The organism is Shewanella sp. AS1 (assembly GCF_021412565.1).
Classification (GTDB): Bacteria; Pseudomonadota; Gammaproteobacteria; order Enterobacterales; family Shewanellaceae; genus Shewanella.
In genome coordinates this window covers 1-57,671 of the sequence record NZ_JAKCLJ010000002.1, presented here as the reverse complement: position 1 = coordinate 57,671, position 57,671 = coordinate 1, and the positions used below count along the sequence as shown (strand labels likewise).

The following is a 57,671-nucleotide window of genomic DNA, read 5'->3' as shown; positions in this document are numbered from 1 at the left end:
TCATCAGGTTCACACTTAACCGCCATAGGAAATGAGGTGAGTTTGCCCTCAGGCACATCATCGCCCCAGTTCTCGACCACAGATAAGGCGCCATGATCTTTAAAGATAACGGCTGCGATTTCAGCGAGTTCTCGATATTTGGCTTTATTTTCCTTTGGCACAGGGATTAGATACCCATCGACATAGGCCATTGTCTCGTTTCCTATTCAGCTTGATCTGAGGCAGAGGGCTCAATCCACTTGTTAAGACAGCTTAAACTTACAACTACGGATTCAGCTATCAACAAGCCAACTTGAGCCCAATCAGTGAGTTAACTATTTATAAGATTTATTTAAATACGCCACAGGCAAGGCGCGCACCGCCACCGCCCAATGGGGCTGGGTGATCAGAGTGGTTGTCACCACCTGCGTGGATCATGATGGCGTGTCCAGAGAGATCGGCCATTTTTAGCCTAGGCGCTAACACTGCTTGGGTAGCATTACCAGAATTGTCCACATAGAGAGGCGGCAGATCGCCTAGATGCCCCTCTCCCCATGGCTCACCATGTTTACCCGTGTTAGCGGGATCAAAATGGCCGCCGGCAGACAATGCCGCTACCATCTTGCCATCCTTTTCCTTGGGGTCACAGCTTGGGTTCTGATGTACATGAAAGCCATGTAATCCTGGTGGAAGCCCTTGGAGAGATGGAGTGAGGACCAGGCCGTATTGGGAGTCAGATACCATCAGGGTGCCAATCGATTGGCCTACGCCTTTTGCATCGACCATATTAATCTCGATTGAGTTGCCAGCTAAGGCTGACGCCGATGCAGAGGCCAGAATGGTAGCCATTAACATTGTTTTTTTCATTTGAACACTCCTTGGTATTGTACACCTGCTTTGGGTTATGCCGCCTCATCTTATGAAGAGTGCACCCCCTGTTTTAAACGGCGATATTGGGCTAAGGCTAGCGGCATCAGTAGTCGATGTTTTGCATATAAAGAATAGCTTAACTTATAAATTTTGAAGGAAATAATGGCTCTGTTGAAAATAAACAGTACCGGCTCAGCAGGTTTTTCATCCATAGTCAGCTTGTTTATTGATAATGACAAAGTGACATTCACTATATAGCGGGGTATTGTAACCAATAAGGAAATGATTAAGCGTGCAAATGACATGTCGAACTCAGAGAATAATTGCAAGTCACTGTTTTGTATTCTGCTTGTACCGAGTAAGATGTTAATTACAGGTTAAACAAGGAGTTTGGCTTCATTTGTAGGGGCGTGTGAGCAGTAAAGGATAAGAGATGAGAATTAACTGTGATATGGGTGAGAGTTTTGGTCCGTGGCAGATGGGCTGCGATGATCAGATAATGCCCTATCTCGATATGGCCAATATCGCCTGTGGTATGCACGCATCCGATCCTATGGTAATGCGCCATACTGTGAAACAAGCCAAATATCATAAGGTCAGCATAGGTGCCCATCCCGGTTATCCGGATCTTCAAGGTTTTGGGCGACGCCATTTGGCCATGAGTCCAGATGAGTTGATCGCTTTTTTCATCTATCAATTAGGTGCCCTGCAGGCAATCTGTCAGAGTGAGTCAACCCAGTTAAGCTATGTGAAACCCCATGGCGCACTCTATAACGAAATGATGAAAAACACACAAGTGTTTCATTCGATTCTCTTGGCAATGCAACAATATGATGCCAGCCTGCCTCTAGTGGTGATGGCAGTTCCCGATCATCAGCATTATCAGCGACTGGCGGCAGAACAGGGCATTTCACTTTGGTTCGAAGCCTTTGTCGATAGGGCTTATGATGATGACGGCCGCTTGACCCCACGAAGTATTTCTGGCTCATGCCACAATACATTAGAGAAGATAGAGGCGCAGGCGCTGCAGCTAATTACTGATCAATCTGTTACGACCTTATCGGGTAAAAAAATGGCCATTAAGGCCGATACCTTGTGTATCCATGGTGATGGGCCATTATCCCTGCCAACGGCACAGTTGTTACGGTCAAAACTGGATAAGCGATCAAGTCAGTGATGAAAGTAGCGCAGGTCAATGAAAACAGTGTCATAGTCTATTTTTCAGATACTGTGAGTGAACAGACGGCCGATAGCATTGCATCTGCGCTGCCAGCCATCCGCGCACAACTGGAACAATATGTGGTAGATATTGTTCCTTCCTACACCTCCATTTTAATCAGTGTGGATCTACTCACCATAGGCATGAGTGACTTTTGTCAGCAACTTGAACAGGTTTTGGCCGAGCGTTCCGGTAGCGCCGTCTTCAGCCAGATAAAAACCATCGAACTGCCGGTTTACTACGGGGCTGAGGTAGCATTAGATGCAGAAACGATTTGTGAGCATACAGGCCTGACATTTCAGCAAGTGGTCGATATTCACTCCTCAACCACATATCGGGTTTATGCCATAGGGTTTGCGCCAGGTTTTGCCTATTTAGGCAATACAGATGAGCGGATCGCTATCCCCCGAAAACAGACGCCCAGGCTTAACGTGCCAGCTGGTAGTCTGGCGCTAGCCGACCGTCAGACGGCAATTTACCCTAAAGCATCGCCCGGAGGCTGGCAGGTGATAGGTCGAACACCTCTCAATCTTATCGATTTTGAACGAGAAAACCTCAGTGTTTTTGAGATGGGTGCTCAGGTTCGCTTTAAGGCAATCGACAGAGCGACATTCCTTAAGATGGGCGGTGTGTTACCAATAGAATCAGTAAAAGACTCTGCACAAGAGCAAGAGGGCGAACATGGCGCTTAACATCATTACGCCAGGCCCCTTGAGCCTCATCCAGGATCTGGGGCGTTTCGGCTACCAGTCCATCGGGGTGAGCCCAGGTGGGCCCATGGATGAGCATGCCTTTCGCTGGGCCAACCGCTTACTGGATAACGATCCCAATGCAGCTCAAATTGAAGTGACCATGGGGCAGTTTAGTTGCGAGTTTACCGCCGAAACCTGTTTTAGCATTACGGGCGCGGATATGGGGGCTATGCTCAATGCCAAAGCGATTGCTCCCTGGCACACCTATGTTGCCAAAGCAGGAGACAAATTGAGTCTGAGGGGGGCGCGCAGTGGCATGCGCTCTTATCTTGCGCTCAAAGGGGGATTTAAGCTGCCAGCACCGCTTGGCAGCTGCGCCACTGTGATGCGCGATCAATTAGGCGGCGCTAGTGGGCTTGGGGAGAAACTCAAAGCTGGCGATCGACTCGACTATGGGGGGCATAGCAGAACTACCCACAGCCTAAGCAGAAGTGTGCCTTATTATTTTATTCCTCACTATAGCCAGAAGGTGACACTTGAGGTGATCCCTAGCTATCAGTACGATGAATTCACTCCAGAGCAGAGTGAGCGCTTTTTCGGTTCGACTTATACGCTGACGCCACAGATGGACAGAATGGGGGCTCGCCTTGCCGGTGAGGCGATTGAATGTAAACGCAATAACTTGATTTCTGAAGGGATAGCCCTGGGATCGATTCAGATCCCCCCTGATGGTCAGCCAATCATCTTACTCAGAGACAGACAAACCATAGGGGGATACCCCAAGATAGGCTGTGTCACCGTTAAGAGCCTTAATCGCCTGGCGCAGTGCTTACCCGGTGCTGAAATTCGCTTTGTCGAAAAAGATCCTTTACAGGCGCAGATAGAACGTCGAACCGAGCTTTTATTTTTTCACGCTTATGTGGGAAAAGGTTCGAAGAAGCAAGGGGTATCCAAGGTTCAGGATACTGATAAATAATAAAAGCAGTATTGTGTCAGTTACTGCGTAAAGTACCGTGTTGTACCGTGTTAGTTACTGCGTTAGGTAATTAATGAGGTACAGGGTGAGTTACTGCATGAAACAGCAAAGAGAAATCTATGAAAAATAACAACAATAGCGGCGCACAGCGTCCGCAAGCGTCGTCGATTTCGCCGCAAAACCAGCAGCGTTCCAGCTGGTCATTGATCCTAGGGGCGGCATTTTTAATGGCTACCTCGGCGGTAGGGCCGGGATTCTTAACCCAAACTACAGTGTTCACCCAAACCCTAGGAGCCAGTTTTGCCTTCGTGATCTTGGTTTCCATTATTCTCGACATAGGTGCCCAGCTCAATATTTGGCGGGTGATAGTGGTCTCAAAGAAACGAGCACAGGATATCGCGAATGAATTACTTCCAGGCTTAGGTGCGGCGATCGCAGGAGCGGTGGCCTTGGGGGGACTGGCGTTTAATATAGGCAATCTTGGTGGTGCTGGTTTAGGGGTAAATGTATTGTTTCCCGCTGTCACGCCAATTGCCGGCGCAGCAATGAGTGCTGTGATCGCAATTACCCTGTTTTTGCTCAAAGATGCGGGCAGAATGATGGACCGCTTTGCTATCTTTATGGGCGGTGCGTTGATCGCCATGACCCTGTACGTGATGTTCTCGACCGAGCCGCCACTGGGCGAGGCCTTGTATCGCGCAGTCTGGCCGGAAAAATTGAATATTCTGGCGATTGTGACTCTGGTTGGAGGCACTGTCGGCGGCTATATCACCTTTGCTGGGGCACACCGACTGATCGACGCCGGTGTGGTCGGACAAAAGGCGATACCAGAGGTGAACCGCGGCTCTATTTCCGCCATTAGCTTGGCATCCGTTGTGAGAGTCATACTGTTTCTTGCGGCGCTCGGGGTGTTGAGCAAAGGCGCCATTTTTGATTCAGCCAATCCCCCAGCTTCTATGTTTCAGCACGCGGCCGGAAATCTGGGCTATAAACTGTTTGGCTTAGTGCTCTGGGCTGCGGCCATTACCTCTGTCATTGGAGCCGCTTATACCTCAGTGTCGTTTTTAAAGACGCTGCATCCTTTTATTGAGCGCAATAGTCGTGGTTTTATTATCGGTTTTATTGTCACATCATGCCTTATCTTCTGCTTTATTGGTAAGCCTGTGTATCTGTTGATTATTGCCGGTGCCTTGAACGGTTTTATTTTACCAGTGACTCTTGGCATCATACTGCTTGCGGCCAGAAAGACGGCCATAGTGGGTGAGGCGTATCAGCATCCGCTCTGGTTATCTGCCTTCGGTTGGTTAATCACAGTGGTGATGGCAGGTATGAGTGTTTACACCATTTTTATTATGATTTTTGGCTGATATGTTTGATGGCTAGCAAAGCCAAGCAACCCACAGATGAATTATTAAGAGAATAAAATGGATATTCGTAAAATTAAAAAGCTAATCGAGCTAGTTGAAAGTTCCAGTATTACCGAGCTTGAGATTTCAGAGGGTGAAGAGTCGGTGCGTATTGTTCGTCATAGGGATCAGCACTTTCGCCACTCTGAAACTAAGACCGAGACTGAGAATGAAACTGGCGCCGTAGTTTCAGAGTCAAGCGCGGCCGTAAGCCCGGATTATACTGGGACGGTAAATGCGCCTTTAGTTAATGGCCACTGTGTACTGTCGCCCATGGTGGGCACTTTTTACCGTGCGGCGAGTCCGGATGCTAAACCTTTTATCGAAGTGGGGCAGACTGTGGCCGTTGGGGATACTCTCTGCATCGTTGAAGCGATGAAGATGATGAACCAGATCCAGGCAGATAAAGCTGGTATCGTGACCGAGATACTGGTTGATGCGGGGCAAACGGTCGAATTCGATCAGCCTCTAGTTATGATTAAGTGATAGCGCGGTGATTCGTTATTCACTCAAATATAGCTATCAGTCATATATAGTCCTCGACATCTGATTAGGTAGGGTAGCTCCTTTATGATAGACAAATTACTCATCGCCAATCGAGGTGAAATTGCGCTTCGTATTCTTAGGGCTTGTAAAGCCATGGGGATCAAAACTGTGGCGATTCACTCTACGGCCGACAGAAATCTGAAACATGTCCAGTTAGCGGATGAACGTCTCTGTATTGGGCCTGCTCGAAGCACTGATAGTTATCTTAATATGTCTCGGATCATCGCTGCGGCAGAGGTCTCTGGGGCCACAGCTATCCATCCAGGCTATGGATTTTTGTCTGAAAACGCCGACTTTGCCGAATTAGTAGAGCGCAGTGGCCTGATTTTTGTGGGTCCCAAGGCGCAGACCATACGATTAATGGGAGATAAAGTCTCCGCCATCAGCGCCATGAGAAAGGCGGGTGTTCCCTGCGTGCCTGGCTCCGATGGTCCTCTGGATGGTGATGAGGACAAAAACAAGGCTCACGCTAAGCGTATAGGCTATCCTGTGATCATCAAGTCCTCTGGAGGTGGCGGTGGCCGTGGAATGCGTGTGGTCCACAGCGAAGCGGCGCTTATCAATGCGATAAACTTGACCCGGGCAGAAGCCAAAGCTGCATTCGATAATGACACGGTTTACATGGAAAAATTTCTGGAAAACCCACGCCACATCGAAGTGCAAGTATTAGCAGACGGCCAGGGCAATGCGATACACCTGGGCGAGCGGGACTGCTCCATGCAGCGGCGTCATCAGAAGGTGGTAGAAGAGGCGCCTGCGCCGGGTATCGATGAAGCCACGCGTCAGTATATCGGCGAGCGCTGCTCACGTGCCTGTATCGAGATTGAGTATCGCGGTGCGGGCACCTTTGAGTTCCTCTATGAGAAAGGGGAGTTCTACTTTATCGAGATAAACACCCGCATTCAGGTGGAACATACAGTCACTGAAATGGTGACTGGGGTTGATTTGATTAAAGAGCAACTCAAGATCGCGGCCGGTTTGCCCTTATCTTTGCAGCAGGATGAGATTCAGCTCCGCGGTCATGCGCTAGAGTGCCGCATCAATGCCGAAGACCCCGAGCGTTTTTTGCCATCACCCGGACAGATCACCGATTTCTATTCCCCTGGCGGTATAGGTGTACGCTGGGACTCCCATATCTATAGCGGTTACACTGTGCCAGCCTATTATGACTCCATGATAGGAAAGCTGATCACCTTTGGCGAAAACCGTGAGATTGCCATCGCTCGCATGGACTGCGCCCTCAAAGAGATGAGCGTGGAGGGGATCAAGACCAATATTTCGCTGCAGCAATCCATTATGCAGGATGAGAATTTTAAGCGCGGAGGCAACAACATCCACTATTTGGAAGCAAAACTGGAAGGTTGATTAACCTTATCTGTTGTGCTGCACATGATTTTTAACAAAGAAACTAGATACATGCCGCAAAAATGCTAATTGTCCGTTTTTTAGCTGGGATAAAATGCTTGCAGAGGTAATTTACGTATTATACTTCTCCCTTGTGGTTAGAATAGCGCGTTATAAAAAGGGTTCTGACGGTTTATTTTATTGATTAAAGAGAGTTTGTGATGAGCGATACCATCCCACCATGTCCTAAATGTGACTCACCTTATGCTTATGAAGATGGCGCAATGTTGATCTGCCCTGAGTGCGCCCATGAGTGGAATCCCAATGAAGTGGTTGTCGATCCAGATGCCATTATCTTAAAAGATGCCGTAGGTAATCTGCTCGAAGAGGGTGACAAGGTCACCTTGATTAAAGATCTTAAGGTAAAAGGCACATCGCTTGTTTTAAAAGTGGGTACTAAGGCCGTGATCAACCGTTTCGTCGATGCCGATCATGATATCGACTGTAAAGTTGATGGCCAAGGTCAGATGATGCTGAAATCAAAATTTGTGAAAAAGCAGAGCTAAGTTTTCCTGTTTAGCGTCTTTAGAAATACCCGCCTAGTGCGGGTTTTTTTATTGCCTTTACCTGAAGCAAAGTAGGAATCACCCTCAGAGCAGGGGGCTGAAGAGGTAATAGATCTGCTCGATAAAGCGTTTATATAAGGGCCGCTTCTGCCAGCGCGCCAGTTCGAGCTGCTCAGATTGCGCCAAGTAGCTTTGCTGTAGTTTGGCCAGTTCCTTAGTAAAGAGACTATCATCTATCGCCAGTGTGAGCTCGAAATTGAGCCACAGGCTTCGCATATCCAGATTGACACTGCCGATCAGCGTATATTCATCATCTATGCTGACAGATTTGGTATGCAGTAATCCCCCGGTAAAGCGGTGAATTTTAACGCCCGAGCGTAATAACTCAGCAAAAAAAGAGCGGCTGGCCCATTTAACCATGGTAGAGTCATTTTTTCTCGGGATCACTAAATTGACGTCTATGCCTCGCTGCGCGGCTGTGGTCAGGGCATCAAGCAAGTTCTCGCTGGGGATAAAATAGGGGGTGGTGATCACTATCTTCTGCTTGGCACTGTATATGGCCTGCTGTAACACCTTGTGAATGATATCCGGTGGCATCCCAGGGCCTGAGGGGATCACCTGCACAGCTGAGCTGGTGTCTTGAGATAGCATATCCGGCATGGCCGGTAGCACTCTTTCATGGGTCTCAACCTCCCAATCCCAGGCATTTACCGTATTAAGCACGGGTGCCACAGGCCCTGTTATTCGCACCATGATATCGACCCACTGGCCAACCTGACTGTTCTGCTTAAAGTATTTAGGGTCAATTAGATTCATCGACCCTGTGTAGGCGATATCATTGTCTATGATGAGGAGTTTGCGGTGTAATCTTAGATCGAGTCGTCTGAAGAACATCCTTAGCGGGCTGACGATAAGGGCCGGAACAAGCTCGATGCCCTCATCTTTCATCTTCTCTGGCCAAGCTGATTTGAAGAATAATCGGCTGCCTGCCGCATCGAGCAGCAGTTTGATTGTTACACCGCGCTGAGCGGCTCGGATCAAGGCGTTAGCCACATCATCGGCCTGACCGCCGGGATGCCAGATATAAAATTCCAGATTGATCGCCTGGCGGGCATTGTCTATATCATGAATCATGGCGCTCAAGATCTGGCTTGGCTGCTGTAGTAGTTCCAGTTGATTCCCCAAGAGTGTCGGAATAGCCAACTGGTTATTGCATAATGTGCTTATCCCGCTGCCATACTGGCTCAGGTGGGCGGGATGAAATTGAGTATGTTGCTCCAGTGCGGCAAACCAATTGCCATAGGGGGTAAACATGGATTTAGAACGTGAAGCGCGGCTGCTGCCGACATGCAGCTCGCCCAGCAGAAAATAGATGATCACACCGATCACAGGCAGGAAATAGATCACCAGCAACCAGGAGAAAGAGGCACCTATGGTGCGGCGTTTAATGACAATGCGTACTGCCACGCCCGCCAGCAGCAACCAGTAGCTTACAACTCCAAGGAGTGTGAGCAGTTGAGACAGATTTTCCATATAATCGTATCAAGTTCCTTTGAATTGATTTTGGCGCAATACTTATAAAATTGTATCGTTAAATACTTAGATAGCGAATGCTTTTTATCATTATCCGTTTGTATTTTAAGGAAACCATTTGCCACAGCTCAGATTAAAATTCATTGTTCCCTGGTGTCTTTTGCTAATATGCATTCTCTATTTAGCATTAGTCAGGGGCTTTAATGGTCAACCAGAGGTGATGATGGGTGAGAGTAAAGCTATGTTTCTCGGTCAATGTCTCACAAGCAACAAGCCCGCTGCGCTTGACACAGATGGTGTGCTCAATGTTGCTGTCTGGAACATCTATAAACAGAAGCGTTCATCCTGGCAGCCTCAGCTAAAACAGATCTTGGATAAGAGTGAACTGGTATTACTGCAGGAGGCAAAGTTAGATCAGTCTTTGAGTGATTACCTCAAGCAAAGGCGTCGACATATGGTCATGGGCAAGGGATTTAAATTACTCAATACGCCCATGGGGGTGATGAATATCGCCAGCGCCAGCGTACTTGATGCCTGTGCTTATCAAACCGTCGAGCCCTGGATCCGCTTTGCCAAATCCACCTTGATCAGCAGTTATGCGCTATCCTCGGGGCAGACCCTGTTGGTGATCAATTTGCACGGGATCAATTTTGACTGGAAGCTGGATCGTTTCAATGCCCAGTGGCAACAGATAGTTCATAAAATTGCGCTGCATCATGGGCCAACCATAGTGGCCGGTGATTTTAATACCTGGCGACCGGCGCGTATTGAGTTAGTCAATGAACTGACCGCACGATTAAAATTAAAAGAGGTGAAGTATCACAGGGATCAGCGTCAGCGGGTTTTTGGTTATCCACTGGATCACCTCTATTACCGGGGTTTACATCTGGTCGAAGCCGAGGCTTTTGAGACTCGCGCCTCTGATCATAACCCTATAACCGCAAGATTTACCTTAATGCCTGTTAATTAGTGCCAGGCAACTATTTTCTGGCAAATAATATCAGGTATTTGCAGGTAACAGATTTAATAACAGCCGAAATCGAAAAGGGCGTTGCTGTGTATCAAGTATTACAAGAGTATTTTGGTTTTAGTGAATTCAGGCCGGGACAGCAGCAGGTGGTTTCAACACTGCTGGCTGGGCGCAGTGCGGCCGCGATTTTTCCTACAGGCTCAGGGAAATCTCTGTGTTATCAGCTACCCGCCATCGTTTTTCCCCATCTCACCTTAGTGGTCTCGCCCCTGCTGGCTTTGATCGACGATCAACTGAGTTTCTTAGCCAGTAAAGGGATCCCCGCCGCCAGTATCGACTCGTCTCAGTCGCGTCAGCAGACGCAGGTGATAATGCGCCAAATTAAGCAGGGCAAGATTAAGATTTTGATGATATCGGTCGAGCGTTTCAATAACGAGCGCTTTCGTGAATTTATTGGGCAGATCCCCATCTCACTGCTGGTGGTCGATGAGGCGCACTGTATCTCTGAGTGGGGCCATAACTTTCGCCCAGATTATTTGAAACTGCCCCAATATCAGCAGGCGTTGGCTATCCCACAAGTGTTATTGCTAACGGCAACGGCGACGCCCAAGGTAATAGAGGATATGGGGCGGCGTTTTCAGATCCCTAAGGCCGATATAGTGACCACAGGTTTTTATCGCGCCAACCTTAATCTGCATGTACAAGGCGTTAATTCTCAGGATAAAGATGCTCGGCTAATCGATTGGCTAAACGCGCAGCGCCGAGGCGACGGCATCATTTATGTTACTCTGCAGCAGAGCGCCGAACGTCTGGCCGATAGGCTTAATAGGACTAATATCCGGGCCCAGGCTTACCATGCCGGTATGCCAAGCGAGCAGCGTCAACAGATCCAGCAGGATTTTATGACAGGAAAGTGTCCCATCATTGTGGCCACCATAGCGTTTGGGATGGGGGTGGATAAATCGAATATCAATTTTGTCGTGCATTATGATCTGCCCAAATCCATCGAAAATTATGCCCAGGAGATAGGCCGAGCAGGGCGAAACGGTCAAAGAGCCGAGTGTTTAGTGCTGGCCAACAGGGATAACCTGACTGTGCTGCAGAACTTTGTTTATGGTGATACGCCCGATAGTCAAGGGCTGCATAAGCTGGTAACGACTCTGGCCCAAGCGGGCGAGCAAGGAAGGCAGTGGGAGCTAACATTACACAGTCTATCCATGGCGACCAATATTCGCCTGTTAAGCTTGAAAACTGCCTTGGTGTATCTGGAGATGTTAGGGCTTATCAAACCCGCCTACAGTTATTTTGCCGAGTACCGCTTTAAGCTCTTGTGTACAGAAGAGGAGCTAGTTGACCGTTTCAATGGCGAGCGACGCTCATTTGTTGCGGCCTTACTTGCCAGTGCCACTAAAGCCAAAATATGGTACAGCCTGGATTTTGAGCGTTTAAATCAGGCATATCCCTCAGAGCGAAGCCGGGTTATTTCTGCTATTGAATATTTTGAAGAGAAAGGTCTTATCGAGCTGCAAACTAAGCAGATAACTGAGGTGTATTCAGTATTGTCACCAATCGAAAATATTGACTCCTTAACAGAGCGTTTGCATAAACAGTTTCAGCAAAAAGAGGCCAGCGAGATAGCCAGAATACAGGCCATGCTAAGCCTGCTGTCGAGCGACACTTGTCTGAGTCGACGCTTATCAAGCTATTTCGGCGACAATAGCCTGACACAAAATTGTGGTCACTGCTCTGTGTGCGTATCGGGAAAGGTAAGTTTACCCGAAAGCCATTATCTACCGCCGCTATCTGGGCTTGATTTTTCTGAGCTGAGCCGCGAGATATGGTGGCATCTGGCCAGTCACTTGGATGCGACTCATAGCTATGCGAATCAAACCAATGCTCATCAAAATAATACTAATCAAAGCGACGACATTGACAGTGATGTCTTGTACTACAGGGCAAACATGCTAGCCCGCGCCTTGTGCGGATTGACCACCCCCATATTTACCCGGCTTAAATTGCGTCAGAAAAAAGGATTTGCCAGTCTGGAGGCCTATCCCTTTGCAGAGGTCAGGCAGTGGTGTTGGCAGCAACTGTCAATTTCAGGAACAAGTTTGTAACAATCTTTGTTTAATTAGGGACTTTAGCTGCTTTTTGCGCTGTGACATGGTTAACTAACCCAGTTTATAACTCGAGATAATAAAAACAGATACAAGGACTTTTAGATGAAAAAATCGCTTATTGCGGCCACAGTCGTACTGGCGTTGTCGGGGCTAACAGCATGTCAACCCAAGCAGGTACCGGCAGAAGCACCCGCCGCGCCATCGGCTTCTCAAGATCAAGTTAAGGCTCAGGATTTTGCCGCATTCTCACAGCAGTTTATCGATGCCCTATGGCAGAATGCACCGACCTGGGCCCTCTACAGTGGTTATCATAAGTATGATGGGATCCTGCAAATACCCGATGCGGCCAATCGTGCTCAGTCACTGGCATTTATCGACAAGCAGTTGCAATTGCTTAGGCAGTTTGATCTTGCATCATTATCGGCTAACGAGTCGATCGATTATCACCTGATTGAAAATCTACTCCTGCAGGATAAGTGGGAAACGCAGACCTTTAAAGTCTGGCAGTGGAATCCTGCAAACTACAATGTTGCCGGCGGTTTTGCACAGATCATTAATGAAGACTTTGCGCCGCTCGATGAAAGATTGCGCTCATTTTTAAGTCGTATGGAAAATGTACCGGCTTACTATGCGGCGGCCAGAGAGAATATTAGCGATCCTACCTTGGAACACACACAGCTGGCGATTTTACAAAATCGCGGTGCCTTCTCTATCTTTTCTGATCAATTGCTGACGCAAGTAAACGAGTCGGATTTGACCGAGGATGAAAAATCTCTGTTTAAGACGCGTTTCGATGAAGTAACCACAGCCATTAACCAGCATATCGATTGGCTGCAGACGCTGGAACAGAAGCTACAAAAAGAGGGCGCACGCAGTTTCAGAATTGGTGAGAAACTTTACGAAGAGAAGTTTGGTTTCGATATTCAGTCTGGCATGAGTGCAAAACAGATTTATGAAAAAGCCCTGGCCGATAAGACCAAAGTACAGGGTGAGATGGCCAAGATCACCGAAAAACTCTGGCCTAAATATTTTGATATGCCAATGCCAGGAGATAGCACAAAGGCGACCCGAGAGTTAATCGATAAGTTATCGGTAAAGCATGTTAAGCGTGAAGATTTTGTCGACGAGGTCAAGGCTCAGATCCCAGAGCTGGTGAAATTTGTCAACGAGAAACAGCTTATCAAGCTCGATCCTAATAAACCCTTAGTGGTGCGGGAAACCCCTGAGTATATGCGCGGATTCGCCGGCGCCTCAATTAGTGCTCCTGGCCCCTATGAAAAGACGGGTAACACCTATTACAACGTCACGCCGCTCGATGGCATGAGTGATGAGTCTGCAGAGAGTTATCTGCGCGAATATAATCACTGGGTGCTGCAAGTGCTTAATATCCATGAGGCAATCCCAGGCCACTACACTCAGCTGGTTTATTCAAACGAATCTCCAAGTCTGGTGAAGAGCCTGTTTGGCAATGGCGCCATGGTTGAAGGCTGGGCGGTTTATACCGAACGCATGATGCTCGAAGAGGGTTATGGTGACTTTGAACCTGAAATGTGGCTCATGTACTACAAGTGGAACCTGCGCGTTATCGTCAACACCATTTTGGATTACAGCATCCAGGTAAAGGGGATGACCCACGATGAGGCGATCGCGCTGATGACACAGGAAGCGTTCCAGCAGCAGGCCGAAGCCGAAGGCAAGTGGCGCAGGGCAACCCTGAGCCAAGTGCAATTGACCAGCTACTATTCAGGCTACCGTGAGATCTATGATTTCAGAGAGGAGCTGAAGGCCAAGCAGGGCGAGCAATTCGACTTAAGGGCATTTCATGAGAAATTCCTCAGTTACGGCAGTGCTCCGGTGAAATATATTCGCCAGCTGATGCTGCAGCAGAAGTAATTTCTCAACTAAATTTGATCCAAAGGCAGCATTTGCTGCCTTTTTTATGGCCAAGATCGCATTTTTTGCTGATTTAGAATGAAAACACTAGTCAGGCAGTAGTAAACACTTTAATCTTAATGGTAATGATTCGCGTTAAGATTAATTTAATTGTTGATGAGAAAGTTACTGTTAGTAAATGATGATCCCGCGATAAGAGAGCAACTATTACAAATGCTTGATTATAAAGGGGTCGATATTAGCTGGACGGCCAATGCCCAGGAAGCAGAGTCATTGCTCTTATCCTATTCTCCGGATCTAATCCTGCTGGATCTCGATATGCCACAACTCGATGGGTTTACCTTTCTGTCAGACAGACAGCATTCTTTGCCAGTCATTTTACTCTCGGCAATTGACAGTGAGGATAGGCGCATTCAGGGATTTGAGCAGGGCGCCGATGATTTTGTCGCTAAACCATTTAGTATTAGAGAGTTAGCCGTTCGTATCTTCGCGCTAAAACGCAGAATAGACAGGGTTAAGGCGGGTGATAATGGGGTACTTCCTCACTATCCTGTTGGCAAGATTGACTTTAACGATGAGAATCGCAGTGTTTACATTAACCAGAGCGAAGTGGTGTTGACCCGAACAGAGTTTAATATTTTCAAATACCTGTTCGATCGCCGTGGGCAAGTAGTCAGCAAAACTGAGTTGCAGCAGAATATCTTGAAAAAGGATTTTGGTCAGTTCGATCGTAATCTGGATATGCATGTGAGTAATACCCGCAAGAAGCTGGCACGTATGTCTATCTCTAAGTCATTGATCAACACCATTCGCGGTAAAGGTTACAGCTTTTCCCATTAAGGCACGCTGCAGTTTCTTGTCGGTTCTACTGCGAAAAATAGGCAAATTAGTTTATCCTATGGGGAGTGAGTGGAGCCCAGACTTCACATTTACCCCAACAAAGGAACGGATATGCTGATCAATGCTAATTTCGATGGCGGCAATATTGTTGTCATCAATCAAGACAGCCCTGAGAATGTACAACTGGAAATTCGTCCGGATGCGGGCGGGGAATTTTACCAATGGTTTAATTTCAAGTTGCAAGGCGCTGTGGGTCAGCGTTACACACTTAATATTACCAACGCAGGCACGGCATCCTATCCAAAGGGGTGGGAAGAGTATCAAGCCGTCGCCACCTACGACAGACAGCAGTGGTTCCGTTTGCCTACTCGCTACCAAGATGGTGTTTTAACCATTTCGTTAGAACTCGACTGCGATGCCATTCAGATTGCCTACTTTGCCCCATACAGCTACGAGCGCCACCAGGATCTCTTAAGCGCGGTGCAAGTACATCCGCTCGTTGCCCTAGAACACCTAGGTGCCACATTAGATGGCCGCGATATGACCTTAGTCAAAGTGGGGAATGGTGATGAAGATAAGGCCAATATCTGGATCACGGCGCGCCAGCATCCGGGTGAAACCATGGCGGAATGGTTGGTCGAAGGCCTGATCAACAGTTTGCTCGACAGCGATAACCCGACCGCTAAATCCCTGTTGGATAAGGCGAATTTTTATATCGTGCCTAACATGAATCCCGATGGCAGCGTGCGTGGTCATCTGCGAACCAATGCCATTGGTGTGAACCTGAATCGTGAATGGCAAAATCCTTCACTAGAGAAAAGTCCCGAAGTCTATTACGTGGTCGAGAAGATGAAGCAGACAGGCGTGGATCTCTATTATGACGTTCATGGCGATGAAGGCCTGCCATACGTGTTTTTAGCTGGCTGTGAAGGTGTGCCTAGTCATACTCCAAGATTGACACAGTTGCAGGATAAGTTTGTTAACGCCTTATTGATGGCCAGCGCCGATTTCCAAAATGAGTTTGGCTATGCTAAAGACGCGCCCGGTCAGGCCAATTTAACTGTGGCGTCTAACTGGGTGGCCGAGACTTTCTCTTGCCTGTCAAATACCTTGGAGATGCCCTTTAAGGATAATGCTAATATGCTTGATCCTATGTCGGGTTGGTCGCCAGAGCGCTCTATCTACCTGGGTGAGGCATCGCTTTTGGCCATGCTCGCCGTTGTCGAAGAGTTAAGATAGGAGGCGGATGTGGCGTTAGTCAATTGCCCAAATTGTAATAAACGTATGTCGAGTCTGGCGAAAAACTGTCCGCACTGTGCCACTAAAAATAGTGCAGATAATGAGTCGGCTAATCGTATCAGTCACATTAAACGAACCAATCAACTGATGACCCAAAGCTTCCTTGCGATGACACTCTTCATTGCCGGTGTGGTGATCTGGTTTTGGGGCGGCGAAGCTGCCAGTGGGCCCCGCGCCAATATTGCGGTGATCTGCAGTGTATTTGGTTTTGTCGGCTATTTGATCTGCCGCATTCGGTTAGTGTTACATAAACGGAAAAGTGTATGAGTGATATTAATAAAGTAATCGATGAGATGCCTGATGAGGTCTATCAGCGTCTTCGCAGTGCTGCCGAGCTTGGCAAGTGGGAAGATGGCACTGTGCTAACAGAGCAGCAGAAAGACTCGACCCTGCAATTGGTGATGATGTATCAAGCAAGACGCTTAAATCAGACAGACCATTTCACCATTAATAATCAGGGTGGACTCAATGAGCTGTCTAAGGCTGAGCTGAAAAGACAGTTTAAGGGTGAGAGTATCGCCGCCTTCAAAGAGGCCGAGCTGTAAATCTAGCTAAAGCGAGAATCAAAAAAAGCCCATGAAAGGGGCTTTTTTTGATTAATTCAGTCTGATGTTCTTCATCTTGCACTGATTAATTTAGCACGGATTAATCTTCGGTTAACTCGCCGAAGAGATCTTGCTGCATTAGTGTGCGGATCTGCTCTGGTGTATGAGAAGTCGATAATAAGTAATGCAGCTTGGTCAGCGCCGCCTCTGTGGTCATATCAAATCCGCTGATCACCCCAACCTTAGCCAGCGCATTGCCGGTGGCATAGCCTCCCATATTGACTTTGCCCTGCATACATTGTGTCAGGTTAACCAGGACGATGCCGCGTTCATTGGCACGGCGTAAACAGTCAAGCAACTCAGCGTTTTGCGGCGCATTGCCTACACCATAAGTCAGCAAGATCAGTGCCTTGACCGGTTGCTGCAATATGTTGTCTATGATCTGTGTGGTGATCCCTGGATAGAGGGTTACAACCCCAATGGGCTGAGGAGAGATGTCGATCACCTTGAGTCTTGTGTTTTCTTTAGGCGCTATCTGTCCCGCCCGCATGCGGATCTTGATCCCAGCCTCTAGCAGAAGCGGAAAGTTAGGGGATGCAAAGGCGTCAAACCCATCTGCATGCGCCTTAGTGGTGCGATTGCCTCTGAATAGCTTGTTGTTGAAAAACAGGCCCACTTCAGCCACCGGATAATTCGCGGCGATATAGAGGGCGTTAAGCAAATTTGTCTGTCCGTCTGAGCGTAGCTGAGCCAGTGGGATCTGTGAGCCTGTGACGATTACAGGCTTACTCAAGCCCTGTAGCATAAAGGAGAGCGCCGAGGCAGTGAAGGCCATGGTATCTGTGCCGTGAAGGATCACGAAGCCATCATATCTGTCGTAGTTAGCCTTAATGTCGTTAGCGATCAGCTGCCAGTCAGTCGGTGCCATATTGGAGGAGTCGATCAGCGGCTGATACTCATTGATCACAAAGTTTGGCATCTCATCATGGTAAAACTCTGGCATAGATTTAACGCAGTCGGTTAAGAAACCAGGGACGGGAACGAATCCATTATCTGTTTTCTGCATCCCTATGGTGCCGCCTGTATAGGCCACATAGATAGAACGTTTGTTCATAATAATTTTACTTATTTTAAGCTCAACTGGCGCGATTATACTGAGGATAAGAGCAATAAAAAAGCCCGTGTTCACGGGCTTAAGACTTTGAGGAATATTTATAAGTCACAGGTATCGCAATAGAGATAGATGCCATTCGGATCATCAAAGGTGCTGTACTCTTCAACCAGTTTTGTCCATTGACCCAGTAACGCATTGAGCAGGGCATTGGACTGTGAGGAATCGGGCAGATACACAGACGCCGAGGCAAAGAGCTCCTGGATAAATTTTTCCTGCGGGCTCAGCTCCTGCTCAAACACCTTAGTATCGAACTTATCTAATTTGGCAAATTCAGCGGCCTTAGATACAGCTTGCTCTAGATCCCCAAGCCCATCGACTAAGCCAAGCTCCAGTGCTTTCTTGCCTGACCAGACACGGCCCTGAGCAATTTTATCGACCTGTTCCAGGCTCATACCACGCTCAGTGGCAACCAGAGAGATGAAGTCGTGATAACCGCGCTCGATATGACGCTGTAACACCTGCTTAATTTCGGGGGTCAGGCCACGTGTCACAGACATTGCCGACCAGTCGGATGTGGCAACACCATCTGTATGCACACCAATTTCAGCTAAGGAGTCCTCGAAAGTGGGCACCATACCGAAGATCCCGATGGAGCCAGTTAAGGTCGTAGGATTGGCAAAAATATAATCAGAGCTGGCTGAGATCCAGTATCCGCCCGAGGCGGCATAACTGCTCATGCTGGTGACAACGGGTTTACCCGCGGCTTTGATTGCAAGGATCTCCTGACGGATCTGCTCAGAGGCAAAGGCGCTGCCGCCTGGGCTATCTACACGCAGCACAACCGCTTTAACATTTTTATCAAAACGCGCCTGGCGTAACAGTGCTGATGTACTCTCACCACCAATGTCACCTGGCGCCTGCTTACCATTGAGAATATTGCCTTTGGCGACGATAATCGCCACTGTATCCTTGGCTAATAGAGGCAAGTCATTATGGATCAGGTTCTGATAATCAAGATAATGGATCTGCTTAAATTGGTGTCCCTCTTTAGCCTTACCCACTTTATCCACCATATCCAAACGGAACGCTTCGGCAGAAGCCAGTTTGTCCACCAGTTTCATATTCAGTGCCAGCTGCGCCGAGTTACCATCGGCCTGTTCTAGCTGTGCCATATAGTCATCGGCAGAGAGCAGAATCGATTCAGGGGCTATATCACGATTGTGGGCGATTATCTGCTGATAGCTTTGCCAAAGATCGCTTAATAGTGCCTTATTCGCTTCTTTGGCGGCAGGGGACATATCATCACGAATATAGGGCTCAACCGCAGATTTAAAGGTGCCGACACGGAAAACATGGGTCTTAATCTTGAGTTTATCTAAAGCCGATTTGTAATACTGACGATAGCGGCTATACCCTTCGAGCTGAATGGCGCCTTGAGGATTGAGGTAGATGGTATCGGCAAAGCTGGCGAGCAGATATTGATTCTGACCATACCAGTTACCATTTGCAATGATGGGCTTACCCGATGCTTTAAAGCGATTTAAGGCTTCGCCAACACTCTGTAATTTAGTGATCCCTGTACGATGTAAACTGCCAATATCCAGCACTATCGCGCTGATACGATCGTCATGGGTGGCATTATCGATAGTGTGTAGCAGATCCGCTAATAGGATCTCGCTTTCTTCGCCATTACCCGGACCACCTTGCATCGCAGCTGCGATCGGATCGACCTGACGTTTCTGATCGACAATGGCACCAGAAAGGTCCAGAAGAAGTGCAGAACCGCTTTCAACAACAGGTTTATCATCCATGGTTAAAGCAAGGATGATGATGGCAAGGAAACCAAAGAAGACGAGGTTAAGAATGATCTTACGAGTACAGTTAATTCCCTTCCATACTAGCGAAAAGATCCTTTTAAAAATTGACACTTTAGCGGACATTATCCACTCCTTTATGACTAAATTACTTCTATGCTAACTGAAAAATGTCTAGGGTGTGAAATACAATTGTAAATGAATCTTTTAGAACTGCAGAAATCAGTATTGAGCTTAAATTGAGTAAAAGGTATGCTGATTTAAATCACTTGTTTAAAAAGGATGTTTAAATGCCGTTTCCCCACCTGTTGCAACCCTTAGATCTTGGCTTCACTCAGCTTAAAAATCGTGTATTGATGGGATCGATGCACACAGGGCTTGAAGAGGAAAAGGGGGGCTTTGAAAAACTGGCGGCATTTTATAAAGAGCGGGTAGAGGGCGGTGTCGGTTTAATTGTCACGGGCGGGATCTCGCCTAACTTTCGCGGACGATTGACCCCTCACGCCAGTCAGCTCAGTTACTCCTGGCAAGTCTCCAAACACAAGTTAGTAACCCAGGCGGTACATCAGGCGGGCGGTAAAATTTGCATGCAGATCTTACATGCCGGCCGTTATGCCTATCACCCGTTTGCCCTGGCGCCCAGCAAAATAAAGTCGCCCATCACACCTTTTACCCCATCGGCCATGTCCGGTAGGCAGGTCAGAAATACCATAAATGATTACGCAGCCTCGGCATTACTGGCTAGAAAAGCAGGTTACGATGGAGTTGAGGTGATGGGTTCTGAAGGTTATCTGATCAACCAGTTTATCTGCAGTCGAACCAATCAACGTCAGGATCAGTTTGGCGGCAGTTTTGAAAATCGGGCCAAGTTTGCCGTCGAGATAGTCAAAGCTATACGCGCGAAAGTGGGCAGCCAGTTTATTATCATCTTCAGATTATCTATGTTGGATCTGGTGGAGAATGGCTCAACCTGGGACGAGGTGGTTAGCCTGGCAAAACTGCTTGAACAAGCAGGGGTAACCATTATCAACACAGGTATTGGTTGGCATGAAGCGCGGATCCCAACCATTGCCACCAGTGTTCCCCGAGCCGCGTTTTCCTGGGTGACCGAAAGGCTGAAAAAAGAGGTCAAACTCCCTCTTATCGCCACTAACCGTATCAATACCCCTGAGATAGCCGAGCAGATCATCGCATCCAATCAAGCCGATATGGTCTCCATGGCAAGGCCTTTTCTTGCCGACCCGGATTTTGTGAATAAGGCCGCCGGGGATGAGGCACATCTGATTAATACCTGTATTGGTTGTAATCAGGCTTGCCTGGATCATACCTTTTCCATGAAACGGGCGACCTGTTTAGTGAACCCCAGAGCCTGTTATGAAACCGAGCTTAACTTCCTGCACGCGGCCCATAGAAAACGTATCGCCGTAATGGGGGCAGGGCCTGCCGGAATGGCATTTTCCGTTTTTGCCGCTTCCCGTGGTCATCAGGTGGTTTTGTTTGAGGCAAACTCAGAAGTTGGCGGCCAGTTTAATCTCGCGCGTAAGATCCCAGGTAAAGAGGAGTTTGATGAGACCATTCGCTACTTTACCGAGCAGATCAAGCGTCAACAGATAGATCTCAGGCTCAATACACGATTGGACGCAGCTGCCGTGCGCGATGAACATTTCGATGAGCTGGTGATCGCCGCAGGTGTAATTCCCCGTGAGTTGCACCTGCCAGGTTTCGATTCCCCTAAGGTTGTTAATTATCAGCAAGTGCTGCGCGGCGAAGTGACCATCGGACAAAAGATTGCCCTGATCGGCGCCGGCGGGATTGGCTTTGATATGGCGCACTATCTTGCAGAAACCCAGTCGAGCACCTTAAACCCAGAGCAATGGCGTAAACAGTGGGGCATTGACACTCAATACCAAAACCGCGGCGGCTTAACCGAGCCAGTTTTAGCGCATGCAGAGCGGCAGATCTACCTGCTGCAGCGTAAAACCACCAAGATGGGTAAGGGGCTTGGTAAGACGACGGGCTGGATCCATCGCAGCGTGCTGAAAAACCATCGCGTGAATATGTTATCCGGCGTGAGTTATGAGAGGTTTGATGAGCAAGGATTGCATATTAGCGTCGATGATAAAAAGCAGGTGCTTATGGTCGATACTGTCATCTTATGTGCCGGCCAGGAATCGAACCGCAGCCTAGTCGATGAGATGCTTGCCACGAACTTGCCTGTGCACTTGATCGGCGGCGTGGATGTGGCGGCCGAGCTCGATGCCAAGCGGGCGATCAGACAAGGGGCCGAGTTAGCCGCACAAATTTAACCTGCATCTAACGCCATTAACAGGGCTATACTCTATAACATATTGAAATTTAAGCTCACCAAAGGGTGAGCTTTTTTAATCTGAGCAGGAGAGATAAATGGGAGCAAAAATGCGTGTCTATCTTGGATTGGCCCTTTTAGGTGCAACATTTTCTGTATCTTTGGCTGTGTCTTTACCAAGCTATGCAGAGCAAACTCAGCTTGATAAGGCTCAGAACGATCAAATGCAGTTCGATCAGGCGCTGGCGACTGAGCTGGGCGCCGATGACTATGGCATGAAGCAGTATGTTATGGCATTTTTAAAACGAGGACCCAATCGCGATCAAGATGCCAAGGAGGCTAATGCCTTACAGGCAGCACATCTTGCTAATATCGGTCGTTTGGCAAAACAGGGAAAGCTTGTGCTAGCAGGACCGTTCCTCGATGACGGAGAGCTCAGAGGGATCTACATCTTTAATGTCACTTCGGTAAAGGAAGCCGAAGAGCTGACCGCATCGGATCCTGCCATTCAGGCAGGACGGCTGGTGATGGAACTGCACCCCTGGTATGGCAGCGCCGCCCTGATGCAGGTAACGTCCACCCATGGGCGTATCGCCAAGAAATCCATGTAGCAAATGATGCTGAGGAGCCAAGTGCTAAAGTGTTGGGGGTGAATTTTCAAAGTTCAGCCTAAGCGCCCAACAACAAAATCTCAGTAGCAGAAGCGCTCTTTTAACTGACACTCATAATGCGAGGATAGTGGATCACTTCGGCCTCATCGAACGAGAGGTCTAAATCCAGATCTGTCTGGGCATGGCAGCAGCAGGGCAGGCATTCGTTCTCTTCCAGCTCCACTAAAGGTTCGGTGTGATAGCTGACAGTGCCGCTGTTTAAGCGGGTTTTACAAGCGCCGCAAAAACCATTGCGGCACTCTGAAAATAGTCTAACCTTCTTTTGCTCTAAAGCATGCAGCAGACTCTGGTGCTCTTGGGTATACAAGAGCACAGGCTGGCCGCGAAGGCTGACGATAGGGGCCTTCTTAAAAAGACTCTTATTACAGGTCAAAGTCGGCGAACTCACTTTCATCGATTGAGGAATCGATTTGACCGACCAAATAAGATGAGACTTCCACTTCCTGAGGAGCAACTTGCACTGAGTCACTCTCCAGCCAGTTCTTCATCCAGGGCAGGGGGTTACTCTGCTCTCCATAAGGGCTGATTAGATTAACGGACTTCATTCGCTCTGTGGTGATATATTCAACATACTGAGACAGGATCTGTTCATTTAGACCTATCATTGAGCCATCTTTAAACAGGTATTTGGCCCACTCTTTTTCCTGCTCGGCGGCTTTGACAAAGATTTCGGTGGCAATGTCGCGGCACTCACTGGCGATTTCGCCCATTTCGGGATCATCCTTGCCGGCCTGCATCAACTTGAGTATGTGCTGAGTACCGTTAAGGTGCAGGGCTTCATCGCGGGCGATTAAGCGGATGATTTTAGCGTTGCCTTCCATTACCTTGCGCTCGGCGAAAGCAAATGAGCAAGCGAAACTGACATAGAAACGGATCGCTTCTAAGACATTGACCGACACCATACACAGATAAAGGGCTTTTTTAATCTCCCTTTGTGTCACTTCAATCACTTTACCCTCGATTTCGTGGTTGCCTTCACCATGGAGGTGATAGGCCTGGGTGAGGGTGATTAAATGATCGTAATATTCAGCAATGTCTGAGGCGCGCTTTAAAATTTCGTCATTGGCCACGATATCATCGAACACTACAGACGGATTGTTGACGATATTGCGGATAATATGGGTGTAGGAGCGCGAGTGAATGGTCTCAGAGAAGGACCAGGTCTCAATCCAGGTTTCCAGCTCAGGAATAGACACCAGAGGCAAAAATGCCACGTTGGGTGAGCGTCCCTGAATCGAGTCCAGCAAGGTCTGGTATTTCAGATTCGAGATAAAAATATGCTTCTCATGCTCAGGTAGGGCTGCATAATCAATTTTATCTTTGCTGACATCCACTTCTTCTGGGCGCCAGAAAAAAGAGAGTTGCTTCTCAATTAACTTCTCAAATACCTCGTACTTTTGAATATCGTAACGGGCAACGTTAACGGGTTGTCCCATGAACATAGGCTCGCGAGAGGCATCATTGGGTATTTGACAAAATGTAGAGTAGGCCATTTTTCGCATCTTCCAATATTGGGGGCGTGTGCCCCCTAAATTAATATCCACACTCGATCAGTTAAGTGATCTTAAATCTTAAGTGATCTTAAATCTTACAAGCGCCACCTGCGCAGCTGTCATCCTCTTTTTCCAGACTCACTATGTCGTCATGGCGATCAGAGGCTCCATCGCGGGTGTTATGGTAGTAAAGTGTTTTCACACCATATTTATACGCAGTTAAGAGATCTTTTAGCAGCACTTGCATTGGCACTTTTGAACCAGGGAAGCGCGATGGATCATAGTTGGTATTGGCAGAGATAGATTGATCGACAAACTTCTGCATTAAGCCCACTAACTGCAGGTAACCGTCGTTATTGGGCATCTGCCATAATAGCTCGTAGCTGTACTGGTACTTTTCAAAATCCGGCACAACCTGCTTAAGCTGTCCATCTTTGCTCGCCTTTACACTGATAAGTCCGCGCGGTGGCTCAATGCCATTGGTGGCATTGGAGATCTGCGATGAGGTCTCTGAAGGCATTAACGCAGAGAGGGTAGAGTTACGTAGACCATGGGTCATGATATCCGCACGCAGTGCTTCCCAATCCAAATGCAATGGCTCGTCACAGATCTTATCCAGCTCTCGCTTATAGGTATCGATAGGCAGGATACCTTGGGAATAAGTGGTTTCATTGAATGCAGGGCAGGCGCCTTGCTCTTTAGCCAGATTAACCGAGGCTTTTAAGAGATAGTATTGGATCGCTTCAAAGGTCTTATGGGTAATGCTGTTGGCAGAGCCATCTGAATAACGCACACCCTCTTTTGCCAGGTAGTTGGCAAAGTTGATAACTCCTATGCCTAGAGTACGGCGATTCATCGACGCCTTGTGGGCAGCGGTGATCGGGTAATCCTGATAATCGAGCAGACTGTCTAGGGCGCGTACGGCAAGGTCTGCCAATGGTTCAAGCTCGGCCAGATTCTTAATGGCGCCTAAGTTGAGTGCTGATAGAGTACAGAGGGCGATTTCGCCATCGGGATCGTCAACGTTATTTAACGGCTTAGTCGGCAGTGCAATCTCTAAACAGAGGTTAGACTGACGTACGGGAGCCACTTTTGAATCAAAAGGACTGTGGGTGTTACAGTGATCCACGTTTTGAATATAGATGCGGCCTGTCGAAGCGCGCTCTTGCATCATTAAGGCAAATAGATCCACCGCTTTAATCTGCTTTTTACGAATGCTGTCATCTGCTTCATATTGAAGGTAGAGACGCTCAAACAATTCTTGATCTTCGAAGAAAGCGTCGTACAGACCCGGCACATCCGATGGGCTGAACAGGGTGATCATGCCGCCTTTAATTAAGCGTTGGTACATCAACTTGTTGATCTGTACGCCGTAGTCGAGATGACGAATACGGTTATCATCGACCCCGCGGTTATTCTTCAATACCAGCAAAGATTCCACTTCCAGGTGCCACATAGGGTAGAAGAGGGTTGCCGCACCGCCACGTACACCGCCTTGTGAGCAGGACTTTACAGCTGTCTGGAAATATTTATAGAAAGGCAGACAGCCGGTATGGAAAGCTTCACCGCCACGGATAGGGCTGCCAAGAGCACGAATGCGGCCCGCATTGACCCCAATTCCCGCACGTTGTGACACATATTTCACAATAGATGAGGCGGTGGCATTGATGGAATCTAAGCTGTCACCACATTCGATCAGTACGCAAGAGCTAAACTGACGCGTAGGTGTACGCACACCGGCCATAATAGGCGTTGGCAGCGAGATCTTAAATGTCGACGTGGCATCGTAGAAATCCTTCACATACTGCAGTCTGGTTTCTCTTGGGTATTTAGCGAACAGGCAAGCGGCCACTAAGATATAGAGGAACTGTGCACTCTCGTAGATATCACGGCTCACACGGTTTTGTACTAAATATTTCCCTTCAAGCTGCTTTACTGCGGCATAGGAAAAGTTCATGTCTCGCCAGTGGTCAATATAGCTGTCGAGAATGTCGAGCTCTTCACGGCTATAGTCTTCAAGAATATGGCGATCATATTTGCCCATTTCCACCAGCTTGACGACATGGTCATAGAGGCTTGGCGGTTCAAACTGGCCGAAGGCTTTCTTACGCAGATGGAAGATGGCTAAGCGGGCAGAGAGAAACTGATAATCGGGAGACTCGGGGGAGATCAGATCGGCTGCGGCTTTAATAATGGTTTCATGGATCGCTTCGGTAGGAATGCCATCATAAAACTGCAGGTGTGAACGTAATTCTACCTCAGACACTGATACATTTTTCAGTCCATTGGCTGCCCAGGTGATCACTCGATGGATCTTATCGAGATCGATGATTTCACGTTCGCCACTGCGCTTTGTGACTTGCATATTGCTATTCATTGGAGATAAGCCTTGTAAATATCGCAACGTGATGAGGAGAAGCTCATGCTACGTTTCCGTGTAAAAAACAATTGAAGAGATTAGAAAAGGTTAAAAACAACACACTTCCCTAGTGTCTACAATTATGACCTACATACAATATATGGTGTTTTATATTTTCTAAGATACAAGATAGTGAGGTTGAAGGCATATTGCAAGAAGGAATTTATCGCATAAGTTGTGGATATCTTGGGGGTAAACAAAAGGGTTAGTAATGGCTAACCCTTGAAGCGTCTTTTGGGGTGTGTTCGTCCTTTTCGATTAACACATTTGTAACAAAATTTGATTTTGACAGTTCGCTACTTTTCTAATCGTTCTGGCTAAGATCGCTGCGATCCCTATATGATCTGAAGTCAGGGTTTGACAGCTGAGATTCGCACTCGAAGGGCACTAGTCAATTAATGGGATGACCTCTTCAGGCGTTTCAAAGCGGTAATCATGGGGCCAGCTATCTAGCTTGTCTGTCTTGGCGATATATCCCCACAAGGCGATTCCGCCTTGCATACCACTATTATATGCTGCCTGAAGATCCCGCTCGGCATCACCCAAATATAAAATGGAAGCTGGGGGACAATTTAGCTGCTGGGCGGCCAGTAGCATAGGGGCGCTGTGTGGCTTACTGTATCGAGTTGAATCGCCGCTGATAATGCTCGGCATCAAGTTGGCTAATTTAGTTGAGTTAACCTCAAGCGTGTCTAAAAGCGGTCTTGCAAAACGCGCCGCCTTATTGGTGACCACACCGAAGGGAATATTGGCTTTGATTAACGCCAATAGAAGTGTATCCATTCCCTCAAACAAACGAGAATGCTGGCCATTGATCTGTTGATAATGAGAGAGCAAAGATTGCTGTATTTTAACTTTTTCTGTGTCTGGCAACTCTGGCTGCGCCGCGCTGACTAAGGCCAAACTGCCATGTGATGCCGCATCTCGTACAGCTTCCAAAGGCTTAGGGGGAAAACCATGCTCTAGTAAAGCAAGGTTTAATGCATGGACGAGATCCGGCGCGGTATCGACTAAGGTGCCATCTAAGTCAAATAGCACGCCGCAAATTGGGGCTTTATGCGGCTTAATCTGCATCGACATCTTTGACTGTGGCAATCATATAGTTGACATCGAGGTTTTGGGTATAGCGGAAAATGCCGGTCAAGGGGTTATAGGTAATGCCCGTGGCATCTGTACTCACCAACTCAGCACGCTCTGCCATGGCAATCAATTCTGCCGGGCGGATAAACTTTTTATGATCATGCGTACCGACAGGCAGCATCTTGAGCAGGTACTCGGCGCCGAGAATGGTTTCAACATAGGCACGCAGATTACGATTTATGGTTGAGAAAAACACATAGCCGCCGGGTTTGACCATATCGCTGCAGGCCTGGATAACAGAGGCAGGGTCGGGCACATGCTCTAGCATCTCCATACAGGTCACCGCATCATATTGACCTCTATGGTTGTCGCGATGATCTTCGGCTGTGTTTTGAATGTAGTTGATTTCAACGCCCATCTCTAAGGCGTGCAGTCTGGCGACATCCAGCGGCTCACGGCCCATATCTAGGCCATCGACCTGCGCGCCAATTCGCGCCATGCTTTCTGACAAGATACCGCCACCACAGCCGACATCCAGCACACGTTTACCAAATAAGCCGCCAACGGTTTGATCAATATAGTTAAGCCTAAGCGGATTGAGTTTATGTAAGGGTTTGAATTCACCCTCTGGATCCCACCAAGTTTCAGCCATTTTTTCAAATTTTGCGATTTCCTGGGGGTCAACATTCAATTGCTTAGACACGATTCTCACCTTTAACTAGAGACCTTATTTTTGTTGTCATTATACCCATAGGGGGAGAGAAACAAAGGATAATCGGCGCAGAACCGAACAGATAAACCTCAGTCAGTTTTTTGGCGCACAAGCAAGCAGGGAAATTGCGCTTTATAGCCGGAATCATATATTTGAAGGGAAATCTCAATAGGGTCTAGCGACATTAATTTTCTGTGTTAGAATGCAAAATCACGTTTTCAGGCTTGCTGTTGTACTGCCTGTTTATTACGCAGTATTTTGTCAGCTAAATTTCAAGGGATCGAGCAGTTTATGACTGATCTGGCTTCATCTATAACACCAATTAATATTGAAGACGAATTAAAGAATTCATATTTAGATTACGCCATGAGCGTTATCGTTGGCCGGGCTCTACCCGATGTAAGAGACGGCTTGAAACCGGTTCATCGCCGCGTATTATTCGCGATGAACGAATTGAAAAACGATTGGAATAAACCCTATAAAAAATCGGCGCGTGTTGTTGGTGACGTGATCGGTAAATATCACCCCCATGGTGATACTGCGGTTTACGACACTATCGTGCGTATGGCGCAGCCATTCTCTTTACGCTACACCTTAGTCGATGGTCAAGGTAACTTCGGTTCTATCGATGGTGACTCGGCGGCGGCGATGCGTTATACCGAGATCCGCATGGAGAAGTTGGCCCACTCCTTACTGGCCGACTTAGACAAAGAAACTGTCGATTTTGTGCCCAACTACGATGGCACAGAATTTATTCCGGCCGTACTGCCAACGCGCGTACCGAATCTGCTGATCAACGGCTCCTCGGGGATTGCCGTTGGTATGGCAACCAATATTCCACCGCACAATATCACAGAAGTGGTTAAAGGCTGCTTAGCCTTGATAGAGGAGCCGAGTCTCTCTATCGAGCAGCTGATGGATCACATTCCTGGCCCCGATTTCCCAACGGCGGCGATCATCAATGGCCGTAAAGGCATCATAGATGCTTATAATACAGGCCGTGGCCGGGTTGTGATGCGCGCCAAAGCGGATGTTGAAACCGAAGATAGTGGTCGTGAGCGTATTATCGTGCACGAGATCCCTTATCAGGTGAACAAGGCCCGTCTGATTGAGAAGATCGCCGAGCTGGTCAAAGATAAGCGAATTGAAGGCATCAGCGGCCTGCGCGATGAGTCAGATAAAGACGGCATGCGCATCGTTATCGAAATTAAGCGCGGTGAAGTGGGTGAGGTGGTATTAAACAACCTCTACGCTCAGACTCAGATGCAATCCTCTTTCGGGATTAACATGGTTGCCCTGACCAATGGTCAGCCAAAACTGTTCAATCTTAAAGAGATGCTCGAAAGCTTTATCCTTCATCGCCGTGAAGTGGTCACCCGCCGCACCGTATTTGAACTGCGTAAAGCCCGTGAGCGTGCTCATATCCTTGAAGCATTGGCTATCGCACTGGCCAATATCGATCCTATTATTGCACTAATCAAAGCCTCACCTACGCCTGCAGATGCCAAAGAGCAGCTGATTGCACAAGGCTGGTCGCTCGGTAATGTACAAGGCATGCTGGAAAAGGCTGGTGATGATGCGGCGCGTCCAGAGTGGTTAGAGCCAGAATATGGTATCCGTGATGGACAATACTATTTAACTGAGCAGCAGGCTCAGGCGATCCTCGAATTGCGTCTACACCGCTTAACCGGTCTGGAACATGAGAAGATCCTGTCTGAATATGAAGAGTTACTGGTGGTTATTGCCGGTCTTCTGCATATTCTGCGCAGTCCAGAGCGTCTGATGGAAGTAATTAAAGAGGAGCTTGAAGAGATCCTTGAGCAGTATGGCGACGCGCGCCGAACTGTGATCAATGCCAATGAGATCGACATGAGCTTAGAGGATTTGATCAATGAAGAAGATGTGGTCGTTACCCTGTCGCATCTGGGTTATGCCAAGTATCAACCATTAAGCGATTACCAGGCTCAGCGCCGCGGTGGTAAGGGTAAGGCTGCAACCAAGGTGAAAGATGAAGATTTCGTCGAAAAACTCCTGGTTGCCAACACCCATGACACCATCTTGTGTTTCTCCGATTTCGGTAAGATGTACTGGCTCAAGGTGTATCAATTACCATTAGCGAGCCGCACCGCACGTGGTCGCCCCATCATTAACCTATTGCCGCTGGCTGATGGTGAGCATATTACGGCGATTCTGCCGGTGCGCGAATATGCCGAAGATAAGTACATTATCATGGCAACCGCTCACGGTACTGTGAAGAAGACGGCACTGACTGCTTATAGCAACCCACGTGCAAACGGCATCATTGCCGTTAACCTCAAAGATGGCGATCAGCTGATTGGGGTCGACATCACAGAGGGCAGCGATGACATCATGCTCTTCTCTAACGAAGGTAAAGTGGTACGCTTCAATGAGAAGGCCCGCGATTCTGAAACCGGTGAGGTGAAGATAGATCCTGAAACCGGTGAAGAAGTGATTGCGCTGCGCGCCATGGGCCGTACGGCAACCGGTGTCCGTGGTATCAAGCTCGAAGAGGGCCAAAGCGTGGTTTCGCTTATCGTGCCTAAAGGCGATGGCGCCATCTTAACCGTTACCGAAAACGGTTATGGTAAGCGCACTGCCTTATCTGAATACCCAGCTAAGAGCCGTGGTACTAAAGGGGTGGTTTCAATCAAAGTTAGCGAACGTAACGGCGCAGTCGTCGGTGCGGTCCAGGTTGGCGAAAATGATGAGATCATGCTGATCAGTAACAAGGGCACCTTGGTACGTACTCCGGCAACGGGTGTATCCAGTATTGGCCGTAACACTCAAGGTGTGACCATCATACGCACCGCAGAAGATGAATCTGTGGTTGGTCTGCAACGCATCGATGAGATCCAGGATGAGGTTGAGCTAGATGAAGAGGGCAATCCTATCGAAGTTCAGGCCGACAACGCTGAAGTGGATCAAACCGATGAGCCAGCAGCGGATACTGAGCCTAACGAATAGGTTTTAGTAACAATAACGGGCGTCCTTTAGGGCGCTCGTTTTGTTTCTGCTTCTGGTTCGGATAGCCAAAACGGATAACGTCATCCAAATGACTTTCAATTTAAAGCTTAAGCTTTAAACCTTAAATCAATCGCCATTGGATGAAATTTATCTCGTTTCTGAGTAGGTTTTATTGCACAATTTGATTAGATATAACTGAGTGTAGTTAGCTGACACAGATGTCAAAGGAGAAGAATGTGAGCACGACATATAATTTCTGTGCGGGCCCAGCCATGTTGCCACCTGCTGTAATGGAAAAGGCACAAGCAGAGTTATTGGATTGGAATGATCAGGGCGTCTCAGTAATGGAGCTCAGTCACCGCAGTAAAGAGTTTATCGCACTTGCCGATCAGTCTGAGGCAGACCTTAGAGAGTTAATGGCGATTCCTGACGATTATCATGTGCTCTTTATGCATGGTGGTGGACGCGGACAGTTTGCCGCTGTGGTGAATAATTTTCTTGGCAATAATGGCAGAGCCCTTTATCTCGTCGATGGCAGTTGGTCATCTGCCGCAGTTGATGAAGCAAAAAAACTGGCTGGCGAGAGCCAGATAGATACACTTAATATCGTCGAGAAGGCAGATGGTGTCAGCCGTGTGGTGATCCCAAGCCTCAGAGCGATAGATAAGGATTACCGCTATGTGCATTACTGTCCCAACGAGACAGTTGATGGTATCGAAATTTTTGATGACATCGATTCACCTTGGCCGCTTGTTGCCGATATGTCATCGAACATCATGTCCCGCGAGATAGATGTGAGTCGCTATGGGCTTATCTATGCAGGAGCCCAGAAGAATATTGGCCCGTCAGGCCTCAGCATAGTGATAGTTAAAGATGAGCTGCTTAAACTGCCACAGTTGCCCCAGGCTTCGATAATGGATTACCGCGTGGGCGTGAAATACGACTCTATGTTTAACACGCCGCCCACCTTTGCCTGGTATTTGGCGGCCGAAGTGTTCAAGTGGCTGAAAGCTGATGGCGGTGTTGCCGCCATGGCGAAAACCAACAGTGAAAAAGCGGCCTTACTTTATTCCTATATTGATGGTTCGAGCCTGTTTGAAAATCGCGTTGCACCAGAGAATCGCTCAAAGATGAATGTGACTTTTTATTTGAAAGATGAGTCGCTCAATGATGCGTTTTTGACTGAGTCCAAGGCCGCGGGCCTGGTTGCGCTCAAGGGGCATCGCAGTGTCGGTGGTATGCGCGCTAGCATCTACAATGCGATGCCATTGGCGGGCGTCAAGGCCTTAGTAAACTTTATGCAAAGCTTTGAAGCCAAGCACAGTGGTTAAGCGTGCTACTTTACCGGCTACTTTAGTGCAGTTTTAAAATCAAGGCTTAACTCGCTGCTGAATGTCAGTGTCATGATGTCATAAATAAAAAGAGCACAAGCTAGGCTTGTGCTCTTTTTATTGCTTATTAGATAGTTACTTTATCACTTGAGCAATAGCACTTGCCAGGTGATCCACATTATTATTGGCAATGCCCGCGATACTGATCCGGCTAGAGTCCACCATATAGATGGCGTGTTCTTTCTGGAGCGTGTCGACTTGTGATGGGGTGATCCCCAAGAAAGAGAACATTCCTTTTTGCTCCTGAATAAAACCGAAATCTCGGGTTACTCCTTTTTCCAGCAATTTATTCACCAATAGTGCACGATTATCATTAATGCGATCGCGCATCACTTTAAGCTCGTCTAACCATTGCTGCTTAAGTTCGCTCGACCCCAGAATGGTTTCAACAATGGCAGCACCGTGCGCCGGTGGCATAGAGTAGATACAGCGCACCACATAGAGTAAGACTGAGTATGTAATATCCGCCGCTTCGCTAGTTTTAGCAAGGATAGAACAGGCACCAATACGCTCACGGTAGAGGCCAAAGTTCTTTGAACAGGAGGAACATAAGATCATATCATTGACCGTTTCGGCCATCTTACGCACACCATAGGCATCTTGATCGACCCCATCACCAAAGCCTTGATAGGCCATATCGATAAGGGGGGTAAAGCCTTGAGTTTTAGCCAGCGAGCAGATGCTGTCCCATTGCGCTGGGGTTAAATCCATGCCACTTGGATTATGACAACAGGCGTGTAGTAGTACCACGTCATCGGTGCTGACTTGACCTAAAGCCGCAAGCATCTCATCAAATTTCAGGCACTTGTTGTCATAATCATAATAGGGATAAGTCTTAACTGTGAGTCCGGCAGCCTCAAACAGACCTATGTGGTTTGCCCAGGTTGGATCGCTGACCCAGATAACGGCGTTAGGCTTGATGCGCTTAATAAAGTCGGCGGCGACCCTGAGCGAGCCTGTACCACCTGGCGTGGAAACTGAGCGTATACGCTTGGCGGCCAGCGCTGAATGTTCACTGCCAAAAGCCAGCTCAGCAATCAGCTCATTAAATAGGGGTGAACCGGTAGGGCCTATGTAAACTTTGCTTTCCTCTGTGTCAATTCGGTGCTGCTCGGCACGTTTCACACAGTCTAAAATGGGGGTATGCCCAGCATCATCTTTGTAGACACCTACGCCCAGATCGATTTTATTGGCGCGGTTATCTTGTCGATATTTTGCCATCAAACCTAGAATAGGATCGGCAGGCATAGGTGAAAGTGTTTCAAACATCATCGGGCACCTTTTTATAACTGATTTAATGTAATGAGTAGTCTAATTGTTCTGATGACATAGAATAAACTGATTTTGCCGTAAAATAACAGTAAATAAGGCTAATTCGCAGGGCAATGAAAATGGCAAACATTCATGCCAGCCATAAGGTTTAACCAAATCCAAGTAGGCGTAAATGGGTGTTTTTAGTTAACTCGCGCCTAAAACTGACATTTTTTAACGAAAAACAGAAAAAACTATTGAATAGTGCGCCTCAATCAGTAATTTTATAACAACGAGGTTCAAAGTATTTTTGAGCAAAAGCCCTTTTGAGCAACTCACCATTTTGTCGTGATGGTAAAACTCGTTAACCCCGCCTGGATACTACAACCTAGGCATTGATAGAAGAAGTGATTAATGAAGCAGCTACGACTCGACCCCATCAAAAAAGTGCAAGGTACTATCAATATCCCCGGCTCAAAAAGCATCTCTAATCGTGCCTTGCTGTTAGCGACCCTGGCCTCAGGAACCACTCGATTAACCAATCTGCTCGACTCCGATGATATTCGATATATGCTCAAATCACTAAAGCAGTTAGGAGTCAATTACCGGTTATCAGACGACAAAACAGTGTGTGAACTCGATGGCATAGGTGGTGTACTAAGCAGTGACCAGGCCCAAAGCCTGTTTTTAGGTAACGCAGGTACCGCTATGCGGCCGCTCTGTGCCGCACTTACCTTAGGTCGCGGCCAATTTACCCTGACCGGTGAGCCGCGCATGGAAGAGCGTCCCATCGGCGATCTTGTCGATGCGCTGCGGATTCTCGGTGCCGACATTCAATATCTCAAGAACGAGGGCTTTCCACCGCTTACCATCAATGCCACTGGCCTTAATGGCGGTGATGTTGAAATTGCAGGGGATCTCTCCAGTCAATTCTTGACTGCGCTCTTGATGGTAGCTCCGCTGGCGAAAAGTCATGTGAATATAGTGATCAAGGGCGAACTGGTTTCTAAGCCCTATATCGATATCACCATCGCGCTGATGGCGCAGTTTGGTGTCAAAGTGATTAATCATGACTATCAGAGTTTCGAAGTTGAAGCGGGACAAACTTACCGCTCGCCTGGCACAGTGCTGGTTGAAGGGGATGCGTCATCTGCCTCCTACTTTTTAGCCGCTGGGGCAATTAGAGGCGGCGAAGTCAAGGTCACAGGCGTTGGCCTTAAAAGTATTCAAGGGGATGTGAAGTTTGCCAATGTGCTCGAGCAGATGGGCGCCGAGATAGAGTGGGGCGATGACTACATTATTGCCCGCGCAGGTGAACTTAATGGGGTCGATCTCGATCTTAACCATATTCCTGATGCAGCCATGACCATTGCGACAACGGCCCTGTTTGCCAAAGGGACCACGCGCATACGCAATATCTATAACTGGCGTATCAAAGAGACAGATCGCCTAGCCGCAATGGCCACAGAGCTAAGAAAAGTGGGGGCGCTGGTCGATGAAGGGCTCGATTACATTAGCGTCACGCCACCTACTGTGCTCAATAGCGCAAATATCGATACCTATAATGACCACCGCATGGCCATGTGTTTCTCTATGATGGCATTTGCAGACTGCGGGATCACCATTAACGACCCTGAGTGCACCTCTAAAACCTTCCCTGGTTATTTCGATGCCTTTACCGGATTGGCGGTATAGCACTTCACAGAAAAGTGAGACTTGTGATCGGGTCTCATTTTCCATCGCTTAAATCAAAACATCTCACCGACGGGCTAAGTTTTTACCGCCTTTAGTGCGCTTTTCATGTATAATGCGCGCGCACTTTTCATATGGGTGATGTTTCGGTTTTTAGGGAAGCAGATTAAATTTGGAGAAAAATATGTCACAACGGGCTCCTATCGTCACAATTGACGGTCCTAGCGGTGCGGGAAAAGGAACGGTAAGTCAAATCCTTGCAACTCGATTAGGTTGGAAGCTGCTCGACAGCGGTGCCATTTATCGCGTGCTTGCCCTCGCAGCAATTCATCATAATGTCGAACTCGATAATGAAGCCTCTCTGGCTCTACTCGCCGCGCACCTAGATGTGCAGTTTATCACCACAAAAGCCAATGGCATTAAGGTCGTATTAGAGGGGGAGGATGTTTCCCATTCGATACGCACTCAGGAATGCTCCAATGCTGCATCAAAAGTCGCTGCATTTCCCAGTGTGCGCGAAGCCTTGCTGCGTCGCCAACGTGCTTTCGCCGAGATGCCTGGGTTAATTGCCGACGGTCGTGATATGGGAACCGTTGTTTTCCCCCATACACAGGCGAAACTTTATTTAACCGCTTCGGCTGAAGAACGCGCCCAAAGGCGCTATAATCAGTTGCAGGACAAAGGCTTCGATGTTAATATCGACCGTCTTTTGGCCGAAGTCATCGAACGTGATGAGCGCGATATGAATCGCCCCGTTGCGCCTTTGATTCCAGCTGAGGATGCTCTTGTTATCGATACGACGACAATAGCCATTGATGAGGTTGTCGAGCTCGCACTCGCGCACATCAAGCAAAAATTACCTGACGTTAGCCTGTAAGGGCTGACGTTTTACTATTTGTCACACGGATGGGACAAATGATTAATCTGACTCCACGTTCAGGATGAACGATGGTTTATTACTTAAAGTAAATTAAACATGACTGAATCTTTTGCTGATCTATTTGAACAATCCCTTCAACAACTTGAGTTCCGTCCAGGTTCTATCGTTCGTGGTACTGTAGTATCAATCCAGAACGGTATGGTACTGGTTGACGCTGGCCTTAAGTCTGAAAGCCCAATCCCAGCTGACCAATTCAAAAACGCACAAGGCGTTTTAGAGATCGCTGTAGGTGACGAAGTTGACGTAGCCCTAGACTCTGTTGAAGACGGTTTCGGTGAAACTCAGCTTTCTCGTGAGAAAGCGAAGCGTCACGAAGCGTGGATCGTTCTAGAAAAAGCGTACGAAGATGCTGAAACTGTAATCGGTATCATCAATGGTAAGGTTAAAGGCGGTTTCACTGTTGAATTAAACGGTATCCGTGCATTCCTACCTGGTTCTCTAGTTGACGTGCGCCCAGTTCGCGACACCGCTCACTTAGAAAACAAAGAATTAGAATTCAAAGTTATCAAGCTAGACCAGAAGCGCAACAACGTTGTTGTTTCTCGTCGTGCTGTTATCGAATCAGAAAGCAGCGCAGAGCGTGATGCACTTCTTGAAAACCTACAAGAAGGTCAAGCTGTTAAGGGTATCGTTAAGAACCTGACTGACTACGGTGCATTCGTTGACCTAGGTGGCGTTGACGGCCTGCTACATATCACTGATATGGCGTGGAAGCGCGTTAAGCACCCATCTGAAATCGTCAACGTTGGTGACGAAATCAACGTTAAAGTACTTAAGTACGATCGTGAGCGTACTCGCGTATCACTAGGTCTTAAGCAACTTGGCGAAGATCCATGGTTAGAAATCAGCAAGCGCTACCCAGAAAACACTAAGTTAACGGGTCGCGTAACTAACCTGACTGACTACGGCTGTTTCGTTGAAATCGAAGAAGGCGTTGAAGGTCTGGTACACGTTTCTGAAATGGATTGGACTAACAAGAACATCCACCCATCTAAAGTTGTTAACTTAGGTGATGAAGTTGAAGTTCTAGTATTAGACATCGATGAAGAGCGTCGTCGTATCTCTCTAGGTCTGAAGCAATGTAAGACTAACCCATGGGATGATTTCGCAGAGCGTTTCGCTAAAGGCGACAAAGTTACTGGTAAGATCAAGTCAATCACTGACTTCGGTATCTTCATCGGTCTTGACGGCGGTATCGACGGTCTGGTTCACCTGTCTGACATCTCTTGGAACGGTACTGGCGAAGAAGCTGTATCTGAGTACAAGAAAGGCGACGAAATCAGCGCAGTTGTACTGTCAGTTGACCCAGAGCGTGAGCGTATCAGCTTAGGCGTTAAGCAAACTGAAGATGACCCATTCAATGCTTATCTTGCAGATAAGAAGAAAGGTGCTATCGTAAACGGTACAGTTGTTGCTGTTGATGCGAAAGGTGTGACTATCGAACTAGCTGAAACTGTAGAAGGTTATCTACGTGTTTCTGATATTTCTCGTGAGCGCATCGAAGACGCGTCTACTGTATACTCAGTAGGTGACGCTGTTGAAGCTAAGTTCATGGGTGTTGATCGCAAGAACCGTTCTATCAGCCTGTCTATCAAAGCGAAAGACGAAGCTGACGAGAAAGAAGCGATGGCTAACCTGAACAAGCAAGAAGACGTTGCTATGAGCAATGCCATGGCAGAAGCGTTCAAAGCAGCTCGTAAGTAAATCGCCTGAAGTGCGGGGATGATAATTTCATCCCCGTTAGGTGACTGTGTTTGGCTTGATTATAGAGGGTAAAGGATGACTAAATCCGAACTGATCGAAAAACTTGCCACTAGGCAGTCGCAGCTGTCGGCAAAAGAAGTAGAAAACGCAATCAAAGAGATGTTGGAGCAGATGGCAACAACATTGGAAAGCGGTGATCGTATCGAGATCCGCGGTTTTGGGAGCTTCTCACTTCATTATCGTGCGCCGCGTGTGGGCCGTAATCCAAAGACTGGTACCTCAGTTGAGCTGGATGGCAAATATGTTCCGCACTTTAAGCCTGGCAAAGAACTGCGTGAGCGCGTTGATGCTATCAACTCGTAAATGACATTGTTTTAAAAGCCTCCTTTGGGAGGTTTTTTTATGTCTAAATTCTCGGTATCGCTAGCTAGTTCGTTAAAATTCTTAGATAATCAATTCACCATCACGCTTTTATGGAGTGTTACGTGAAGTCATTTATTGCGACGGTTATTGTCGCTTCGTGTTTCGTGCTGGCCCTATTATTTGGGGCACGTAACGAACAGTTGGTGACGATCAGTTATTTTGTTGCTCAGGGAGAGTACCGATTGCCTGTGGTGCTCGGCGTGGTATTTCTTGCCGGTTTTTTAGTGAGTTGGCTATTCGCCATCTACCATATAGTCAAAATCAAGCTCCAGTTGCGCCAAGCAACTAAAAAAATTGAACAGCTTGAAGCGAAGCAGCCCCCAGAAGTGTCCTCCAATAGCTCTACTGCTATAGCGCCTCAGGCCAAGGAATTGAACGCTTAGTATGTTAGAGATACTGTTTCTGTTACTCCCTATCGCCGCTGGCTATGGCTGGTATATGGGGCGTCGTAGTATTCGATATAAGCAGAATCGTAAGCGTAAACAGCTTAGCCGTGATTATTTTACCGGGCTTAACTTCCTTCTCTCTAATGAATCCGATAAAGCGGTTGATCTGTTTATCTCCATGCTGGATGTCGACGATGACACCATAGACACACATCTTTCTTTAGGCTCACTGTTTCGTAAGCGTGGGGAAGTGGACCGTTCAATTCGTATTCACCAAAATTTGATAGCCCGTCCCACTTTAACAACAGAACAACGTGATATCGCCATGATGGAGCTGGGGAAAGACTATCTTGCGGCAGGCTTTTATGATCGCGCCGAAGAGATTTTCCTGAATTTGGTTCAACAGGAAGATCACAGTGAAGAAGCTGAAGATCAATTGATTGCCATCTATCAAGTCACTAAAGAGTGGCAAAAAGCGATCAATATTATTAAGAGCTTAAAACGCAAACGTCAGCAGTCACTTAAACTGCTCAGCTCACACCTTTATTGTGAGCTGGCCGATGAGCAGCAAGATATTACAGCAAAAATCAAAAACCTGAATCTGGCGTTAAAGCAAGACAATAACTGTGGCAGGGCGCTGTTACAGTTATCGAAGCTCTACTTGAATCAGCAGGACAAACAGAGTTGTAAAGAGATACTGTACCGTTTAAAAACAGCCGATATCGAGCTGTTTCCTGAAGCCTTAGCTATCGCTAAAGAAGCCTATGACGGCGAACAGGACAAACAAGCCTATCGAGAGCTGTTACACGAAGCCTTGCTAAAAGGAGCCGGCGCCAGTGTTGCCATCACCCTTGCTCAGCACATGATAGAGCAAGGTGAGTTATTTGATGCCGAAAAGCTGATATTGGACGGCCTCTATCGACATCCCACCATGAAAAGTTTTCAGCATCTGATGAAGATGCAGCTGCAACAGGCAGAAGATGGTCAGGCGAAGAAGAGCCTGAATATGCTCTCTGAACTGGTTGAGCAGCAGATAAAATTCAGACCCAGTTACCGCTGCCTCGAGTGTGGTTTTCCGTCCCACACCCTCTATTGGCACTGTCCCTCCTGTAAAAGCTGGGGCAGCATTAAGCGGATCCGTGGGTTAGACGGAGAATAAGTAAATGTTACCGATCAGGAGAATCAGATGAGTACCAAGCCGATCATAGTCGCCCTCGATTACGATAATAAAGATGATGCACTGCGACTAATCGATCAACTCGACCCCAATATGTGCCGCTTAAAAATAGGCAAAGAGATGTTTACGCTGTTTGGCCCCGAGTTGGTAAAGGCGATACATCAACGTGATTTCGACCTGTTTCTCGATCTTAAATTTCACGATATCCCCAATACTGTGGCAAAAGCCGTTAGCGCAGCTGCAGAGCTCGGGGTCTGGATGACCAATGTCCATGCCAGCGGGGGACTCGCCATGATGCAGGCGGCAAAGCAAGCCCTGGCTGGTTACGGTACTGACGCGCCGCTATTGATCGCGGTGACTGTTTTGACCTCAATGAGCGATGAGGATCTAAAATTATTAGGTATCAATGTGCCAGCGGCTGATCATGTAAAGCGTTTAGCCCGATTAACCCAGCAGGCGGGACTCGATGGCATAGTCTGCTCAGCCCAGGAAGCGAGCATGTTAAAAGCCGAATTTGGCCAAAATTTTAAGTTGTGTACACCCGGTATTCGTCCTGTAGGCGCCGATAAAGGTGATCAGCACAGAGTGATGACACCGCCGCAAGCATTAGCCGCAGGTTCCGATTACTTAGTAATTGGCCGACCAATTACTAAGGCAAGTGATCCACTGGCTGCATTAAGGGCAATTCATGCATCCATTGCATAAACACTAAAACAGTCAGGCAAGTCATTTAAAATAGCGTGATTTAAAGAAGTATCTAAGAGAGTTAAAGATGGCCAATCCATTTCAAGAGCAGCTACTAAAGGCGGGTTTAGTCAGTAAGCAGAAGGTGCGTGACACCAAAACCCAGAAGCGCCGCGATCGCAAGGCAAAGGTTGATGATGGTTCAGTTGCGCTTAAGCAGGAGATCGAATCTAAACGCCAGGCGCAAATTGCGAAAGACAAGGCCTTAAATGAGCAGCGTTTTGCCGAGGCATCTGAGAAAGGCCAGGTGAGGGGATTAATAACAGAGTTCACTCGCACGGCCATTGCTCAGCCCAAAGAGGCAGAAATTAAATTCAACTATACCTTGGCCAATAAAATCTACTCAGTGTATGTCGATGAGAAACTGCAAAATCAGTTACTCAATGGCCAATTAGGCATAGTCCGTCATGAAGAGAAGAGTTATCTTGTTCCCCATAAATTAGCAGAGCGGGTGAATCTTCTGGTGCCTCAATGGTGCGGTTATCTGTGGCAACAGAATGAACAAGCCCCTCAGGCGGAAGAGGATGATCCATACGCAGACTATGTGATCCCAGATGATTTGATGTGGTGATCGCTATCTTACCCCTATAAAATTCTGAGCCCCGTTTCGACGGGGCTTTTTATTTTCTACTATGCGCTAGGCCACAAAGATCAATAAAGCACTTTATTCCATACTTGAGTTAGTATAAATTGAAACAACCGTTTTAATTATTTGTTTAAGGGTCTTGAAATGAATCCATATCATGCGCCGTTAACTGACATGAACTTCTTACTTGAAAAGGTGTTTGATGCGTCTGCGACCTGGGCTGCACTGCCCGCATTTGCGGAACATGTGGATATAGATACGGCCAGCGCCATTATGGATGAAGCCGATAAAATCGCCAGGGAGCTGATCCATCCTATAAACCGCAGTGGCGATGAGCAAGGTGTCTGTCATCAAGATGATAGGGTGATCACGCCCGATGGCTATAAAGAGGTCTACCAGCAGTTTGCCGAGGGCGGCTGGGTTGGTTTGTGCGGCGATCCTGAGTTTGGCGGCATGGGCATGCCCAAGATGCTCGGGGTCTTGGTCGATGAGATGGCCTACAGCGCCTGTAACGCCTTTACTCTTTATGGGTCACTGACAGCCGGCGCTGCCTTATGCATTAACGCCCATGGCAGTGATGAGCTTAAGGCGAAGTTTTTGCCCTCCCTTTATAGCGGACAATGGGCAGGCGCCATGGATATGACAGAGCCTCAGGCAGGCTCAGATCTGCGTAATATTCGCACCAAAGCCCTGCCTCAAGATGATGGCAGCTACTTAATCACTGGCAGTAAAATTTTCATTACCGGCGGCGATCACGACTTAACCGAAAACGTCATTCATCTGGTCTTGGCCAAACTACCTGATTCTAACGGCATCTCACTCTTTCTCGTACCCAAAATCAAAGTGGCTGACGATGGCACTTTAGGGGAACACAATGGGGTCAGTGTCGGTTCTATCGAACATAAGATGGGGCTGAAAGGCTCTGCCACTTGCGTGATGAATTATGATAGTGCGCAGGGCTATCTGATAGGCAAGCTCAATCGTGGCTTGGTCTGTATGTTTACCATGATGAATTATGAGCGTCTGGCGATCGGGATCCAAGGTTTAGGTTCCTCACAGGCCGCTTATCAGATGGCATCAGAATATGCCAAAGAGCGTTTGCAGGGAATTGCCGCAGGCGGCTCGGCAAACGGCGCCGATTGCGATCCCATTATCGTTCACGGTGATGTAAGGCGTATGCTGCTGACTATCCGCAGTTACACAGAAGCTGGGCGCGCATTATCTGTGTTCACAGGCAAGCAGCTGGACTTGGCGAAATACGCCGAGGGTGACGTAAAAGAGAAAGCCAGCCGTTATGTCGGTCTGTTAACCCCTGTAGCCAAAGCCTTTTTAAGCGACCGTGGCCTGGATACCACTATTATGGCCCAGCAGGTGTTCGGTGGCCACGGCTATATTCGTGAAACAGGCATAGAGCAGCTAGTGCGTGATACCCGCATTGCCCAGATCTATGAAGGCACCAACGGTATTCAAGCCATCGATTTTCTTGGACGTAAAACCACAGGGGATAATCTCAGAACCTTAACTGAATTTATCAATGAGATTAAAACCGATTCAGCGGAATTTGTGCATGTCTCGAAGGCCCATCGCCAGCAGTTAGACTCCTACTGTGACAAACTTTTGCAGGCGGCTTTAACGATAAATGAAAACAAACTGACTCAGCCTGCATTAATTAATAGTTGTGCGGTGGATTTTCTCGATGCCTTTGGCCATTTAACTTATGGGTATTTCAGCTTACTCATGGCCGAGCGTGCGGGTGATGCGATGGAACCCAATTTTTCGCGCATTAAAATGTTACTGGCCGATTTTTATATGGCAAAGTTGATGCCCAAAGTGGATTATCATCTAGCCCAGATCAGGGCAGGGGATGCTGTGGTAATGGCCATGCAGGAAAGTGACTTTTAGAATGAACATAAAAAATGGGTGCTGATGCGCCCATTGTTATGCCCTTTATTATGTCACTTTTTACGTTCATCGTTTCAATGAGTCATCATTGTGCGCCGATAGCCAGAGTTGGCTCACTGCCAGCTTGATCCAATACAGACTGCAAAAACAGGGCGCTGAAGGGAGCAAGCTGAGATGCTTTTGCCTTTGGGCTCTGACCATTTTCCAAAATCACAAACAGTAAGCTTCTGCGTGTATCTATCGTTAAGAAGCCCGCCAGATTATCCACTCCCTGCATTGAGCCTGTTTTAGCTATGACTCGTTCCTTGAGTACGCCGCTGTGGTAATGGGACTTATTGCGTAATGTGCCTGTCTCGCCGGCTATGGGTAACATATCCCTAAGCCCTGAGAAACGTGAATCCCTAGCGATGAGTGCCAAAACCTGTGCAAGCTGATTGGCTGATAACAGGTTATATCGTGACAGACCCGAACCATCGACTATCTGTGCATGACTGAGATCGACACCTTCCTCTTTCAGTAGCTTTATCATCGCCTGGGCACCATTGATAAAGTCTCCACGAGTGTGATAAACGCTGCCGCCTATGGCCTTAAATAGGCTGTCGGCTATAAGGTTATTTGAGTCTTCAAGCATCTTTGTCAGCAGCTTAGGTAAAGAGACAGATTCATGTAGCGCCACTATTTGGCTATTCACATTGATCTGACTCTCCTCAATGATCTGCACTTTGCCATTGATCTGTATTTTCCCAGACAGCGCCAGTTGCGGCACCCAGGCCTTGGCATACAAAGCAGGATCTGACAGGGCGATTGAGAGAGGGACAGGGTTTGTACCCGAGTAACAGCCGGTGATTGTAAATTGGTTATCTGGCCCCCTTCGTAGCTGCAGCTGGCAAAATGGGTCCTGAGCCCTAGCATCGAAATGCGCCTGAGTAGTCAGGCTAACGGGCAGATAACTTGGAAAACTAAGCACACTGCCACCCCCTCTAGGTTTTAGTTCACCTTGCAGACAATTCTGGTCGATAACGAAACTGGACACGGGGGCGGCGTAGCAGATCCCTAAATCGTCCCATACCCAGCCGGGCGCTTGCTGCTGCTCATTAAGCTCGCCCACTAGGTAGAGATTGCCATTAACCCTGTGCACCCCTTTATCGGCGAGCTGTTTAAACAGCTCGCGAATATTATCGCTGCTCAGCGTTGGGTCACCGGAAAATTGCAGATAAAGATCGCCTAAAAAGGTGTCCCCATCAATCACACCATTAGAATAGAGCGCAGTCTGATAGCGAAAACTGGCTGGCAGATGGGCTGTGGCAGCGACTGCGGTTAATAATTTTTGCGTACTGGCCGGGATGAACAGGGTATCGGCATTATAGGTAAACACCTGAGCATTGGCGCTAAGATCTGTGACTGTCACCCCGACTTGTGAGTGAGTCGGTTTAATGACGGACATTAAATTATCCAGATACTGGCTCGATGCACCTTGGGCGAAGTTTTGAATGCCAAACAGCAGACTAAGCCCAAGACTCAACCCAAGACTCAGCTTGAATATAAAAGCAGCTTTACTCACACGCGATTCCCGTTCTCAGTATTCTTGTTTAGCGGAATGATTGATAGACAAAGACTTATCAACAGTAATGGAAAGCAACTATCACTTACCTTGTCTGGCCTGACAATTCACTTCTGAGAGTTATCATTTTCCTTTAACCGATCGTCCATTAATCGATAGCCCATCAATCGGTACAACCTGAGGGTGACAAAAACCACCAACAAAATAAAGAGGGGTAAGATAAAAATCCCCAGCTCAGCCTTATAGTGAAAAATAACCCAGGCTAAAACAAGGGTGAACATAAGTGTCATAATGATCTTTAGCTTCATTCTTTCTCACTTTTTAATGAAAATAGGGCTTTGTCGATTGTAAAAATTGCTGCCCAACAGGACTATTTTGCCAAAGAAATTGCTATTTTATTTGCGCTTATCTCAATTTGTGAGAAAAACCTTGCCCCTGGTGGCGTAAATGGGTAATTTCTATCACCTTAATATAAGGCAGGAAACATTATGCCACATATTCGCATGCGCGGCTTACCCCAAGAGGCGGTCAAAATAATGAGCGGGTCGCTGCTGGAAAAGTTAGCGAATATCTGTCACTCAAACAGTGATAGTTTTACCCTCGACTGGATACCCAGTGTCAGCTATCGCCACCAAGAGGTAGATCAACACTTTGTGCAAGTCGAAGTACTCTGGTTTCCTAAAACGCCTGAAACGCATCATGATGTAGAGCAAGCTATCCGCGAGTCGATACTGACAGTACACTCGCAGGCTCGGCATATCGCTGTCATCTTCATGGCATTAGAGCCCAGTTGCTATTACCGTGATGGACACCATTTTTAAGGAGGAGACCTTGCTGAAGAAGCTAGGTGGAATAGCGTTACAACCCGATGATATTCAGTGGTTATTGACGCCTACGGCTCTGAAAGCCGAACTGTTAAAGCAGATCGCACAGGCAAAATCTGCGATCACCATTGCCGCCCTTTATCTGGAAGATGATGAAGCGGGACGTGAAATCCTAACGGCATTAATGGCTGCTAAGGAAAAAAATCCCCTGCTGGATGTCACTGTACTGGTGGATTTTCACCGCGCTCGCAGAGGCCTGATAGGGCATAAAGGTGACAGTGGCAACTACTTCATGTACCGCGAGTTTAATCACAAGGCAGCCCATCCAATCAAAATGCTTGGGGTGCCGGTGAAATCCCGCGAGTTTATGGGCGTTTTGCACCTTAAAGGTTTTATTTTCGACGACACTGTCATATACAGTGGTGCCAGTTTAAACAATATCTACCTGCAGCAGGGCGATAAGTACCGTTTCGATCGCTATCATATGATCACGTCAAAGGAACTGGCATCTTCTATGAGGCAGATGATCCAGGATCATATCGAAAGCGATAAGGCAGTCACCTCACTGACCCAAAATGCCGATAGTGAAGTCCTGCCCGATAAAGCCGATGTTCGTACATTGAAAAACCGCCTGAGCTCAGCCAGCTACCAATTTAAAGCCTGTTTCGATGGCAACAGGATCACCCCGGTTGTCGGCCTTGGCCGTAAGCGCAATCAGCTGAATAATCTGGTGATGGATCTTGTCAATCAATCGACACTGTCACTGTTTATCTGTACTCCATATTTCAATCCACCCTATATCCTGTCTAGAGCGCTTTCTAAGCACCTTAAACAGGGGAAACGCCTCGATATCGTGGTGGGTGATAAAACATCAAACGATTTCTTTATTCCAGAAGATCAGGATTTTTCTACCATAGGGGCCTTGCCCTATCTTTATGAGCAGTCTCTACGTAAATTTGCCCGGCGGCAGCAGTGGGCTATCAATAAAGGCTTGCTTAATATTCACCTGTGGAAGCATGATCGCAACAGCTATCACCTTAAAGGGATCAGCGCCGATAAACGCTATCATCTGATCACAGGCTCAAATTTAAACCCCAGAGCCTGGGCATTGGATCTTGAAAATGGTCTACTGTTGCAAGATGAAGAGGGCGTATGGGAGAGCCAGTTTGCAGCCGAGCAAGCCCATATATTGCAGCATACCAGCCGCCTCGAACATTATAAGCAGATTGAAACCCTGAAAGATTACCCGGATCCTGTTAAAAAGATCATGAAAAGGATCCGTCGGCTCAGGGCTGATCTGCTGCTACGCAGGATCTTATAAGAAACGGCGAAGCTGCTAATATCTAACAGCAAGGACTCAGTATTAGCGTCCGCGCTCGTTTACGACAAATTGAACAAGGGATACGTTCTACTCATGCGTGTCCCTTGTTTTCGTATAAGCACTGGATAGCTATTTATTTAACTCGATTAACAGGCAAGATCTCATTGAAGACCCATCAGCCCCATGCAGTCCATCTGCGTTATCAATATCGTAAAGCGATCTCGACACGCCCCTATAATGCCAGAGGCAAAAACCTGGTGCGCTGTGATGCCTGTCTGCTCGCTAAGACGTTTTGTACCTGCAGTTCTGTTCGTCAGCTTAATTCTAATGTCAGCTTTTTACTTATCATGTATGACGATGAGGTGCTCAAACCCAGTAACTCCGGCCGTTTGATCGCCGACCTTATCCCGGATACCCATGCCTATATCTGGTCGCGTAATTATGTGAGTCGACCGCTGCTGCAACTGCTTGGCAATCCCAAATACCAACCCTATCTGGTATTTCCCGGTGAATATGCAAGAGCGGGGCAAAGTGTGCTCAGTTCAATTGAGTTAACTCATCAAGCTGATGAGTTATCACAGCAGAAACGGCCACTGTTTATTCTGCTCGATGGCTGCTGGCGTGAGGCGGTAAAGATGTTTAATAAGAGTCCGTATCTGCACCATCTGCCCATTCTCTCTTTCACTCCGGAAACGGCGGCGCGTTATGGTCTGCGAAAGGGTAAACGGGAGTTTCAGCTGGGTACGGCAGAGGTTGCGGCGCTGGCGTTGGCCACGGCAGGAGAGGTTGATAATGCCTACAGCCTGAATCTGTGGTTTTCGCTATTTATCGAATCCTCGTTTTTCAGTCGCAGTCGTAAAAGCACCCGCGATAAAACGGCACTTATCCAGCTGCAAGAAGCATTTCTGGCCAGTATTAAAAGTTAGAGGGTAAAACAGATTAACTCTGTTTCAGCTGTTGATTTTGTTTATGCTGATTAAACACCCTGTGCCAAAACTCGGCGCCCAGTTCGGCAATGACGCGAGACTCACCGTTAAGCAACATCGCCATACCTAATTTTAATTTAGGCGAGTAGGCAATCTCAGCGACATAACCGGAAACCCAGCCTGCATGATAGATTAACGCTTCCCCCTCAAATTCGTAGATCCGCCAACCTTTACCATAATGTGCATCATCGAGGTAACTGCGCCATTCACGACGACGCAGTTCTTTGGTGGTTCGCACGCCAGGCGTCGTAATATCTTCAATGATAGTCTTGGGGATGACAGCTGGAAATTGCCCCATATTGGCCATTAACCATTTAGCCAAGTCGCTGATACTGGCATTGACACCTGCGGCAGGGGCAAGCTGATAATAGTTATCCCGCACTGTGACTTTTCTGAATCCCAAACGGGTCTTAACGTGTGGCTCAGCGCGATTGTCCAACTGATTAAAAGCATCAAAGCCTATGGATGCCGTGTTCATCTCAAGCGGCGCGAAGATCCTTTGGTTGAGTAATTCGGCATAACTGTGACCACTTTGCTGCTCGATGGCCTGTTCGATAAAAGAAAAGGCCACATTCTGGTAGCTATAGCAGACGCCTGGATTACAGATGGGGCTAAGCTCAGTAAACTTAGGCAGGATCTTGTCAAATTTCACATTGGCATTGATCAAATTATCATAGCTGTTGGGCATGAGTCCTGTGCTTTGTCCCACGATATGACCTAGGGTGATCGACTGACTGGCCTGCAAATCCTGCAATGAAAAAGTAGGGATATAGGTATTTATTGGTTGCTGCCAGCTGAGTTTATGCTCATGTACTAGCATACTGGCCAAGGCGCCGGCGAAAGTTTTCGACACTGAGGCTAAGCGAAACACTGTGTCTTTATCTATCTTCTCGCTTCCGCCTTTGCGGCGTTTACCATAGGTGTTAAGCCCTATGATTCTATCGCCATCCACAACCACTAAGGCACCTCCCGGTACCTTGCTTTTAGCCAGTTTCTGCTCAAACTCATGTTTAAAATTATCGACAACAGATTGATAGGGCGAAGCATGAAGGGAATTGATTGCACTCAATGAAAACAGCAGTACACAGAAAACAAACTTATACATCATCCAATAACCTAATGTCCGTATCGATACGGTATTCTTATTATTTACTCGATAAAGCCAATCAGCGTCATGCAAGATGGGCCTGCGGCGTCAAGCATAATAACCAAGGCTAAGGTGGATGTAACCCTTTAAGGATAGAAACTATGTTGTTGATTCATGCTTGCTTATTTATTGAACTGACTCATCCACACTAATAAGGTGAATTGGCACCCAGGACTAGGCGATAACAGGATCAAGTGATAACTTATTTTACAAATACAAAGTTTAACAAATACAAAGGTCATTATCGCAGACTCGCCATTTACTGTGGATAATCAAAAAAGGAATCAGGATGAAAATCGCCAATAGTGCCCGTCTCAGTTATCAGATGATGACCCATGACGATGCCGCCTTATTGTTTGAATTAGATCAAGACCCACAAGTCATGCGCTTTATCAATGGCGGCAAGCCCTCAACCCTGCATGAGATTGAAACTCTGATGTTGCCAAGACTTGCCGCCTACACCAATCGAGAGACAGGCTGGGGCCTGTGGAAGGTATCGACGCTAAGGGCAACTCCACAAGATAACGGTGATGCCTATTCGAGCAGCGATCTCCATTTTATTGGCTGGATCTTAGTCAGGCCCATGGATTTTTTCAGTGATGCACCCAAATTTGATGATATCGAACTCGGCTGGCGTTTTAAGCAGAGTAGCTGGGGCAAAGGATATGGAACCGAGGCAGCCATGGCGATAAGTGATGCCATAGCCAAACAAGCCTCTGTGAATTATCTATCAGCCGTCGCCGATGAAGCCAATACAGCCTCTATCGGTATCATGAAAAAACTGGGCATGAAGTACGTTAAAACTGACGGGTACGCCACACCAAACGGAGAGGTTGAAGTGGTGTATTACCAGATGAGCGTTATAGATAATGAGAAGAATTCGTAAGCAGATGTGTCGTCATCTAGCTTGGTTATGCCTATGTTTGTTATCTTGCCAAACTCAGGCACTAAATCTGGCACTAAAATGACTGAAGCTAAGTTGCCTTGTGGCTAAGCATTCATTCAACTTATTAATATAAAAAGGGAATTCAATGTACCGTATAGTCTCTCTTGGTCTGGCGACGGCAACACTCCTGAGCAGCCCACTCACAGCAGCAAATGAGTTTGTATTAAGCGGCGTGGCAAAACCTGTTTCACAGGCCGTCACCCTTAACTTAAATCCCGCACTCGACACTTTCTCCGGCTCAACTAACATCACGCTCAATGTGCTTGAAAAGACACAGGAGCTGGAACTAAACGGTGTCGCTTACAGCGCAAGTAATATCAAGCTCAGTGGCGCTGGTCAATGCGATATGACGGCAAAGATGCTGGAGACCGGCATAGTAAAGCTGCACTGTGGCCATAGCATAGAGCCTGGAAAATATCAGCTCTCGCTGGATTTTACCGCGCCCTATAACCGTCAGTCTGTCGGCCTTTACAAAACAGTGGACGCGGGCCAGCCTTATCTCTTTACCCAGTTTGAGATGAGCGATGCCCGCCGCGCATTTCCTGTATTTGACGAGCCAAAGTATAAGATCCCATTTCAGGTAACCATTACGGCGCCAAGCAGTGAAAAGGTTTACAGCAATACGCCTGTTATCGAGACGCAAACCCAGGATGGCATGACAACCCATACTTTTGCTCAGACCAAGCCCATCTCCTCATACCTTGTGGCGTTTGCCGTCGGTCAGTTCGAGGAGATAGAAGTCAAAGGAATGAAAGTGCCGGGCAGGGTGATCACCACAAAAGGCAAGATAGAGATGGCAAAATATGCCGCCGAGCAGATCCCCGGTATCTTATCTGCGCTTGAAAGCTATTTCGGGGTGGATTATCCCTATCCTAAACTCGACACTGTCGCCGTACCTGAGTTTCCTTTCGGCGCCATGGAGAATGCCGGACTGGTTACTTACCGTGAAGATATCATCTTGCTTAACGAGAATGAGGCCACGCTCAATGCTAAACAGCGCAACGTGGCGATCATCGGCCATGAACTTGCCCATCAGTGGTATGGCAACTTAGTGACCATGGAGTGGTGGAACGATCTCTGGCTAAACGAAGCTTTTGCCAGTTGGATGGCAAGCAAGATAACCCATCAGGTGCATCCTGAGTTTCAGTACGATCTCAGATTATCCAAAAACAACGTGATGACACTTGATGCCCGCGTCTCGACTAAACCGATTCGCAAGCCAATCAAGACAGAAGCGGATATCATGGACGGTTTAGGTTTGGCCTACAGCAAAGGCGAGGCCGTGCTCTCTATGGTAGAAAACTGGATTGGTGAAGAGGCCTTCAGAACAGGGATCCGTAACTATATTAAAGATCATGCCTACCAGAACACCACGGCCGATGATCTTTGGAATGCACTGGGCAAAGCCTCAGGTAAAGATGTGGCTAAGGTGCTGAAAACTTTTATTGAGCAATCCTCTTATCCGCTAATTAGCGCAAAAATAAGCGGCGATAAGCTGACCTTATCTCAGCAGCGATTTGTCACCGCAGGCACACAGGCACCGGCGCAAACCTGGACAGTCCCAGTATCCATTAAAATTGGCGCAGGCGACAAAACCCAGGAACTGACCTTGCTGCTGGATAAGGAAAGTCAAACTTACACCTTACCCTTTGCCCCTGACTGGGTATTCCCAGACGGCAAAGGCATGGGCTATTACCGCTGGCTGCTCGATGGGAAACAGATGCAAGTCTTGGTGGATAATGCGCAGACTAAACTGTCTCCAAGAGAGCGTAAGGCGCTGATCTCGGCCGCCGATGCTTTGCTCGATGCAGGCTACATGAGTGCAGGGGAGTTATTAAACACGCTCGGTAAGTTTATTGACGATCCGCACCCACAGATAGTGGCCGATGCACTAGGTTATCTGCAATCTCAGAAGCAGACTTTCGTGGACGACAGCAATAGTGAACTCTGGGCTAAATTTATTACAGCCAGAGCCAAACTGGCGCTAGATCGCTATGGCCGCACGACTCAAGCAGGGGAAGATCCGCAGATCAGTAAACTGCGTCCTATGCTAATTACGCTACTCGGTTTTGAAGGCAAAGATAAAACCATAATCGAGACCGCCAAGCAGCAGAGTCTTGCCTATCTTAAAGAGCAGGGAGAAGCGGATAACTACCTTATTGGTACTTACCTGGATATCGCTCTCTTCAATGGTGACATGGCATTTCTCAATCGAGTGCAGAAAAGCTTTGAAACCACCAAAGATCCGCAAAAGCGCACCCGTCTGCTTAATGCCATGGGCTATGCCCCCGCAGGTCAGCTACAGTCAGCGGTACTGGATTACAGCCTAGGCGAGCATATTCTAGCACCAGATCTGCGTTATCTGTTTGCGGGACAAGCGTATCTGGATACCCGCGCCGAGGCGTTCCGCGATTGGGCCTATGCCCATTACGATGCACTCACTCATAAACTACCACCCTTTGCGCTGCCCAACATTCCGTATTATCTGGGATCGGGCTGTAAGCTTGCGCCACTGGAACGTGCTAAGGCATTCTTTACGCCGAAAGTGGAGCAGGTGCCTGGTTATGGCAGAACCCTGGCCAAGGTCGAAGAACAGGTGAATAATTGCGTGCAGTTAAAGCAGCACGAACAGGCTAGCGTCGACGCTTTCTTGCAAAAGCAGTAACGTAATCTCAAGCGCTCTGTTTCAAGCGTTCTGTCTAAGAACTCTGTAAGAGCTCTGCCTCAGCCCGCCATCGCGGGCTTTTCTTTGTCTGCAAAAAAGCGCTATTTAAGCTAATGTCTAATTAATTGATCGATTTAAGCTATGTAAATTCGGCGCTAGTTTGCTAAAATGCGGCGAAATTTATTGTGAGAATTAACTATGCCTATCTATGTTGTCGGACACAAGGTCCCTGATTCTGATTCTATTTGTGGCGCCATCGCACTTGCTTATCTTAAAAACCAGATCGGTGAAGAGGCTGTAGCGGCGCGTTTAGGTGAACCATCTCCCGAGACTCAATTTATTCTCGACCGTTTCGGTTTTGAGGCGCCCCTCTATAAAGAGAGTTATGCCGGTGAGCAGGTCTATATTGTCGATCACTCTGAGCTGACTCAGGCGCCCGATGATATCGCTCAGGCGACAATCGTAGGCATAGTGGATCACCACAAATTAGGTGACTTAACAACTTCTACGCCTCTGGAATGCTGGATCCGCCCGGTCGGTTGCAGCAACACAGTGATCAAGATGATGTACGATTTTCATAATGTGGAGATCCCTAAAGATATCGCCGGCATCATGTTATGCGCCATCTTAAGCGACACAGTGATCTTCAAATCACCTACTTGCACCACAGCCGACATCAAGTGTGTCGAAGCCCTGGCTGAAATTGCCGGAATCGAAGATTACAAGGCCCTTGGCATGGAGATGTTCAAGGTGAAATCTGCTGTTGAAGGCACGCCAGCAAGGGATCTTGTGATGCGTGACTACAAAGATTTCAACATGAATGGCAACCTTATCGGTATCGGTCAGTTGGAAGTGATCGATCTTGCCGTATTCGATGGGATCAAAGCGGATCTTGAAGCCGATATCGCCGCACTCAAAGCGGAAGGCAATCGCCACAGCGTGCTATTACTGTTAACCGACATCATGAAAGAGGGCTCTGAGCTGCTGGTGATCTCTGATGACAAGAACCTGACCACCAAAGCCTATGGCAAAGCCTCACAAAATGGCCGCGTCTGGTTAGACGGTGTCCTTAGCCGTAAGAAACAAGTTGTGCCAGCGCTGCAGGCGGTATTTGCTTAAGGTGTTTCAAAAAGCCGTTAAAAGCCGTTAAAAGAAAAGCCACCTCAGGGTGGCTTTTTCATCTTTGCAGAATTTTACAATAACTTAGACTCTTGTTTCTGCTGCTTAATGTAATCCTTGAGTTTAGTTAAGCGTTTCTCCGCAATGCCAAAAACGGTGACAGGATCGTAGGGCTCAAACTCAAAATCCCGTTTACCGGCAGGTTTTCCCGTTAAGAGTTCAATCGCCTGAGTAACATGATCGATAGCCCAGATAGAGAAAGTGCCTTGTTTCACCGCATCCACGATATCGGCTCTCAACATCAGGTTTTGCATATTGGATTTGGGAATGATCACTCCTTGGTTGTCGTGACGTCCTTTAATCACACACACATCGAAGAAACCCTCAATCTTCTCGTTCACGCCGCCAATGGGCTGTGCCTGACCGAACTGGTTCATTGAGCCTGTGATCGCAATATCTTGCCTCAGCGGTAATTGAGCAAAGGCTGAGACGATTGCGCAAAGCTCTGCCATCGACGCGCTATCACCATCGACGCCGGCATAATTTTGCTCGAAGGTGAGGTGAGTGGAGAGGGGGATCTTATCTGTCTGACCAAACACAGTGGCAAGATAAGCAGATAAAATCATCACTCCTTTTGAGTGGATACTGCCCCCAAGCTCCACTTTTCTCTCAATATCAAATACCTGACCATCACCAAATGCGGTAGTTGCCGTAATACGATTAGGCGCGCCAAACTGGTGATCTGAGGTCGCGACAACTGACAGGGCGTTTATCTGCCCAATCACAGCATCTTGAGTGTCAATCAAGGTGGTGCCGTTGATAAAGCTCTGCATTACATGATCCCTTAAGCGGCAAACCCTTAAGGTATGATTATGCAGCGCCTGTTCCACATGGCTTGCGCGGATCAGCCTGGCATTACTGCTTCTGGCCACATAATTGGACTCGCGCAGCAGATTGGCGATATCGGCTGAGTGTAAGGAGAGTTTATTTTGTGCATCTGCCTGACGGGCACTGAATTCGATAATCCGCTGAATCGCACTGCGATCGCAATGTAACATCTTGTTATCGTGAACAATACTCGAGATAAACTGAGCGTAGAGCGCCTCTGACTCATCGCTTCTTGGCATCTCATCCTCAAAATCTGCCGTCACCCTAAACAGCTCTTTAAACTCAGGATCGTAATGCTGCAGTAATTGATAGGTCTGATAATCTCCGAAGAGAATGATCTTCACATCCAGCGGAATGGCTTCGGGATCCAGTGAAATCGTGCCCGACAGGGTCACCTCACGCTCAAGTGAACTTAAACTTAATTTTCGTGAACGCAGAGCACGCTTGAGTCCGTCCCATACATAAGGCTGTTCCAACACTTTTATTGCATCTATCATCAACACGCCGCCGTTGGCCTTATGTAAGCTGCCGGCGCGAATGAGTGAGAAATCTGAAAAAATGGTGCCTTTAAAGGTGGCGTTTTCTATGTAACCAAAAATATTGTGATAATTAGGGCTCTCTTCAATCACTATGGGCATGGTCTGCTCGCCGTGATTAACCAGCACATTGACCTGATAACGTCTTGGCATCTTCTTCTCGAGCGAAGCATAGGAGAGGGCGATCTGCTCTTCGTTTTGCTCTAAGAAGATATCTAAATTTTCGGTAATGTCTTTGTGCATCGCATTAAGATGCGCTTTTACTTCAGAAAAATCGCTGTAATCCTGCTTTAATGGCTCAATTAGGTGGATAAGCACCTCCTGAGCCACTTGCTCATCTTGCTTCTGCTGCTTGTCTAAATATTTCTCTTCCCAGACAGTAAATTTACGCACCACTTCCCGCAGCTTGGATTCCAATTGGCCAATCTGCTGCTCAAGTTCTTGCTGTTCCTGTTGGCTCAGCTGCCTGAATGACTCATCTGTGTGGGGTGTTTCACCATTCATCGCCACCAGTTCATAGCTGCCCTGGGGAGTGATACTTAAGCTGATATTCTTAGCGGCCGCTTCTTTAGTCAGCTGGGTGAGGGCGGCTTCCTGCTTACTCGCCAGTTGAGATTTGAGCTTCTCGGCACGTGTGTAATAGATCTCATTATCAAAGGCTAACGGCAACGCTTTTACCAGGCGCTGCATGAGCTGCTCAATATCTTTTTTAAAGGCCTGTCCTTTGCCTTGGGGTAATTTCAATACTTTTGGTGTCCGGGCATCATCAAAATTAACCACATAACACCAATCAAACAAAGGATGATGTCCATTAGGATCATAACGATCTAAATAGCGCATCACCATAGTACGCTTGCCAAGGCCATTACGGCCAATAGCGTAGATGTTGTAGCCTTTATCTTTCATAGACATAGCAAACTCAACAGCTTGCTGAGCACGATCTTGCCCGACAATTTCTGTTAGCGGCGTCAGGTGTTTAGTGGATTTAATGGCTTTATCGAGTCCACTGAGAGTCGATGGACGGTACAACTTGTCACTGGAAAGAGGAGCAAAGGGCATTGGGAATAACCTCGGATGACAATGATTTTTCCCAGTGTAGGCATGAGATTTTTAAATTTCAGTAGTTAATTGTTTGTTAACAGCATTTCTCGGTTTGTTTGTCTATAAAATGTACACATACAATTCTAAACATTGAATACCGATTTACTGAGCCTAGGGCCGAGTTTGGCTTTTAAGCCTTAGTTGAAGGCAGGAAGGTCATCATTAATTGGATTTGTTTAATCAAAAGCCAAACCACAGTTAATGGCTGCGCTTGATGGCATCAATGCACGTTATGGTCGTGATACCTTATTTTTAGCCGCGCAAGGCATCGAGCAAAAGTGGGCAATGCGACGGGACTTGCTCACGCCACAATATACGACGCAATGGAGTGCTATTCCTAAGATCAAATGCTAGCAATATTTGATAAGGGTTAAAATCATCCACCAATCAATCCCCAGCTCAATAGAACTAAGCCTTCACTTGCAATCGCTAAAACTAGAAAAACTAGCGGCCAGTTTTTCAGTTTAAGACATATCGAAAGGTGTAATGAGACCATGATGTCACCATAACATCTGAGTAAATAGAGCGTAAGTATAGTACAATAACGGCAATAATCTAGAATAACTATTTAATAATCAATTTGTTATAATTTAACATAATATACATTGTGCGCACATATACTTTAAAGTATCAGAGAAAGGAGTCTGACTTCCAACCTGTTGATATATGCCACTTTAACGCGTCGCTGCTTGTTTGCTTTATTGTCTGCTGATAACTAATGGCTAATAACTAACGAGAAATGATGAATCTGGCCGTTGTAGTGGCATAGTGAATTTGGCCACCTGAATAGACGAAGTGATAGACTCACTTCCAGAAAAAAGGTGGTAGAAATGAAGAACACAAGACCGACATTCAGTGCAGATTTCAAATTAGAAGCTGCGCAGCTGGTAACGAAACAGGGATACAGCATAGCTGAGGCTGCAAGCGCGATGGGCGTCAGTAATTCAGCCATGCGTAAATGGGTAAACCAGCTTCGACAGGAGCAGCAAG

At 47.5% G+C, this 57,671-nt stretch carries 49 protein-coding genes and 1 pseudogene (1 of these 50 running past the window's edge); 35 read left to right on the top strand and 15 right to left on the bottom strand.

From position 1 onward, the window contains the following. Both LZP69_RS04445 and sodC read right to left on the bottom strand, forming a co-directional pair. Positions 1-191: the 5' portion of a DUF1428 domain-containing protein gene (locus LZP69_RS04445; RefSeq protein ID WP_234198995.1), read on the bottom strand. 166 nt of this gene lie to the left of the window's left edge; the window shows 191 of its 357 coding nt (coding positions 1-191); its start codon is at positions 189-191; its stop codon lies beyond the left edge, outside the window. A 136-nt stretch (positions 192-327) separates the two neighbouring features. After that, a complete protein-coding gene (sodC, locus tag LZP69_RS04440; RefSeq protein ID WP_234198994.1) occupies positions 328-846 on the bottom strand; it encodes a superoxide dismutase [Cu-Zn] SodC in 519 nt (172 codons plus the stop codon). Between the two features lie 436 nt (positions 847-1,282). Between sodC and LZP69_RS04435 the strand changes: the two genes are divergently transcribed. The 7 genes from LZP69_RS04435 to LZP69_RS04405 all read left to right on the top strand — a co-directional run bounded on the left by LZP69_RS04435 (position 1,283) and on the right by LZP69_RS04405 (position 7,598). Further along, positions 1,283-2,026 (top strand): 5-oxoprolinase subunit PxpA, encoded by a 744-nt coding sequence (locus LZP69_RS04435; RefSeq protein ID WP_234198993.1) that lies wholly within the window; start codon positions 1,283-1,285, stop codon positions 2,024-2,026. Next, positions 2,026-2,760 carry a 5-oxoprolinase subunit PxpB gene (pxpB, locus tag LZP69_RS04430; RefSeq protein WP_234198992.1) on the top strand — a complete coding sequence of 245 codons (735 nt, stop codon included), beginning with the start codon at positions 2,026-2,028 and terminating at the stop codon, positions 2,758-2,760. The genes LZP69_RS04435 and pxpB overlap by 1 nt, the downstream gene beginning before the upstream one ends. After that, positions 2,750-3,736: a biotin-dependent carboxyltransferase family protein gene (locus tag LZP69_RS04425; RefSeq protein ID WP_234198991.1), complete on the top strand. Its 987-nt coding sequence runs from the start codon at positions 2,750-2,752 to the stop codon at positions 3,734-3,736. Before pxpB ends, LZP69_RS04425 begins: the two co-directional genes overlap by 11 nt. Before the next feature lie 119 nt (positions 3,737-3,855). Beyond that, the gene (locus LZP69_RS04420; protein WP_234198990.1) at positions 3,856-5,103 is read left to right on the top strand and encodes an NRAMP family divalent metal transporter; all 1,248 of its coding nucleotides are present in this window, start codon (positions 3,856-3,858) and stop codon (positions 5,101-5,103) included. A 57-nt stretch (positions 5,104-5,160) separates the two neighbouring features. After that, positions 5,161-5,628 (top strand): acetyl-CoA carboxylase biotin carboxyl carrier protein, encoded by a 468-nt coding sequence (gene accB, locus LZP69_RS04415; protein ID WP_234198989.1) that lies wholly within the window; start codon positions 5,161-5,163, stop codon positions 5,626-5,628. An 84-nt stretch (positions 5,629-5,712) separates the two neighbouring features. Further along, positions 5,713-7,053: an acetyl-CoA carboxylase biotin carboxylase subunit gene (gene accC / locus LZP69_RS04410; protein ID WP_234198988.1), complete on the top strand. Its 1,341-nt coding sequence runs from the start codon at positions 5,713-5,715 to the stop codon at positions 7,051-7,053. Between the two features lie 200 nt (positions 7,054-7,253). Further along, positions 7,254-7,598, top strand: a complete 345-nt coding sequence (locus LZP69_RS04405; protein WP_234198987.1) for a zinc ribbon domain-containing protein YjdM — start codon at positions 7,254-7,256, stop codon at positions 7,596-7,598. A gap of 84 nt (positions 7,599-7,682) precedes the next feature. Here LZP69_RS04405 and cls read toward each other — a convergent pair whose 3' ends face one another. Next, entirely contained in the window at positions 7,683-9,131 is a 1,449-nt protein-coding gene (gene cls, locus LZP69_RS04400) for a cardiolipin synthase (RefSeq protein WP_234198986.1), read from the bottom strand. A gap of 160 nt (positions 9,132-9,291) precedes the next feature. Between cls and LZP69_RS04395 the strand changes: the two genes are divergently transcribed. From LZP69_RS04395 to LZP69_RS04365, 7 genes are all read left to right on the top strand, one after another. Next, positions 9,292-10,101 carry an endonuclease/exonuclease/phosphatase family protein gene (locus tag LZP69_RS04395; RefSeq protein ID WP_234198985.1) on the top strand — a complete coding sequence of 270 codons (810 nt, stop codon included), beginning with the start codon at positions 9,292-9,294 and terminating at the stop codon, positions 10,099-10,101. Positions 10,102-10,187: 86 nt separating this feature from the next. After that, on the top strand, positions 10,188-12,218 hold the full coding sequence (locus LZP69_RS04390; protein ID WP_234198984.1) for a RecQ family ATP-dependent DNA helicase: 2,031 nt from the start codon (positions 10,188-10,190) through the stop codon (positions 12,216-12,218). 105 nt (positions 12,219-12,323) lie between these two features. Beyond that, on the top strand, positions 12,324-14,114 hold the full coding sequence (locus LZP69_RS04385; protein WP_234198983.1) for a DUF885 domain-containing protein: 1,791 nt from the start codon (positions 12,324-12,326) through the stop codon (positions 14,112-14,114). 213 nt (positions 14,115-14,327) lie between these two features. Further along, entirely contained in the window at positions 14,328-14,954 is a 627-nt protein-coding gene (locus LZP69_RS04380; protein WP_234198982.1) for a response regulator transcription factor, read from the top strand. Positions 14,955-15,065: 111 nt separating this feature from the next. Further along, a complete protein-coding gene (locus tag LZP69_RS04375) occupies positions 15,066-16,193 on the top strand; it encodes a M14 family metallopeptidase (RefSeq protein ID WP_234198981.1) in 1,128 nt (375 codons plus the stop codon). A gap of 9 nt (positions 16,194-16,202) precedes the next feature. Then, positions 16,203-16,520: a zinc ribbon domain-containing protein gene (locus LZP69_RS04370; RefSeq protein ID WP_234198980.1), complete on the top strand. Its 318-nt coding sequence runs from the start codon at positions 16,203-16,205 to the stop codon at positions 16,518-16,520. Beyond that, the gene (locus tag LZP69_RS04365) at positions 16,517-16,798 is read left to right on the top strand and encodes a YeaC family protein (RefSeq protein WP_234198979.1); all 282 of its coding nucleotides are present in this window, start codon (positions 16,517-16,519) and stop codon (positions 16,796-16,798) included. The genes LZP69_RS04370 and LZP69_RS04365 overlap by 4 nt, the downstream gene beginning before the upstream one ends. Positions 16,799-16,898: 100 nt before the next feature. Here LZP69_RS04365 and ansA read toward each other — a convergent pair whose 3' ends face one another. Next, positions 16,899-17,912: an asparaginase gene (gene ansA / locus LZP69_RS04360; RefSeq protein WP_234198978.1), complete on the bottom strand. Its 1,014-nt coding sequence runs from the start codon at positions 17,910-17,912 to the stop codon at positions 16,899-16,901. A 98-nt stretch (positions 17,913-18,010) separates the two neighbouring features. Next, complete coding sequence (sppA, locus tag LZP69_RS04355) at positions 18,011-19,852, bottom strand: signal peptide peptidase SppA (protein ID WP_234198977.1); 1,842 nt, start codon at positions 19,850-19,852, stop codon at positions 18,011-18,013. Positions 19,853-20,016: 164 nt separating this feature from the next. On the opposite strand from sppA, the gene LZP69_RS04350 reads away from it, so the two are divergent. Together LZP69_RS04350 and LZP69_RS04345 are read left to right on the top strand one after the other, a co-directional pair. Then, positions 20,017-22,032, top strand: a complete 2,016-nt coding sequence (locus tag LZP69_RS04350; protein ID WP_234198976.1) for an oxidoreductase — start codon at positions 20,017-20,019, stop codon at positions 22,030-22,032. A 97-nt stretch (positions 22,033-22,129) separates the two neighbouring features. Next, the gene (locus LZP69_RS04345; RefSeq protein WP_234198975.1) at positions 22,130-22,642 is read left to right on the top strand and encodes a YciI family protein; all 513 of its coding nucleotides are present in this window, start codon (positions 22,130-22,132) and stop codon (positions 22,640-22,642) included. Positions 22,643-22,742: 100 nt separating this feature from the next. Here the strand turns inward: LZP69_RS04345 and yfaE are convergent, their stop codons facing one another. The 5 genes from yfaE to ubiG form a co-directional block, all read right to left on the bottom strand. Next, complete coding sequence (gene yfaE / locus LZP69_RS04340) at positions 22,743-23,096, bottom strand: class I ribonucleotide reductase maintenance protein YfaE (protein WP_234198974.1); 354 nt, start codon at positions 23,094-23,096, stop codon at positions 22,743-22,745. Next, entirely contained in the window at positions 23,065-24,195 is a 1,131-nt protein-coding gene (gene nrdB, locus LZP69_RS04335; RefSeq protein WP_234198973.1) for a class Ia ribonucleoside-diphosphate reductase subunit beta, read from the bottom strand. The genes yfaE and nrdB overlap by 32 nt, the downstream gene beginning before the upstream one ends. 88 nt (positions 24,196-24,283) lie before the next feature. Continuing rightward, positions 24,284-26,572, bottom strand: a complete 2,289-nt coding sequence (nrdA, locus tag LZP69_RS04330) for a class 1a ribonucleoside-diphosphate reductase subunit alpha (protein ID WP_234198972.1) — start codon at positions 26,570-26,572, stop codon at positions 24,284-24,286. A 429-nt stretch (positions 26,573-27,001) separates the two neighbouring features. Further along, on the bottom strand, positions 27,002-27,688 hold the full coding sequence (locus LZP69_RS04325; protein ID WP_234198971.1) for an HAD family hydrolase: 687 nt from the start codon (positions 27,686-27,688) through the stop codon (positions 27,002-27,004). Continuing rightward, positions 27,678-28,397, bottom strand: a complete 720-nt coding sequence (gene ubiG / locus LZP69_RS04320; protein WP_234198970.1) for a bifunctional 2-polyprenyl-6-hydroxyphenol methylase/3-demethylubiquinol 3-O-methyltransferase UbiG — start codon at positions 28,395-28,397, stop codon at positions 27,678-27,680. Before ubiG ends, LZP69_RS04325 begins: the two co-directional genes overlap by 11 nt. A 300-nt stretch (positions 28,398-28,697) precedes the next feature. Here ubiG and gyrA point away from each other — a divergent pair, with 300 nt between their 5' ends. Then, positions 28,698-31,391 carry a DNA topoisomerase (ATP-hydrolyzing) subunit A gene (gene gyrA / locus LZP69_RS04315; RefSeq protein ID WP_234198969.1) on the top strand — a complete coding sequence of 898 codons (2,694 nt, stop codon included), beginning with the start codon at positions 28,698-28,700 and terminating at the stop codon, positions 31,389-31,391. Positions 31,392-31,627: 236 nt separating this feature from the next. Beyond that, on the top strand, positions 31,628-32,722 hold the full coding sequence (gene serC, locus LZP69_RS04310; RefSeq protein ID WP_234198968.1) for a 3-phosphoserine/phosphohydroxythreonine transaminase: 1,095 nt from the start codon (positions 31,628-31,630) through the stop codon (positions 32,720-32,722). A gap of 135 nt (positions 32,723-32,857) precedes the next feature. On the opposite strand, the gene LZP69_RS04305 is transcribed toward serC, so the two are convergent. After that, positions 32,858-34,051, bottom strand: coding sequence for an amino acid aminotransferase (locus LZP69_RS04305; protein ID WP_234198967.1), 1,194 nt, complete (start codon positions 34,049-34,051; stop codon positions 32,858-32,860). A gap of 396 nt (positions 34,052-34,447) precedes the next feature. Between LZP69_RS04305 and aroA the strand changes: the two genes are divergently transcribed. The 9 genes from aroA (at position 34,448) to LZP69_RS04260 (ending at position 43,587) form a co-directional block, all read left to right on the top strand. Further along, entirely contained in the window at positions 34,448-35,728 is a 1,281-nt protein-coding gene (gene aroA / locus LZP69_RS04300) for a 3-phosphoshikimate 1-carboxyvinyltransferase (RefSeq protein ID WP_234198966.1), read from the top strand. A 181-nt stretch (positions 35,729-35,909) separates the two neighbouring features. Beyond that, positions 35,910-36,602: a (d)CMP kinase gene (gene cmk / locus LZP69_RS04295; protein WP_234198965.1), complete on the top strand. Its 693-nt coding sequence runs from the start codon at positions 35,910-35,912 to the stop codon at positions 36,600-36,602. 99 nt (positions 36,603-36,701) lie between these two features. Then, the gene (gene rpsA / locus LZP69_RS04290) at positions 36,702-38,369 is read left to right on the top strand and encodes a 30S ribosomal protein S1 (protein WP_234198964.1); all 1,668 of its coding nucleotides are present in this window, start codon (positions 36,702-36,704) and stop codon (positions 38,367-38,369) included. Between the two features lie 75 nt (positions 38,370-38,444). Beyond that, a complete protein-coding gene (ihfB, locus tag LZP69_RS04285) occupies positions 38,445-38,732 on the top strand; it encodes an integration host factor subunit beta (RefSeq protein WP_234198963.1) in 288 nt (95 codons plus the stop codon). Between the two features lie 122 nt (positions 38,733-38,854). Then, on the top strand, positions 38,855-39,175 hold the full coding sequence (locus tag LZP69_RS04280) for a LapA family protein (protein WP_234198962.1): 321 nt from the start codon (positions 38,855-38,857) through the stop codon (positions 39,173-39,175). A 1-nt stretch (position 39,176) separates the two neighbouring features. Further along, on the top strand, positions 39,177-40,337 hold the full coding sequence (lapB, locus tag LZP69_RS04275; protein WP_234198961.1) for a lipopolysaccharide assembly protein LapB: 1,161 nt from the start codon (positions 39,177-39,179) through the stop codon (positions 40,335-40,337). A gap of 27 nt (positions 40,338-40,364) precedes the next feature. Then, positions 40,365-41,060 (top strand): orotidine-5'-phosphate decarboxylase, encoded by a 696-nt coding sequence (pyrF, locus tag LZP69_RS04270; RefSeq protein WP_234198960.1) that lies wholly within the window; start codon positions 40,365-40,367, stop codon positions 41,058-41,060. A 67-nt stretch (positions 41,061-41,127) separates the two neighbouring features. Then, positions 41,128-41,670, top strand: coding sequence for a DUF2058 domain-containing protein (locus tag LZP69_RS04265; RefSeq protein ID WP_234198959.1), 543 nt, complete (start codon positions 41,128-41,130; stop codon positions 41,668-41,670). A 159-nt stretch (positions 41,671-41,829) separates the two neighbouring features. Continuing rightward, a complete protein-coding gene (locus tag LZP69_RS04260) occupies positions 41,830-43,587 on the top strand; it encodes an acyl-CoA dehydrogenase (RefSeq protein WP_234198958.1) in 1,758 nt (585 codons plus the stop codon). An 85-nt stretch (positions 43,588-43,672) separates the two neighbouring features. Here the strand turns inward: LZP69_RS04260 and dacB are convergent, their stop codons facing one another. Next, positions 43,673-45,148 (bottom strand): D-alanyl-D-alanine carboxypeptidase/D-alanyl-D-alanine endopeptidase, encoded by a 1,476-nt coding sequence (gene dacB / locus LZP69_RS04255; protein WP_234198957.1) that lies wholly within the window; start codon positions 45,146-45,148, stop codon positions 43,673-43,675. Positions 45,149-45,255: 107 nt separating this feature from the next. Next, positions 45,256-45,456: a hypothetical protein gene (locus LZP69_RS04250; protein ID WP_234198956.1), complete on the bottom strand. Its 201-nt coding sequence runs from the start codon at positions 45,454-45,456 to the stop codon at positions 45,256-45,258. A gap of 180 nt (positions 45,457-45,636) precedes the next feature. On the opposite strand from LZP69_RS04250, the gene LZP69_RS04245 reads away from it, so the two are divergent. The 3 genes from LZP69_RS04245 to LZP69_RS04235 all read left to right on the top strand — a co-directional run bounded on the left by LZP69_RS04245 (position 45,637) and on the right by LZP69_RS04235 (position 48,219). Beyond that, on the top strand, positions 45,637-45,969 hold the full coding sequence (locus tag LZP69_RS04245) for a DUF1904 family protein (protein ID WP_234198955.1): 333 nt from the start codon (positions 45,637-45,639) through the stop codon (positions 45,967-45,969). 10 nt (positions 45,970-45,979) lie between these two features. Continuing rightward, positions 45,980-47,293 carry a CDP-diacylglycerol--serine O-phosphatidyltransferase gene (gene pssA, locus LZP69_RS04240; RefSeq protein ID WP_234198954.1) on the top strand — a complete coding sequence of 438 codons (1,314 nt, stop codon included), beginning with the start codon at positions 45,980-45,982 and terminating at the stop codon, positions 47,291-47,293. A 164-nt stretch (positions 47,294-47,457) separates the two neighbouring features. Then, entirely contained in the window at positions 47,458-48,219 is a 762-nt protein-coding gene (locus tag LZP69_RS04235; protein WP_234198953.1) for a tRNA-uridine aminocarboxypropyltransferase, read from the top strand. Positions 48,220-48,232: 13 nt separating this feature from the next. On the opposite strand, the gene LZP69_RS04230 is transcribed toward LZP69_RS04235, so the two are convergent. After that, on the bottom strand, positions 48,233-49,387 hold the full coding sequence (locus LZP69_RS04230; protein ID WP_326490247.1) for a serine hydrolase domain-containing protein: 1,155 nt from the start codon (positions 49,385-49,387) through the stop codon (positions 48,233-48,235). 328 nt (positions 49,388-49,715) lie between these two features. On the opposite strand from LZP69_RS04230, the gene LZP69_RS04225 reads away from it, so the two are divergent. From LZP69_RS04225 to LZP69_RS04215, 3 genes are all read left to right on the top strand, one after another. After that, on the top strand, positions 49,716-50,312 hold the full coding sequence (locus LZP69_RS04225) for a GNAT family N-acetyltransferase (protein WP_234198952.1): 597 nt from the start codon (positions 49,716-49,718) through the stop codon (positions 50,310-50,312). Between the two features lie 145 nt (positions 50,313-50,457). Next, a complete protein-coding gene (locus LZP69_RS04220; RefSeq protein ID WP_234198951.1) occupies positions 50,458-53,037 on the top strand; it encodes a M1 family metallopeptidase in 2,580 nt (859 codons plus the stop codon). A gap of 198 nt (positions 53,038-53,235) precedes the next feature. Next, positions 53,236-54,156 carry a manganese-dependent inorganic pyrophosphatase gene (locus tag LZP69_RS04215; RefSeq protein WP_234198950.1) on the top strand — a complete coding sequence of 307 codons (921 nt, stop codon included), beginning with the start codon at positions 53,236-53,238 and terminating at the stop codon, positions 54,154-54,156. Between the two features lie 74 nt (positions 54,157-54,230). On the opposite strand, the gene LZP69_RS04210 is transcribed toward LZP69_RS04215, so the two are convergent. After that, positions 54,231-56,639 carry a Lon protease family protein gene (locus LZP69_RS04210; protein WP_234198949.1) on the bottom strand — a complete coding sequence of 803 codons (2,409 nt, stop codon included), beginning with the start codon at positions 56,637-56,639 and terminating at the stop codon, positions 54,231-54,233. 222 nt (positions 56,640-56,861) lie between these two features. Between LZP69_RS04210 and LZP69_RS04205 the strand changes: the two are divergent. Beyond that, a pseudogene (locus LZP69_RS04205) lies at positions 56,862-57,035 on the top strand (DUF4113 domain-containing protein); the annotation flags it as partial. Between the two features lie 476 nt (positions 57,036-57,511). Continuing rightward, a partial coding sequence (locus LZP69_RS04200; protein ID WP_234199258.1) for a transposase occupies positions 57,512-57,671 on the top strand: 160 nt, incomplete at its 3' end.

What these genes read in the sequence shown, in the direction of transcription:
- LZP69_RS04345 (WP_234198975.1), top strand. Translation starts at nt 22,130, where the DNA reads ATGGGAGCAAAAATGCGTGTCTATCTTGGATTGGCCCTTTTAGGTGCA.
- LZP69_RS04325 (WP_234198971.1), bottom strand. Translation starts at nt 27,688, where the DNA reads ATGCAGATTAAGCCGCATAAAGCCCCAATTTGCGGCGTGCTATTTGAC.
- aroA (WP_234198966.1), top strand. Translation starts at nt 34,448, where the DNA reads ATGAAGCAGCTACGACTCGACCCCATCAAAAAAGTGCAAGGTACTATC.
- LZP69_RS04405 (WP_234198987.1), top strand. Translation starts at nt 7,254, where the DNA reads ATGAGCGATACCATCCCACCATGTCCTAAATGTGACTCACCTTATGCT.
- LZP69_RS04230 (WP_326490247.1), bottom strand. Translation starts at nt 49,387, where the DNA reads ATGATGTATAAGTTTGTTTTCTGTGTACTGCTGTTTTCATTGAGTGCA.
- nrdB (WP_234198973.1), bottom strand. Translation starts at nt 24,195, where the DNA reads ATGGCCTACTCTACATTTTGTCAAATACCCAATGATGCCTCTCGCGAG.
- rpsA (WP_234198964.1), top strand. Translation starts at nt 36,702, where the DNA reads ATGACTGAATCTTTTGCTGATCTATTTGAACAATCCCTTCAACAACTT.
- LZP69_RS04220 (WP_234198951.1), top strand. Translation starts at nt 50,458, where the DNA reads ATGTACCGTATAGTCTCTCTTGGTCTGGCGACGGCAACACTCCTGAGC.
- sppA (WP_234198977.1), bottom strand. Translation starts at nt 19,852, where the DNA reads ATGTCCGCTAAAGTGTCAATTTTTAAAAGGATCTTTTCGCTAGTATGG.
- lapB (WP_234198961.1), top strand. Translation starts at nt 39,177, where the DNA reads ATGTTAGAGATACTGTTTCTGTTACTCCCTATCGCCGCTGGCTATGGC.
- LZP69_RS04350 (WP_234198976.1), top strand. Translation starts at nt 20,017, where the DNA reads ATGCCGTTTCCCCACCTGTTGCAACCCTTAGATCTTGGCTTCACTCAG.
- LZP69_RS04250 (WP_234198956.1), bottom strand. Translation starts at nt 45,456, where the DNA reads ATGAAGCTAAAGATCATTATGACACTTATGTTCACCCTTGTTTTAGCC.
- cmk (WP_234198965.1), top strand. Translation starts at nt 35,910, where the DNA reads ATGTCACAACGGGCTCCTATCGTCACAATTGACGGTCCTAGCGGTGCG.
- LZP69_RS04215 (WP_234198950.1), top strand. Translation starts at nt 53,236, where the DNA reads ATGCCTATCTATGTTGTCGGACACAAGGTCCCTGATTCTGATTCTATT.
- pxpB (WP_234198992.1), top strand. Translation starts at nt 2,026, where the DNA reads ATGAAAGTAGCGCAGGTCAATGAAAACAGTGTCATAGTCTATTTTTCA.
- LZP69_RS04305 (WP_234198967.1), bottom strand. Translation starts at nt 34,051, where the DNA reads ATGTTTGAAACACTTTCACCTATGCCTGCCGATCCTATTCTAGGTTTG.
- nrdA (WP_234198972.1), bottom strand. Translation starts at nt 26,572, where the DNA reads ATGAATAGCAATATGCAAGTCACAAAGCGCAGTGGCGAACGTGAAATC.
- LZP69_RS04420 (WP_234198990.1), top strand. Translation starts at nt 3,856, where the DNA reads ATGAAAAATAACAACAATAGCGGCGCACAGCGTCCGCAAGCGTCGTCG.
- cls (WP_234198986.1), bottom strand. Translation starts at nt 9,131, where the DNA reads ATGGAAAATCTGTCTCAACTGCTCACACTCCTTGGAGTTGTAAGCTAC.
- LZP69_RS04210 (WP_234198949.1), bottom strand. Translation starts at nt 56,639, where the DNA reads ATGCCCTTTGCTCCTCTTTCCAGTGACAAGTTGTACCGTCCATCGACT.
- accB (WP_234198989.1), top strand. Translation starts at nt 5,161, where the DNA reads ATGGATATTCGTAAAATTAAAAAGCTAATCGAGCTAGTTGAAAGTTCC.
- LZP69_RS04265 (WP_234198959.1), top strand. Translation starts at nt 41,128, where the DNA reads ATGGCCAATCCATTTCAAGAGCAGCTACTAAAGGCGGGTTTAGTCAGT.
- pyrF (WP_234198960.1), top strand. Translation starts at nt 40,365, where the DNA reads ATGAGTACCAAGCCGATCATAGTCGCCCTCGATTACGATAATAAAGAT.
- LZP69_RS04225 (WP_234198952.1), top strand. Translation starts at nt 49,716, where the DNA reads ATGAAAATCGCCAATAGTGCCCGTCTCAGTTATCAGATGATGACCCAT.
- LZP69_RS04260 (WP_234198958.1), top strand. Translation starts at nt 41,830, where the DNA reads ATGAATCCATATCATGCGCCGTTAACTGACATGAACTTCTTACTTGAA.
- LZP69_RS04375 (WP_234198981.1), top strand. Translation starts at nt 15,066, where the DNA reads ATGCTGATCAATGCTAATTTCGATGGCGGCAATATTGTTGTCATCAAT.
- LZP69_RS04435 (WP_234198993.1), top strand. Translation starts at nt 1,283, where the DNA reads ATGAGAATTAACTGTGATATGGGTGAGAGTTTTGGTCCGTGGCAGATG.
- yfaE (WP_234198974.1), bottom strand. Translation starts at nt 23,096, where the DNA reads ATGAAAGTGAGTTCGCCGACTTTGACCTGTAATAAGAGTCTTTTTAAG.
- accC (WP_234198988.1), top strand. Translation starts at nt 5,713, where the DNA reads ATGATAGACAAATTACTCATCGCCAATCGAGGTGAAATTGCGCTTCGT.
- LZP69_RS04425 (WP_234198991.1), top strand. Translation starts at nt 2,750, where the DNA reads ATGGCGCTTAACATCATTACGCCAGGCCCCTTGAGCCTCATCCAGGAT.
- ihfB (WP_234198963.1), top strand. Translation starts at nt 38,445, where the DNA reads ATGACTAAATCCGAACTGATCGAAAAACTTGCCACTAGGCAGTCGCAG.
- ansA (WP_234198978.1), bottom strand. Translation starts at nt 17,912, where the DNA reads ATGAACAAACGTTCTATCTATGTGGCCTATACAGGCGGCACCATAGGG.
- LZP69_RS04365 (WP_234198979.1), top strand. Translation starts at nt 16,517, where the DNA reads ATGAGTGATATTAATAAAGTAATCGATGAGATGCCTGATGAGGTCTAT.
- LZP69_RS04245 (WP_234198955.1), top strand. Translation starts at nt 45,637, where the DNA reads ATGCCACATATTCGCATGCGCGGCTTACCCCAAGAGGCGGTCAAAATA.
- sodC (WP_234198994.1), bottom strand. Translation starts at nt 846, where the DNA reads ATGAAAAAAACAATGTTAATGGCTACCATTCTGGCCTCTGCATCGGCG.
- LZP69_RS04380 (WP_234198982.1), top strand. Translation starts at nt 14,328, where the DNA reads ATGCTTGATTATAAAGGGGTCGATATTAGCTGGACGGCCAATGCCCAG.
- LZP69_RS04385 (WP_234198983.1), top strand. Translation starts at nt 12,324, where the DNA reads ATGAAAAAATCGCTTATTGCGGCCACAGTCGTACTGGCGTTGTCGGGG.
- gyrA (WP_234198969.1), top strand. Translation starts at nt 28,698, where the DNA reads ATGACTGATCTGGCTTCATCTATAACACCAATTAATATTGAAGACGAA.